This is a genomic window from Tepidiforma sp., from assembly GCF_026419595.1.
Classification (GTDB): Bacteria; Chloroflexota; Dehalococcoidia; order Tepidiformales; family Tepidiformaceae; genus Tepidiforma.
In genome coordinates, this window is sequence record NZ_JANZZD010000018.1 from 1 (window position 1) to 55417 (window position 55417).

At 71.3% G+C, this 55417-nt stretch carries 56 protein-coding genes and 3 pseudogenes; 44 read left to right on the forward strand and 15 right to left on the reverse strand.

Going from position 1 to position 55417, the window contains the following annotated elements:
• Nucleotides 1–134 precede the first annotated feature (134 nt).
• A complete protein-coding gene (locus tag N2041_RS10050) occupies nt 135–1025 on the reverse strand; it encodes a hypothetical protein (RefSeq protein WP_297678352.1) in 891 nt (296 codons plus the stop codon).
• 117 nt (nt 1026–1142) lie between these two features.
• On the opposite strand from N2041_RS10050, the gene N2041_RS10055 reads away from it, so the two are divergent.
• Nucleotides 1143–3641: a PEP/pyruvate-binding domain-containing protein gene (locus N2041_RS10055; RefSeq protein ID WP_297678354.1), complete on the forward strand. Its 2499-nt coding sequence runs from the start codon at nt 1143–1145 to the stop codon at nt 3639–3641.
• A gap of 74 nt (nt 3642–3715) precedes the next feature.
• Here N2041_RS10055 and N2041_RS10060 read toward each other — a convergent pair whose 3' ends face one another.
• Nucleotides 3716–3928, reverse strand: coding sequence for a hypothetical protein (locus N2041_RS10060; protein WP_297678356.1), 213 nt, complete (start codon nt 3926–3928; stop codon nt 3716–3718).
• A 48-nt stretch (nt 3929–3976) separates the two neighbouring features.
• Complete coding sequence (locus N2041_RS10065) at nt 3977–5575, reverse strand: DEAD/DEAH box helicase (protein ID WP_297678358.1); 1599 nt, start codon at nt 5573–5575, stop codon at nt 3977–3979.
• Between the two features lie 196 nt (nt 5576–5771).
• On the opposite strand from N2041_RS10065, the gene N2041_RS10070 reads away from it, so the two are divergent.
• Nucleotides 5772–6632: a crotonase/enoyl-CoA hydratase family protein gene (locus tag N2041_RS10070; RefSeq protein WP_297678360.1), complete on the forward strand. Its 861-nt coding sequence runs from the start codon at nt 5772–5774 to the stop codon at nt 6630–6632.
• A gap of 104 nt (nt 6633–6736) precedes the next feature.
• Entirely contained in the window at nt 6737–7552 is an 816-nt protein-coding gene (locus N2041_RS10075) for an XdhC family protein (RefSeq protein ID WP_297678362.1), read from the forward strand.
• Here the strand turns inward: N2041_RS10075 and N2041_RS10080 are convergent.
• From N2041_RS10080 to N2041_RS10090, 3 genes are read right to left on the reverse strand one after another with little or no spacing between them, the layout of a single operon-like run.
• Nucleotides 7533–8912 (reverse strand): MurT ligase domain-containing protein, encoded by a 1380-nt coding sequence (locus N2041_RS10080; protein WP_297678364.1) that lies wholly within the window; start codon nt 8910–8912, stop codon nt 7533–7535. The two genes, N2041_RS10075 and N2041_RS10080, sit on opposite strands and share 20 nt — an antisense overlap.
• A 45-nt stretch (nt 8913–8957) precedes the next feature.
• On the reverse strand, nt 8958–10109 hold the full coding sequence (locus N2041_RS10085; protein ID WP_297678366.1) for a site-2 protease family protein: 1152 nt from the start codon (nt 10107–10109) through the stop codon (nt 8958–8960).
• Between the two features lie 44 nt (nt 10110–10153).
• A complete protein-coding gene (locus tag N2041_RS10090; protein WP_297678368.1) occupies nt 10154–10375 on the reverse strand; it encodes a hypothetical protein in 222 nt (73 codons plus the stop codon).
• Between the two features lie 248 nt (nt 10376–10623).
• Between N2041_RS10090 and N2041_RS10095 the strand changes: the two genes are divergently transcribed.
• The 3 genes from N2041_RS10095 (at nt 10624) to N2041_RS10105 (ending at nt 12586) form a co-directional block, all read left to right on the forward strand.
• Nucleotides 10624–11067, forward strand: a complete 444-nt coding sequence (locus tag N2041_RS10095; RefSeq protein ID WP_297678370.1) for a hypothetical protein — start codon at nt 10624–10626, stop codon at nt 11065–11067.
• Nucleotides 11068–11165: 98 nt separating this feature from the next.
• Nucleotides 11166–12095 carry a DMT family transporter gene (locus N2041_RS10100; RefSeq protein ID WP_297678372.1) on the forward strand — a complete coding sequence of 310 codons (930 nt, stop codon included), beginning with the start codon at nt 11166–11168 and terminating at the stop codon, nt 12093–12095.
• Nucleotides 12092–12586, forward strand: coding sequence for a DUF192 domain-containing protein (locus tag N2041_RS10105; RefSeq protein WP_297678374.1), 495 nt, complete (start codon nt 12092–12094; stop codon nt 12584–12586). The genes N2041_RS10100 and N2041_RS10105 overlap by 4 nt, the downstream gene beginning before the upstream one ends.
• On the opposite strand, the gene N2041_RS10110 is transcribed toward N2041_RS10105, so the two are convergent.
• The gene (locus N2041_RS10110; RefSeq protein ID WP_297678376.1) at nt 12583–14223 is read right to left on the reverse strand and encodes an EAL domain-containing protein; all 1641 of its coding nucleotides are present in this window, start codon (nt 14221–14223) and stop codon (nt 12583–12585) included. The two genes, N2041_RS10105 and N2041_RS10110, sit on opposite strands and share 4 nt — an antisense overlap.
• Before the next feature lie 215 nt (nt 14224–14438).
• On the opposite strand from N2041_RS10110, the gene N2041_RS10115 reads away from it, so the two are divergent.
• A complete protein-coding gene (locus tag N2041_RS10115) occupies nt 14439–14915 on the forward strand; it encodes a DUF2269 family protein (RefSeq protein ID WP_297678378.1) in 477 nt (158 codons plus the stop codon).
• A gap of 31 nt (nt 14916–14946) precedes the next feature.
• On the opposite strand, the gene N2041_RS10120 is transcribed toward N2041_RS10115, so the two are convergent.
• Entirely contained in the window at nt 14947–15948 is a 1002-nt protein-coding gene (locus N2041_RS10120) for an aldolase/citrate lyase family protein (protein ID WP_297678379.1), read from the reverse strand.
• Between the two features lie 189 nt (nt 15949–16137).
• Here N2041_RS10120 and recF point away from each other — a divergent pair, with 189 nt between their 5' ends.
• Nucleotides 16138–17307 (forward strand): DNA replication/repair protein RecF, encoded by a 1170-nt coding sequence (recF, locus tag N2041_RS10125; RefSeq protein WP_297678381.1) that lies wholly within the window; start codon nt 16138–16140, stop codon nt 17305–17307.
• A gap of 93 nt (nt 17308–17400) precedes the next feature.
• Here the strand turns inward: recF and N2041_RS10130 are convergent, their stop codons facing one another.
• Nucleotides 17401–18264 carry a DUF4397 domain-containing protein gene (locus tag N2041_RS10130; RefSeq protein WP_297678383.1) on the reverse strand — a complete coding sequence of 288 codons (864 nt, stop codon included), beginning with the start codon at nt 18262–18264 and terminating at the stop codon, nt 17401–17403.
• Between the two features lie 120 nt (nt 18265–18384).
• On the opposite strand from N2041_RS10130, the gene N2041_RS10135 reads away from it, so the two are divergent.
• The 3 genes from N2041_RS10135 to N2041_RS10145 are packed head-to-tail and all read left to right on the forward strand — an operon-like array spanning nt 18385 to nt 20481.
• Nucleotides 18385–18939 (forward strand): sigma-70 family RNA polymerase sigma factor, encoded by a 555-nt coding sequence (locus tag N2041_RS10135; RefSeq protein ID WP_297678385.1) that lies wholly within the window; start codon nt 18385–18387, stop codon nt 18937–18939.
• Nucleotides 18936–19652, forward strand: a complete 717-nt coding sequence (locus N2041_RS10140) for an anti-sigma factor (protein WP_297678387.1) — start codon at nt 18936–18938, stop codon at nt 19650–19652. The genes N2041_RS10135 and N2041_RS10140 overlap by 4 nt, the downstream gene beginning before the upstream one ends.
• Nucleotides 19653–19695: 43 nt before the next feature.
• Nucleotides 19696–20481, forward strand: a complete 786-nt coding sequence (locus N2041_RS10145; protein WP_297678389.1) for a thioesterase family protein — start codon at nt 19696–19698, stop codon at nt 20479–20481.
• Nucleotides 20482–20538: 57 nt separating this feature from the next.
• Here N2041_RS10145 and ccsA read toward each other — a convergent pair whose 3' ends face one another.
• Both ccsA and N2041_RS10155 read right to left on the reverse strand, forming a co-directional pair.
• The gene (gene ccsA, locus N2041_RS10150) at nt 20539–21486 is read right to left on the reverse strand and encodes a cytochrome c biogenesis protein CcsA (protein WP_297678391.1); all 948 of its coding nucleotides are present in this window, start codon (nt 21484–21486) and stop codon (nt 20539–20541) included.
• A gap of 68 nt (nt 21487–21554) precedes the next feature.
• Nucleotides 21555–22520 carry a hypothetical protein gene (locus tag N2041_RS10155; RefSeq protein ID WP_297678393.1) on the reverse strand — a complete coding sequence of 322 codons (966 nt, stop codon included), beginning with the start codon at nt 22518–22520 and terminating at the stop codon, nt 21555–21557.
• A gap of 104 nt (nt 22521–22624) precedes the next feature.
• Here N2041_RS10155 and N2041_RS10160 point away from each other — a divergent pair, with 104 nt between their 5' ends.
• Nucleotides 22625–23893 (forward strand): pitrilysin family protein, encoded by a 1269-nt coding sequence (locus tag N2041_RS10160; protein WP_297678394.1) that lies wholly within the window; start codon nt 22625–22627, stop codon nt 23891–23893.
• Nucleotides 23894–23900: 7 nt separating this feature from the next.
• Here N2041_RS10160 and N2041_RS10165 read toward each other — a convergent pair whose 3' ends face one another.
• Nucleotides 23901–25124 (reverse strand): GNAT family N-acetyltransferase, encoded by a 1224-nt coding sequence (locus N2041_RS10165; RefSeq protein ID WP_297678396.1) that lies wholly within the window; start codon nt 25122–25124, stop codon nt 23901–23903.
• Nucleotides 25125–25231: 107 nt separating this feature from the next.
• Here N2041_RS10165 and N2041_RS10170 point away from each other — a divergent pair, with 107 nt between their 5' ends.
• Entirely contained in the window at nt 25232–25642 is a 411-nt protein-coding gene (locus N2041_RS10170; RefSeq protein WP_297678398.1) for a hypothetical protein, read from the forward strand.
• A gap of 24 nt (nt 25643–25666) precedes the next feature.
• A complete protein-coding gene (locus tag N2041_RS10175) occupies nt 25667–26557 on the forward strand; it encodes a PAC2 family protein (RefSeq protein ID WP_297678400.1) in 891 nt (296 codons plus the stop codon).
• A gap of 183 nt (nt 26558–26740) precedes the next feature.
• On the opposite strand, the gene N2041_RS10180 is transcribed toward N2041_RS10175, so the two are convergent.
• Nucleotides 26741–27064: a GntR family transcriptional regulator gene (locus N2041_RS10180; RefSeq protein ID WP_225734703.1), complete on the reverse strand. Its 324-nt coding sequence runs from the start codon at nt 27062–27064 to the stop codon at nt 26741–26743.
• 330 nt (nt 27065–27394) lie between these two features.
• Between N2041_RS10180 and N2041_RS10185 the strand changes: the two genes are divergently transcribed.
• From N2041_RS10185 to N2041_RS14925, 24 genes and pseudogenes are all read left to right on the forward strand, one after another.
• Nucleotides 27395–27595, forward strand: a complete 201-nt coding sequence (locus N2041_RS10185) for a flagellar FlbD family protein (RefSeq protein WP_297678403.1) — start codon at nt 27395–27397, stop codon at nt 27593–27595.
• Nucleotides 27595–28392, forward strand: a complete 798-nt coding sequence (locus N2041_RS10190; RefSeq protein ID WP_297678405.1) for a flagellar motor protein — start codon at nt 27595–27597, stop codon at nt 28390–28392. The genes N2041_RS10185 and N2041_RS10190 overlap by 1 nt, the downstream gene beginning before the upstream one ends.
• Nucleotides 28389–29144 (forward strand): flagellar motor protein MotB, encoded by a 756-nt coding sequence (locus tag N2041_RS10195; protein WP_297678407.1) that lies wholly within the window; start codon nt 28389–28391, stop codon nt 29142–29144. The genes N2041_RS10190 and N2041_RS10195 overlap by 4 nt, the downstream gene beginning before the upstream one ends.
• A 5-nt stretch (nt 29145–29149) precedes the next feature.
• Nucleotides 29150–29686 (forward strand): flagellar basal body-associated FliL family protein, encoded by a 537-nt coding sequence (locus tag N2041_RS10200; RefSeq protein ID WP_297678409.1) that lies wholly within the window; start codon nt 29150–29152, stop codon nt 29684–29686.
• An 11-nt stretch (nt 29687–29697) separates the two neighbouring features.
• Nucleotides 29698–30783 (forward strand): flagellar motor switch protein FliN, encoded by a 1086-nt coding sequence (fliN, locus tag N2041_RS10205; protein ID WP_297678411.1) that lies wholly within the window; start codon nt 29698–29700, stop codon nt 30781–30783.
• Complete coding sequence (locus tag N2041_RS10210) at nt 30780–31382, forward strand: flagellar biosynthetic protein FliO (RefSeq protein ID WP_297678413.1); 603 nt, start codon at nt 30780–30782, stop codon at nt 31380–31382. Before fliN ends, N2041_RS10210 begins: the two co-directional genes overlap by 4 nt.
• Nucleotides 31383–31521: 139 nt before the next feature.
• Complete coding sequence (gene fliP / locus N2041_RS10215) at nt 31522–32310, forward strand: flagellar type III secretion system pore protein FliP (protein ID WP_297678415.1); 789 nt, start codon at nt 31522–31524, stop codon at nt 32308–32310.
• 9 nt (nt 32311–32319) lie between these two features.
• Nucleotides 32320–32589: a flagellar biosynthesis protein FliQ gene (gene fliQ, locus N2041_RS10220; protein WP_297678417.1), complete on the forward strand. Its 270-nt coding sequence runs from the start codon at nt 32320–32322 to the stop codon at nt 32587–32589.
• 2 nt (nt 32590–32591) lie between these two features.
• Nucleotides 32592–33374 (forward strand): flagellar biosynthetic protein FliR, encoded by a 783-nt coding sequence (fliR, locus tag N2041_RS10225; protein WP_297678419.1) that lies wholly within the window; start codon nt 32592–32594, stop codon nt 33372–33374.
• A complete protein-coding gene (gene flhB / locus N2041_RS10230; RefSeq protein ID WP_297678421.1) occupies nt 33375–34454 on the forward strand; it encodes a flagellar biosynthesis protein FlhB in 1080 nt (359 codons plus the stop codon).
• Entirely contained in the window at nt 34451–36565 is a 2115-nt protein-coding gene (gene flhA, locus N2041_RS10235) for a flagellar biosynthesis protein FlhA (RefSeq protein ID WP_297678423.1), read from the forward strand. Before flhB ends, flhA begins: the two co-directional genes overlap by 4 nt.
• On the forward strand, nt 36540–37613 hold the full coding sequence (locus N2041_RS10240; protein WP_297678424.1) for a hypothetical protein: 1074 nt from the start codon (nt 36540–36542) through the stop codon (nt 37611–37613). The genes flhA and N2041_RS10240 overlap by 26 nt, the downstream gene beginning before the upstream one ends.
• Before the next feature lie 290 nt (nt 37614–37903).
• Nucleotides 37904–38557 carry a PilZ domain-containing protein gene (locus N2041_RS10245; RefSeq protein WP_297678426.1) on the forward strand — a complete coding sequence of 218 codons (654 nt, stop codon included), beginning with the start codon at nt 37904–37906 and terminating at the stop codon, nt 38555–38557.
• Nucleotides 38554–38811, forward strand: a complete 258-nt coding sequence (locus N2041_RS10250) for a hypothetical protein (RefSeq protein ID WP_297678428.1) — start codon at nt 38554–38556, stop codon at nt 38809–38811. The genes N2041_RS10245 and N2041_RS10250 overlap by 4 nt, the downstream gene beginning before the upstream one ends.
• Nucleotides 38812–38830: 19 nt before the next feature.
• Nucleotides 38831–39574 (forward strand): FliA/WhiG family RNA polymerase sigma factor, encoded by a 744-nt coding sequence (locus N2041_RS10255; protein ID WP_297678430.1) that lies wholly within the window; start codon nt 38831–38833, stop codon nt 39572–39574.
• Nucleotides 39575–39596: 22 nt separating this feature from the next.
• A complete protein-coding gene (locus tag N2041_RS10260; RefSeq protein WP_297678431.1) occupies nt 39597–39923 on the forward strand; it encodes a hypothetical protein in 327 nt (108 codons plus the stop codon).
• On the forward strand, nt 39920–40549 hold the full coding sequence (locus N2041_RS10265; RefSeq protein ID WP_297678433.1) for a hypothetical protein: 630 nt from the start codon (nt 39920–39922) through the stop codon (nt 40547–40549). The genes N2041_RS10260 and N2041_RS10265 overlap by 4 nt, the downstream gene beginning before the upstream one ends.
• Nucleotides 40546–41331, forward strand: coding sequence for a flagellar hook-basal body protein (locus N2041_RS10270; protein ID WP_297678435.1), 786 nt, complete (start codon nt 40546–40548; stop codon nt 41329–41331). The genes N2041_RS10265 and N2041_RS10270 overlap by 4 nt, the downstream gene beginning before the upstream one ends.
• 21 nt (nt 41332–41352) lie before the next feature.
• Nucleotides 41353–42108, forward strand: a complete 756-nt coding sequence (locus N2041_RS10275) for a flagellar hook-basal body protein (RefSeq protein WP_297678436.1) — start codon at nt 41353–41355, stop codon at nt 42106–42108.
• A gap of 20 nt (nt 42109–42128) precedes the next feature.
• The gene (gene flgM, locus N2041_RS10280; RefSeq protein ID WP_297678438.1) at nt 42129–42446 is read left to right on the forward strand and encodes a flagellar biosynthesis anti-sigma factor FlgM; all 318 of its coding nucleotides are present in this window, start codon (nt 42129–42131) and stop codon (nt 42444–42446) included.
• Nucleotides 42443–42922 (forward strand): flagellar protein FlgN, encoded by a 480-nt coding sequence (locus N2041_RS10285; protein WP_297678439.1) that lies wholly within the window; start codon nt 42443–42445, stop codon nt 42920–42922. Before flgM ends, N2041_RS10285 begins: the two co-directional genes overlap by 4 nt.
• 9 nt (nt 42923–42931) lie before the next feature.
• Complete coding sequence (gene flgK / locus N2041_RS10290; protein ID WP_297678441.1) at nt 42932–44656, forward strand: flagellar hook-associated protein FlgK; 1725 nt, start codon at nt 42932–42934, stop codon at nt 44654–44656.
• A 5-nt stretch (nt 44657–44661) separates the two neighbouring features.
• Nucleotides 44662–45549: a flagellar hook-associated protein FlgL gene (gene flgL / locus N2041_RS10295; protein ID WP_297678443.1), complete on the forward strand. Its 888-nt coding sequence runs from the start codon at nt 44662–44664 to the stop codon at nt 45547–45549.
• Nucleotides 45550–46514: 965 nt separating this feature from the next.
• A pseudogene (locus tag N2041_RS14925) lies at nt 46515–46775 on the forward strand (UvrD-helicase domain-containing protein); the annotation flags it as partial.
• Nucleotides 46776–47312: 537 nt separating this feature from the next.
• Here N2041_RS14925 and N2041_RS14930 read toward each other — a convergent pair.
• Nucleotides 47313–48176, reverse strand: a pseudogene (locus N2041_RS14930) (DEAD/DEAH box helicase); the annotation flags it as partial.
• A 401-nt stretch (nt 48177–48577) separates the two neighbouring features.
• On the opposite strand from N2041_RS14930, the gene N2041_RS10305 reads away from it, so the two are divergent.
• The gene (locus tag N2041_RS10305) at nt 48578–49147 is read left to right on the forward strand and encodes a hypothetical protein (protein WP_297678447.1); all 570 of its coding nucleotides are present in this window, start codon (nt 48578–48580) and stop codon (nt 49145–49147) included.
• 820 nt (nt 49148–49967) lie between these two features.
• On the opposite strand, the gene N2041_RS10310 is transcribed toward N2041_RS10305, so the two are convergent.
• Entirely contained in the window at nt 49968–50693 is a 726-nt protein-coding gene (locus tag N2041_RS10310) for a hypothetical protein (RefSeq protein ID WP_297678449.1), read from the reverse strand.
• Between the two features lie 313 nt (nt 50694–51006).
• On the opposite strand from N2041_RS10310, the gene N2041_RS10315 reads away from it, so the two are divergent.
• The 5 genes and pseudogenes from N2041_RS10315 to N2041_RS10335 all read left to right on the forward strand — a co-directional run.
• Nucleotides 51007–51192: a helix-turn-helix domain-containing protein gene (locus tag N2041_RS10315; protein WP_297678451.1), complete on the forward strand. Its 186-nt coding sequence runs from the start codon at nt 51007–51009 to the stop codon at nt 51190–51192.
• Entirely contained in the window at nt 51192–51371 is a 180-nt protein-coding gene (locus tag N2041_RS10320) for a helix-turn-helix domain-containing protein (protein WP_297678453.1), read from the forward strand. The genes N2041_RS10315 and N2041_RS10320 overlap by 1 nt, the downstream gene beginning before the upstream one ends.
• Nucleotides 51361–53991 (forward strand): bifunctional DNA primase/polymerase, encoded by a 2631-nt coding sequence (locus N2041_RS10325; RefSeq protein ID WP_297678455.1) that lies wholly within the window; start codon nt 51361–51363, stop codon nt 53989–53991. Before N2041_RS10320 ends, N2041_RS10325 begins: the two co-directional genes overlap by 11 nt.
• On the forward strand, nt 53988–54596 hold the full coding sequence (locus tag N2041_RS10330; protein ID WP_297678457.1) for a hypothetical protein: 609 nt from the start codon (nt 53988–53990) through the stop codon (nt 54594–54596). Before N2041_RS10325 ends, N2041_RS10330 begins: the two co-directional genes overlap by 4 nt.
• An 87-nt stretch (nt 54597–54683) precedes the next feature.
• A pseudogene (locus N2041_RS10335) lies at nt 54684–55417 on the forward strand (hypothetical protein); the annotation flags it as partial.

Below are 55417 nucleotides of genomic sequence, written 5' to 3' on the forward strand. Positions count from 1 at the left end.
CGGCAAAACGGGCCCCGGCGTCTCAGTCGTCATCGAAGCAAACCCTGGCGGCGAAAGAGTGGTGCGGCGCGGGCGCGCCTGGCCCTCAAGTGTAGCAGGGCCGCCCCTTCCGGCCTCCCGCCTCGGCCGCCTGCTCAGCTCGCCAGCGCCAGCTGCCGCGCGGCCGCCCCGGCCGCCGCAGGACGCTCCCGCAGCGCCGGCCCCGCGCGCCGTGCCGCTGCCTCCACCGATGGGCCCGCGCCGAGCACCCGCACCTCCAGCGTCGCCGCCTCCTCCAGCGCCGGCGCCAGCGGCCGCACCAGCGCCGCCAGCTCGTGGCCCCGGTGGAGCGGTTCCGCTGCCCGCCGCTGCCACCGCCGGACCTCCCCTCCGGCCACCGCCGCCGCGACCTCCAGCCCCCGGCAGCTCGCGTCGTGCGCCGCGAGCACCAGCCCGAGCCGCTCCAGCGCTCCAGTGAGCCGCTCTCCCGTCACCGGACCCGCGAGCCGCACCGCCAGCCCCTCCCGCCGCGGCAGCGCCCCCGTCTCGCCCCGCGCCGGGCAGACCACCGCCCGACGCGCCGCGCGGGCGGCCGCCTCCGCCTCCTGCCACGTATCGGCGACCGCCGCACGCACATCCAGCCCCGTCCACGCCCGCGCCAGCCCCGCCAGCGCCTCCGCCGCCGCGAGCTCGTCCGCGAACCGCCCCTCCAGCCCGGCCAGGTCGGCGGCCACGGCCTCCCGCGTCGCGACCGCGACATGCGGTGTCGCCTTCGCGCGCAACACTGCTGCCAGCCGCTCGAGCTCGTCCAGCTCGGCGGCCGGTTTCGCCGGCACCGCCGCGAGCGCCGGGCACCGCCCGCGCGCCGCCTCCAGCGCCATGCCGGCCTCCACCCCGGCCGCCGACGCTTCCGCCGAGGCTGCCGCGACCACCGGCCCCGCGCCGCGCAGCTGCACCGTCGCGGCCGGCCGCCCCCGCAGCTCCGGCGCCTCCCGCCGCGCCAGCTGGACCGAAAGCCGCGGCATCACCAGCACCAGCACCCGCATCGCCAACCCTCCGCTGTCACCAGGATCCCCGCCAGTGTAGAACAAACGTTCGGATTCGTGCAATGACAGGTGCCCGCCTTGCTGAACCTCCCGTTCGTTAACGGTACGATCCTGCCCATGACAGCCCACCTCCCCGCCCTCCGCGAGGCCGACCCCGCCAACCGCGCCCGCTATGGCGGCAAGGGCGCCTCGCTCGCCGCCCTCGCCCGCGCCAGCTTCGAAGTCCCCGACGGCTTCATCGTTCCCGTCGATGTCGCCGCCCGCCTGCGCGGCGCGCCCGCCGAATGGCCGCCCGAGCTCCGCCGCGAACTCCTCGCGCGCCTCGCCGCGCTCGTTCCTGCCTACGAACCGGTCGCCGTCCGCTCCTCCGCCGCCGATGAAGACGGCGCCGCCGCCTCCTTCGCCGGCCAGCACGAGACCGTCCTCGGCGTCACCGGCGGCGATGCCTTTCTCGAGGCCGTCGCCCGCTGCCTCGCCTCCGCCGACGCCGAATCAGCGCGCGCGTACCGCCAGTCCGTCGGCGCCGACGCCGAAGCTGCCATGGCGCTCGTCGTCCAGCGCATGGTCCCGGCCGTCGCCGCCGGCGTCGCCTTCTCCATCGACCCCGTCACCGGCAGCCGCGACCACGTCGTCGTCGAAGCCGTCGCCGGGCTCGGCGATGCCCTCGTCTCCGGCCAGGCCGAAGGCCAGCGCTTCCTCGTCCATCGCCAGTCCCTCACCATCCAGGAACGCCCCCACACCGCGCCCGTCCTCTCCGACGACCTCGTCATCGCGGTCGTGCGCGCCGCCCTCCGCGCCGAAGACCTCTTCGGCGGCCCCCAGGACATCGAGTTCGCCGTCGATGAGCGCGGCAAGCTCTGGCTCCTCCAGTCCCGGCCCGTCACCTCGATCGCTGCATCCGCTCCGCGCCCCGACGGCCTCGGCGGCTGGTACTCCGAATTCGATACCCCCACCTCCGACGCCGACCTCTGGACGTCCGCCAACGTGCAGGAGATCCTCCCCGGTCTCCTCACCCCGCTCACCATCACGACCTTCAACCAGACCGTCCCCCGCGCCTACACCGAGGACTACCACGAGCTCGGCCTCCTCTCCGCCGATGAGAATCCGGTCTTCATGGGCTGCTTTTACAACCGCGCCTTCCTCAACATGGAGGCCACCCGCCTCATCGCCTCCCGCGTGCTCGGCTTCCGCGAAGGCGCCCTCGAACAGCAGTACCTCGGCGGCCCCATCGACGACGGCTGGCGCACCCCGCTCCCGCGCCTCAAGACGTGGCGCCACCGCATCCTCACCACCCCGCGCATGCTCCGCGTGATGGCCACCCTCTCGAAGCAGGCCGACCGCGCCGAGCGCGCCGTCCTCGATGCCGAGCAGAAGGTCCGCGCCGTCGACCCCTTCAGCCTCTCCTCCGCCGAACTCCAGCGCTACCGCGAGCGCATCCTCGATTTCGCCGCCCGCATCTCCCGCGTCCACCTGCGCGTCACCGGCGTCGCCGGCTCTGGCTACGACACCATCCTCGCCCTCGTTCGCCCCGTCCTCGGCGACGAAGCCGAAGGCCGCGTGCCCACCCTCTTCACCGGCCTGCCCGGGGTCGAAAGCGCCCGCATCAGCCTCGACCTCTGGGAACTCTCCCGAACGGCCATCGAAACCGGCATCGCCGGCCGCCTCCGCGAGCCCGGCTTCGACCCCCGCGACCCGGCCCTCCCCGCCCGCTGGCAGGAGCGCTACGCCGCCTTCATCGAACGCCACGGCCACCGCGGCCTCAACGAAATGGAGACCGCCGCGAAGACGTGGCGCTGGGACCCTGCCCCCGTCGTCGAGATGGTCGCCTCCTACGTCGATCTCGACCCCGCGCACGCGCCGCCTGCCGTCCTCGCCCGCCAGGAGGCCGAACGCCTCGCCCTCACGCGCGAGATCGACGCCCGCCTCGGCTGGGCGCAGCGCCGCGTCTTCCGTTGGCTCCTCCCCCGCGCCCAGGGCTGGGTCGCCCTTCGCGAACGCACCAAATCCATCCTCGTCCGCGCGGCCCGCCTCGGCGACTGGCACCTGGCCGCCGTCCAGGCCCGCCTCGTCGACCTCGGCGTCATCCGCGAACCGGACGACCTCTTCTTCCTCTCCCACGAGGAAGTCTCGAACGTCCTCGCCAACGGCCTCCGGCTCGACCTCTCGGCGAACGTCGCCGCCCGCCGCCGCGAATTCGAACGCAACCGCCACGTCATCCTGCCCGAGCGCTTCCGCGGCCGGCCGGTCCCGCTCCCGCCCGCCGAAGCCGGTCACGCCGGAGACGTCCTCAAGGGCACGCCGGTCAGCCCCGGCCGCGTCACCGGCCGCGCCCGCGTCATCCTCGACCCGAAAGCCGATGGCCCGCTCCAGCCCGGCGAAATCCTCGTCGCTCCCGTGACGGATGCCGGCTGGACGCCGCTCTTCGCCCTCGCCGCGGGCCTCGTCGTCGATATGGGCAGCGCTCTCAGCCACGGCAGCACCGTCGCCCGCGAGTACGGCCTCCCCGCCGTCGTCAACGTCCGCCAGGGCACCGCGCGCATCCGCACCGGCGACCTCGTCGCCATCGACGGCATCGCCGGCACCGTCACCATCCTCGAAGAGCCGCCCGCCGCCTGACCTGCCGGCTCCCGCGTTGAAGGCGGCGGTGCCCGGGTCCCGGGAGGCAAAAGGCGCGGCGAAGCGTCCCCGCTTCAGCGGAAGAGCGGCCGCACCCCGCACCGCCCGGTCACCGTATCGATGCACGGGTCCGGCCCGGCGTACTTCCCGAGCAGCCGCCGCCCGGACGCCTCCCGCGCGTCGAGCAGCATCCGGAACGCGGCGAGCTCCTCATCGGTCAGCGGCTCGCCCCGCCAGATCTTCGCGACACACTCCGCCCCGAACCGTTCGAACAGCGCCCGGTACACGCCCGCATCCTGCCGCGCCGCGGCTGGCCCCGCAAGCCGCCCTCGCCCCTACTGGCCGCCGCCCGCTGCCTCGCCCGCAGCCACCGGCTCCGGCTCCTCGATGTCCCACCGCGCCGGGACGCGCAGGTACTGCACGGTCCCTTCGCCCACCTCACGGACCACCGCGTCCCACGCCGGCACGTCCCATTCGCTCACGAACGTGTACGAGCAGCCGCGCCGGCCCGCCCGCGCCGTCCGCCCGATCCGGTGGATGTACTCCTCCGGGTTCTGCGGCACGTCGTAGTTCACCACGTCCTCGATGTCCGGGATGTCGAGCCCCCGCGCCGCCACGTTCGTCGCGACGAGGAACTCCAGCCGCCCGGCCCGGAAATCCGCCATCACCCGGTCGCGCTGCGATTGCCGCAGGTCGCCGTGGATCGCCTGGGCCGGCACGCCGGCCGCGTTCAGCTGCGCCGTCAGCCGGTCCACCATGACCTTCGTATTGCAGAAGATGAGCGTCCGGCCCAGCCCGCGCATCTCGTAGAGGTACTGCAGCGCGCGCAGCTTGTCGCGCTCCGCCACTTCGCAGTAGTACTGCTCCACCCCTTCCGCGGTCCGCTGTTCGGGGTCCACCTCCACCCGCTCGGCCCGCCGCATGTACCGCCACACCAGCCGGCCGATGCTCTCCGGCATCGTCGCGCTGAAGAGCGCCGTCTGCCGCTCCTTCGGCGCGTGCCGCAGGATGTAGTCGATGTCCCGCGCGAACCCGATGTCCAGCATCTGGTCCGCCTCGTCCAGCACCACGAACCGCACCGCCGCCAGCGAGAGGGTCCCCCGCTTGATGTGGTCGATCACCCGGCCGGGCGTCCCGACCACCACCTGCACCCCGCGCTCCAGCCGGTCGATGTCCGTCTTCACCTTGCTCCCGCCGGTCAGCGCCCAGGCCGAAAAGCCGTAAAAAAGCGCGAGGTGGTCCATCACCTCGCGCACCTGCTTCGCCAGCTCCCGGGTCGGCACGAGGACGATCGCCTGCACCTCCCGCGAAGCCGGGTCGATGCTCCGCGCCAGCGGAAGCCCGAACGCCAGCGTCTTCCCCGTCCCCGTCTGCGCCAGCCCGACGAGGTCCTCGCCGGCGAACAGCTTCGGCAGCGCCTCCCGCTGGATCGGCGTCGGCTCGGTGAACCCGAGCGCGGCGATCGCCTCCAGCCCGGTCTGGTCCACCCCCAGCTCCCGGAACGCCTCCGAGAGCGGCGCCTTCGCGGCGGGCCGCTTCCCGCCGGCGGGGGCCCGGGCCGCGACCGCTGCTGCCGGCGCCTCGGCGCTTTCGCCGGTCCCCGCTCCCCTGCCGCGCCGCCGGCGCCGCCGCCGCCGCGAGGGCGCGTCAGCCGCCGTTGCCGGTTGGTCAGCAGCCTCTTGCTGAGCCGGGTGCGCCGGGGCCTGCGCCGCGGTCTCCCGCGGGCTCGCCGCCGCGAGCCGGCTCGGGCGGCGCGTCCCGGCTCCACTGCCGGGCGCCGGCTCCCGCCGCGGGGCAGCTCCCTGTCCGCTCGCCGGCGCTGCCGGTGCCGTGATGGTCGTCGTCGATGGGGTGAGGTTGGCGATGCCGGCCTCCGCGCCGGCCGTCCGCCGGAAAGGTCGCGCAATCGTCTCGAAAATGCTGGTCAGCTTCACGTCCTGTTCTTCACCGCCGGCCCAATCTTCCCCGTTCCGGGGAGCCGGCGGCCTCGTCGCATCGAAATCGGGTAAAAACGCCGCGGCCCTCGCTCGTCCGGGGATATCCTCGGCGGGCCGTCTTCAACATGACGTAAACCCAGTGTAGCACGCATCGCCGTTCGACAGCGCGCTGCCGCCGATTCACAATCCCGCCATGCCCTACGAACACATCGCGACCGAACTCTCTGACGGCATCCTCACCATCACCCTCGACCGCCCCGAACAGCTCAACGCCTTTACGGCCACCATGCAGCGTGAGCTCATCGCCGCCTTCGACGAGGCCGACGCCAACGACGCCGTCCGCGTCATCGTCGTCACCGGCCGCGGCCGCGCCTTCTGCGCCGGCGCCGACCTCTCCGCCGGCCCCTCGACCTTCGACGCCGGCGCGCGCGGCCGCCCGACCGACATCCGCGAGTACCGCGACGGCGGCGGCATGGTCACGCTCCGCATCTTCGACCTGAAGAAGCCGATCATCGCCGCCATCAACGGCCCCGCCGTCGGCGTCGGCGTCACCATGACGCTCGCGATGGACGTCCGCCTCGCCAGCGAAACCGCCCGCTTCGGGTTCGTCTTCGCCCGCCGCGGCATCGTCCCCGAGGCCGCCAGCTCCTGGTTCCTCCCCCGCGCCGTCGGCATCCAGCAGGCCATGGAGTGGGTCGCCACCGGCCGCGTCTTCGATGCCCAGGAAGCCCTCCGCGGCCGCCTCGTCCGCTCCGTCCATCCTCCCGAGGAGCTCCTCCCCGCCGCCTACGCGCTCGCCCGCGAAATCGCCGATAACACGTCCGCCGTCTCCGTCGCCCTCAGCCGCCAGCTCATGTGGCGCGGCCTCGTCGCCGACCACCCGATGAAGGCCCACATGGCCGACTCCCGCGGCATCCTCATCATGGGCGCCAGCCCCGACGTCAAAGAGGGCGTCGCCTCCTTCCTCGAAAAGCGCCGCCCCAACTTCACCATGTCCGTTTCGAAGGACCTCCCCGACCTCTTCCCCTTCTACAAAACCCCCGAATTCGAATAACCGGTTCTGCCCCGCGGCGGCCGGCAAACGCATCCCCGGCCGCCGCTCTTCTGCCCCTCTCTCTCCTCCCTCCTCACTTCCCCCGACTCCACTACACTCTCGCTATGCTCGAGCTGACACAACGCCTCGCCGCCGCCGCCGAAGGCGGCGAGCCCGTCCTCCTCGCCGTCCTCGTCGACCCCGGCGCGCTCCCGCTCCAGCCCGGCGCCCGCCTCCTCATCGAACCCGGCGGCAGCACGCTCGGCACCCTCGGCGACCCCGCCCTCGATGCTGCCGCCGCGGACCTCGCCGCCGACTTCTTCGCCCGCCGGCCCGCCGCGCACACGCGCTACTTCCTCGAGGGCACCCTGCGCGAGCGCTCCGCCGAGGGCGTCCCCGCCGTCTACCTCGAAGTCGTCGCCGCCCGGCCTACCTTCCTCGTCGTCGGCGCCGGCCACATCGGCCGCGCCCTCGCCCGCCTCGCGAGCTTCCTCAGTTACCGCGTCGCCGTCCTCGATGACCGGCCCGATTACGCCGACCCGCAGCTCATCCCCGAGGCCGATGAGGTCATCTGCGGCGACTTCGAAGCCGAGCTCGAGCGCTTCCCCATCGGCCCCGGCACCACCATCGTCCTCGTCACGCGCGGCCACAAACAGGACGAGCTCTCGCTCCGCACGTGCCTCGGCCGCGGCGCCGCCTACCTCGGCATGATCGGCTCCCGCCGCCGCACGACGGCCGTCCTCGACCATCTCCGGGCCGAAGGCTTCCCCGAGCACGAACTCGACCGCGTCCGCACGCCCATCGGCCTCGATATCGGTGCCGAAACCCCGGAAGAGATCGCCGTCAGCATCATCGCCGAGGTCATTCTCCTCCGCCGCGGCGGCACCGGCGCGCCCCTCTACTACCGCGCCCGCCGCAGCGCTACTCCAGCGCGCTCCTGACCGCGCCCCGGCGCGCCAGCTCCGCCCGCAGGTCCAGCATCGCCGTGTACGTCGGGATGACGAAGACCCGGTCACCGGGCGCCGTCCCGGCCAGCACCGCGTCCAGCAGCGCCGCCGGGCTCTGCGCCGCCGCGAGCGGCCGCGGCCAGCCCGCGTAGTCCAGCCGGAGCGCGAGGTCCTCCGCCCGGTCGCCGCCCGCCCAGCAGCGCGCTACCCGCCCCGCCAGCAGCTCGTACTCCACATCCCAAATCCAGCTGACGTCCTGTCCGTCGGCGAACCGGTCGTTCAGCAGGCCGGCGATCGCCATCTCCGGCCCGCCCGCCTGTTCGAGCAGCAGCAGCACCTGGTTCGCCCCCGCCGGGTTCTTCGCCAGCAGCAGCCACAGCTCCCGCCCCTCCAGCAGCACCACCTCCTGCCGCCCGAACGCCGCCGACGTCTCGCGCAGTCCGCGCCGGACCGCCGCCTCGTCCAGCCCGAGCACGCGCGCCGCCCCCGCCGCCGCGAGCGCGTTCGCCACGTTGTACAGCCCGGTCAGCCGCATCTCGACGCGCCCCGCCCCGTCCATCTCCCAGCTCGCGCCCCCCAGCTCGAGCCGGATCGCCCGCGCCGTCGTGTCCGTCGCCGGCCGCGAACGCCCGCACGCCGCGCACCGCCACCAGCCCACGTGCGCGAAGTACCGCCGCTCGTAGACGTAGTCGCCGCCGCAGGCGCACCAGCGGGCATCCGCCGCCCCGGTCCCCTCCCGCGCGAAGGCCGGGTCGTCGATGCCGAACCAGTGCACCCGGCCCGGCCAGCCGTCCGCGAGCGCCGCCACCGAGGGGTCGTCCGCGTTCAGTACGAGCACCGCATCCCGCCGCACGGCCGCCAGCCCCTCCCGCCAGAGCCCCGCCACCGTGTCCACTTCGCCGTACCGGTCGAGCTGGTCGCGGAACAGGTTCGTCACCACCATCACGTCCGGGTCGAGCGCCCGGACTGCCGCCGGGAACGTCGCCTCGTCGGTTTCGAACACCCCCGCCATGCCGTCCGCCCCCGGGATGCGGCCGAGCAGGTCCGCCCGGCGCACCAGCAGGCTGGCGAACCCGCGCACCATGTTGCTCCCCTCGCGATTGTGCAGATACGGGCGTCCCGCCGCCGCCAGCATCCCCGCGAGCAGCCGGCTCGCCGTCGTCTTTCCGTTCGTCCCGGTCACCAGCACCCGGCCGCTGCCGAGCTGCCGCCCCAGCGCCGCCACCACCCCCGGATCGACCCGCAGCGCGACCAGCCCCGGCAGCGCCGTGCCCCCGCCCCGCCGCAGCGCGCGCGTCGCCGCACCCGTCAGCTTCCCTGCCGCCACCGCGGCGGCCGTCCTCGCGCCCCTCACGCCCCCATCATCAGCCGTCGCCGCGCCCCGCGGAAGCGCCGGCCGCTACGCCCGCGCCGGGCCGAGCAGCCCCGCCTGCCGCAGCAGCCCCACGATCCGGTCCCGCGCCACGACCCCGATGACCCGCCCATCCTCGACCACCGGCATGTGGAGCAGGTCTTCCATCTCCATCTCCAGCAGCACGTCCGAGACGAGCCGGTCCCGCGCCGTCGCCCGCAGCGCCTCCCGCGGCACCATCACCGAACCCGCCGGCGTCACGTCCCACAGCCGCTCCGGCACGTCGAGCAGGTCGTAGCCCGAAAGCACGCCCGCCAGCCGGTCGCCCTCGCTCACGAGGAACACCGCCCGCGGATTCAGCTCCAGCGTCCCGCGCGCCAGCGGCCCGACGGGCTGCCCGGCATCGACCACCGGCATATCCGCCAGCATCACGTCTTCCGCGCGGTAGCGGGCCAGCTCCTGCACGAGCCGGTTCTGCAGCAGCGATTGCCGCGCCGCGTTCTCGAGGAACAGCCCGATGAGCACCAGCCAGGCGCCGCCCGCCAGCGAATTCGCCAGCACCACGTCCCGCCCGAGCATCGCCAGGACGCCCGCGCCGGCGAGCCCCCACGCGAACGCCCGCCCCGTCCAGGCCGCCAGCGCCGTCGCCAGCCCGTGCCGCCCCGTCACCAGCCACGCAAGCGCCCGGAACACCCGCCCGCCGTCCATCGGGAACGCCGGCAGCAGGTTGAAGACTCCCAGCGCCGCGTTCATGATCGCCAGCCACACCAGCACGTAGTCGATTGGCCGGTCGGCCTGCGCGCCCAGCAGCCACCACAGCCCGGCGAACGCCCCGCCCAGCGCGATGCTGGTGAGCGGCCCGGCGAGCGCCATCAGCAGCTCCTGCAGCGGCCGCGCCGCCTCCCGCGTGATCTGGGCCACGCCCCCGAACACGAACAGCGTGATGCTCTTCACGGGGATCCGGAACCACCGCGCCACGAGGCTGTGCGCCAGCTCGTGCAGCACGATCGACGCGAAGAACGCGGCCACGCTCGCGGCCGCCATCCCGAGATGCGTCCACCACGGCGCCCCTTCGAACGCTGCCGGGTAGAACTGCGTCGCGAGGAACCACGTCGTCAGCCCCGCGAGCAGGAACCAGCTCGGATTCACCATCAGCGGGATCCCGAGCAGCGTCCCGGCCCGGAACGGTCGCAGCCGCATGCGTCTACCCTACGCCTTCCCCGGTAAGCCCGCCGTCAGCCCCGTCAGCCCTGGCTCTTCGAAGGCGGCGGGGGCGGCCCCTGCTCATCGTCGCCCTCCACCACCGCCTCCCAGCAGAGGTAGAAGTAGAACAGCCCCATCAGGATCGGGATGAGGAACGCCGGGTGCCGGCTCTCCACCAGCCCCCAGATGCCCCCTACCGTCATGAACATCAGCGCGAAGACGTAGACGAGGAACGCTCCCCAGCTGAAACCAAGCGGCAACATGATCGACGCCTCCGCCCGGCATCCTACCAGCCGCCTTCGGCAGTGCGCCCCCGCTCAGCAGGAAGAATTCCGTTAGAAAGCGGCCGCGCCCGGCCGCCCGGCCCCGCCCGCCGCGGGTTTTACGAACGTTTTACAGCCAGCTGGCAACTCCCCGCGCCCGGCGCGCGTTTCCTCCGGTGCGTGTACCTTCCCGGATTGCTACGGTAACACGCAGGAGCGCGCCCCTCCGGGCGCTTGCTGGAGGTTCCATGAGCTGGATTCACCGGAAAGCCATCGCCGTCGTTGCCATCGGCGCCGGCGTCGCCACCATCCTCGGCGCCACCCTCGGCATCGCCCTCGCCAAGCACACCAGCACCGTCGGCGGCGTCTGCAGCAACGGCAGCGCCGGCTGCAACATCCACTACGTCGGCACCATCAAGCCCACCGCCGTCAGTCCCGCCACCTTCACCCAGTGCCTCCCCGCTGCCGACTGGATCGGCATCTACATCTGGGACGGCCCGAACCAGAAGTGGCTCCACTACTTCAACACGCGCCCCGGCAACCCGGGCAACTACCCCGAATACCTGAACAACACCGCCGTCGGCGGCATCTCGACCATCCCCGGGTTCTCCGGCGTCGTCCTCGTGATGCGCCCCGGCGCGCCGAACCAACAGGTCACCCTCCTCGACGCGCCCGGCGAGACCTGCAACTAACCCCCTCCCTGCGCGTCCCCCTCACGGGCCCCCGCCGCCGCGGGGGCCTGTCCGTTCCCGGCAGAACGTAACCTCCCGGCCCCGTACCATCCCGCCCCATGGGTGAACTCGCCGCCCTCCTCGCCGCCCTCACCTGGTCCGCCACCAGCGTCGCCCTCACCTCCCTCTCCGCCCGCACCTCCCCCGTCGTCCTCAGCGGCCTCCGCCTCGGCTTCGGCGCCCTCGCCATGCCCCTCATCCTCCTCGCCAGCGGCGAAACCGGCACCATCGCGCAGGCCCCCGCCGGCACCATCATCCAGGTGGTCGCCTCCGGCGCGCTCGGCTACGGGCTCGGCGATACCCTCTACATCGCCGCCCTCAACCGCCTCGGCATGCAGCGCACGTTCCCCGTCTCGATGGCCCTCTACATCGGCCTCACCGTCGTCTTCGGCGTCCTCCTCCTCGGCGAGCCGTTCACCTGGGGCCTCCCCATCGGCGCGCTCCTCATCGGTGCCGGCACCTGGTTCATCATCGCCCCCGCGCCGCCGAACGAACCGGCGCCGCCGCCGTCCGCCGATGCGGGGCCGGTCGCCCTCGCTCCGCCGGTCGGTCTCCCGCCGCCCGGCCTCGCCGGGTACGCCCTGCTCGGCGGTGTCGGCGTCACCTGGGCCGCCGCGACCCTCTGGCTCGCCGCCGCCAGCGGCGACCTCGGCGCCATCGCCGCCGGCACCATCCGCACCCCCGCCGGCGCCGTCGCGCTCCTCGGCTTCGCCCTCGCCTTCCAGCGCCCCGCCCTCGTCGCCCCGTTCCGCAGCCGCGCCCACCTCGGCGCCATCGCGCTCGCCGGCGTCGTCGGCACCACCATCGGCAGCCTGCTCTACGTCTACGCCGTCGTCACCGCGGGCGCCGCCCGCACGGCCATCCTCTCCTCCACCTCGCCCCTCCTCGCCCTCCCGCTCTCCATCGTCTTCCTCGGCGAACGCCTCACCCGCCGCATCCTTGCTGGAACCTTGCTCTGCGTCGCTGGTATCGTCCTCGTCGTCCTGTGAACGCCGCCAAAGGCCCCGGAGCCGAATCCCTGCGCAGCATCGCCCTCCCCTTCGTCTTCGTGCTGTTCATCGTCGCCTGCGCCCGCGACGCCGAAGGCCCCTCCCGGCCCGTCATCACGATCGAGCAGGGCGATGCCCGCGCCAGCGTCACCGTCGAACTCGCCGTCACCCCCGGCCAGCGCGCCCAGGGCCTCATGTACCGCCGCGCGCTCGACCCCGATGCCGGCATGCTCTTCATCTTCCCGACCGACAGCCGCTCCGGCTTCTGGATGCGCAACACTTACGTCCCGCTCGATATCGCCTACATCAGCGCCGATTTCGTCGTGCTCGAAATCCGCCGCGGCACTCCGCTCGATGAGACCGTGCTCACCCCGTCGAACCCCTACCGCTACGTGCTCGAAGTGAACGCCGGCTGGTTCGAAGCCAACGGCCTCGGCCCCGGCGCGCGCGTCATCTTCCCGCCCGGCCTGCTCGAAGGGCTCGAACCCTAGCCCGCCGCCAGCAGCGGCCCCCACGCCATCGCCGGCCGCCGCGAAGCCGCCAGCCGCCGGAACTGCTCTGCCGTCAGCGGCCCCGCGAAGTAGTGGCCCTGCCCCCGCGCACACCCCACCTCCCGCAGATACCCCAGCTGCCACTCGGTCTCGATTCCCTCCGCCACCACCTCCATCCCCAGCGCCGTCCCCATCTCCACGATCGCCCGCACCAGCGGTCCCGACGACGCATCCACGCCCAGCCGCCCCACGAACGCCTGGTCCACCTTCAGCGTATCGATCGGCAGCCGCTGCAGATAGCTCAGCGACGAATACCCGGTGCCGAAGTCGTCCAGCGCGAGCCGGACCCCGAGCCGGCGCAGCTCCTGCAGCACCTCCAGCGCCGCCGCCACATCATGCATCAGTACGCTCTCCGTCAGCTCCAGCTGCAGCGTGCCCGGGTCCACGCCCGTCGCCTCGAGCACCCGCCGGATGCGCCCGGTCAGGTCCGGCTGCCGGAACTCCGCCGCCGAGACGTTCACGCTCACCGTCAGCCGGCTGCCCGGCCGGAGCCCCTGCGCCCGGGCAGCCTCCCGGCAGGCCTCCTCGAGCACCCACTGCCCGATCCGCACGATCTCGCCCGTCTCCTCCGCGATCGAGATGAACGTCGCCGGCGAAAGCACGCCCCGGTGCGGGTGGTTCCACCGCAAGAGCGCCTCCATCCCGACCAGCGCACCCGTTTCGAGGTCCACCACCGGCTGGTAGAGCAGCTGCAGCTCCCGCCGCTCCACCGCCCGCCGCAGCGCGTTGTCGAGGTCGAACCGCTCCGCCGGGTCTGCGTCCAGCTCCGGCGCGAACACGACGTACCGCGCCCGACCTTCCGCCTTCGCCCGGTAGAGCGCCACGTCCGCCTTCCGCAGCAGCTCCGTCGTGCTCCGGTCCTCCGGCCCGTTGACCGCGATGCCGATGCTCGCGCTCACGAACATCTCCTGCCCGGCCACCGAAAACGGCCGCCGCAGCGCCTGCATCACCCGCTGCGCCGTCTGCACCGCCAGCGAACCCGCCTGTTCCCCGCAGATCAGAACCGTGAACTCGTCGCCGCCCAGCCGCGCCACCATCTGCCCCTCGGCCGCCCCCACCAGCCGCTGCGCGAACACCGAAAGCAGCTGGTCGCCCACCCCGTGCCCGAGCGTGTCGTTCAGGTATTTGAATCGGTCGACGTCCATGAACAGCACCGCCACCCGGTCCGGCCGCCGCTCCCCCGCCAGCGCCCGCGCGCAGGCCGCGAGGAACATCGCCCGGTTCGGCAGCTCCGTCAGCGGGTCGTGGAACGCCCGGTAGATCAGCGTCTCCGTCGACACCTGCAGCGCCGAGAGCGAACGGTTCAGGTCCGCCTCCAGCTCGTCCAGCTCCCGCACGACCGCGCCCGGCGCCCGCGCCTCGAACTCGCCCCGCCGCGCACCTCGCAGCAGCCCCCGGACGGAGGCAAGCGGCCGCCGCACCGCGCGGTCCGCCAGCAGCGCCGCTCCCGCTCCGGCGCCCGCCGCAGCCCCCAGCTCCGCCGCCGCCTCGAGCGCGCCGCCTCCGAACAGCACGATGCCCGTCCCCGGGCCCGCCAGCGCTGCGAAGCCGAATAGCCCCGCCCACAGCGCCCGCATCGGCAGCCGGCCCCGCAGACGCGCCGGCGGTCCCGCGCCGTCCGCGGCCGGTCGCCCGGTTTGCGGCCCGCCCGAATACGCCTGAGGAATGGTCACGATATCTACAGATTCGGCAGCGGCGCCGCCCGCTGAAGGCCGGTGGCGCACGCCTGTACAGGCCGGACCCACGCGCGTAGCATCCGGCCGGACGCCAATCGGCCGTCAGGGAGCCGCCAATGTCCGCCTACCGCATCGAGCTGTTCGTCCACGTCGCCGCCGTCATCGTTGCCCTCGGCGCCACCTTTTCGTTCCCGCTGCTGCATGCAGCAGCCGAACGGCAGGGCGTGCCAGCCACCCGATTCGTGCTCCGAACCATGCACCTCATCGAGACCCGCTTCGTCCTGCCCGGCGCGGTGCTCATCTTCCTCATGGGGCTGGCCCTGATCTTCGACGACCGCACCGGCTACAGCGACCACCTGCCGGCGTGGCTCGCAGTCGCCATCGTCTGGTATCTCGCGGCATTTTTCACCGCGAGCGTCGTCCAGCGCGCCAATGTGAACGCCGCCCTCGGCACGCTCGAAGGCGTTCCCGACGGCAGCGCCCTCCCCACGGCCTACCGCGCCGCAGCCCGGCGCGTCCAGCTTACCGGGGCAGTCCTCGGGCTCACCACGGTCGGCATCGCGTTCCTCATGGTGTGGAAACCCGGCGCCTGAGCCCCCTGCTGCCCCCGCGCCGCTGCGGGGCCTAGGCCGTCACGGCCTCCGGGAAGAACGCCTGCATCACCTCGGCGCTCAGCGGCACGTTCTGGATGCGCGCCCGCTGGAGCGTCTCCCAGTAGTACCGGTACGTCGCCCGGTCGTGCAGGTTCCCCTCGTGCTGGATCGGGCCCCAGTCGGCGGCGTAGGCCTTCAGCAGGATCGCCTGCGCCTCTTCCACCTCATCGTGCGAGGGCGCCATCGCCCGCGTGATCGGCTCGATCTGCGCCGGGTAGATGCTCCACTGCCGCAGGAAGCCGAACTCCATCCGCGCCCGCCGCGCGTCGTTGTAGATGAACTCCTGGTCCTTCAGCTCCAGCGTCACGTTGTGCGCCGGCACCACGCCGTTCGCCAGCGCCGCCGCCACCATCTCCGACTTCGCCCGCCGCAGCAGCGCATGGTCGAACTGGTGCGGCGACCGCATCGCATACGACGGGATCGCCCCGTGGTGCGCGCTCACGAAGTCCATCAGCCCGAAGTCCAGCACCTGCACGTTCGGCAGCGTGGCGATCTCCCACACCTCCCGCAGCGCCCCGTGCGTCTCGATGAGCGCATGGATCGGGATCTCCCGCCGGATGCCGGCCCGCGCCGCCGTATTCCGGATGTAGTCGATCATCTCCGCCAGCTCGCGCGCCCGCACCGTCTTCGGGATCGTGATGTAGGCGACCCGCTCGCCCGCCGCCGGCACGATGATGTCGACGTCCGCCTTCCAGTGCTCGTGCGTGTAGTCGTGAATCCGCACGCCCGCCATGTTGTGCTGGTTCAGCGGGCTGTTCTGCATCCGCACCACCATCTCCGCGTGCTCCCGCTCGCGGCCGGTCGGCGCGCCGTCCTCGCAGTCCATCGTGATGTCGAAGACGCCGCCCATCTTGTTCTGCAGCTCCAGCGCCTTCGCAATCCGCTCCTCCGTCCCCGCAAAATGCTCACAGGTCGGGATGATGGGGAACGGCTTCTCCCCCTCGAAAAGAACTTCATTCGGGTGACGTGGCATCGGCTCTTCCGTTCGTACGTGGGATATCGGCAGGGCCGGCGCGGCAGGGGGCGCGCGCCCGGGCACGTCCTCCAAGTATGCCGCCCCCCGCTCCCCCGGTGAAGCCGCCTCCCTCCTGCCGTCCGCCGTCAAGAACCGGGAAAAAATAAGCCCAAAGCTAACGAAACCGGGCTATACTAGGAATGCACCGTGTTTATCTTCGACCTCGAGCTCGTCAACTTCCGGAACTACGTCCGCGCCCACATCCGCCTCGACCGCGGCCTCAACCTCTTCGTTGGCGATAACGCGCAGGGCAAGAGCAACCTCCTCGAGGCGATCTACCTCCTCTCCACCCTCCGCTCCTCCCGCGCCAGCCAGGATTCCGACCTCGTCCGGCGCGAGATCCTCCCCTCCGACTTCCCCGTCGCCCGCCTCGCCTGCCAGGTCGAACGCTCCGCCGGCAACCTCGCCCTCGAACTCGCCATCGTCGGCCGCACCGTCGACCCGGCCCACCGCGCCGGCAAGCGCGTCCGCGTCAACGGCGTCCCCCGGAAAGCCTCCGATGCCGTCGGCCAGCTCTGCGCCGTCCTCTTCACGACCCTCGATATCGACATCGTCGCCGGCCCGCCCCTCATGCGCCGCCGCTACCTCGACATGATGATCTCGCAGGTCGACCGCGGCTACCTCCGCGCGATGCAGAAGTACGCGCGCGTCCTCCAGCAGCGGAACAGCCTCCTCAAGCGCATCCAGGCCCGCGAAGCCCAGGCCCACGAGCTCGCCTTTTGGGACCAGGAGCTCGCCCACGCCGGCGGCACCATCTACTGGGCCCGCGCCGATGCCCTCGGCCACCTCGCCATCCAGGCCGAGCAGCAGATGGAGCGCCTCAGCGACGGCCTCGAATCCCTCACCCTCATCTACCGCCCCTCCATCGGCGGCCTCGACCAGTACGACGCCCCGATCGACGACGCCGAGTGGACGGGCCGCATGCTCAAGGCCCTCCAGTCCGTCCGCCAGCGCGAAATCGCCGCCGGTGCCACCCTCGTCGGCCCTCACCGCGACGACGTCGAAGTCCTCATCGATGGCATGCCCGCCGATGCCTTCGCCTCCCGCGCCCAGCAGCGCACCGCCGCCCTCGCAATGCGCCTCGCCGAGGCGAGCTACCTCCGCCGCGCCCTCGGCGATGACCCCGTCGTCCTCCTCGATGACGTCCTCAGCGAACTCGACGCCCGCCGCCGGCGCGCCCTCCTCGAATACATCGATACCTTCCAGCAGACTCTCGTCACCACCGCCGATCCCGACCGTCTCCGCGACATCTACACCCGCGCCGCCGGCCGCTTCGTCGTCAACGCCGGCACCATCACCCGCTTCGAGGGCGAGTAGCCGCTCCCGGGCCCGGCCCGAACGACAGCAGAGGGGCGGCCCCCATGGGGGCCGCCCCTCACTCATGTCCGAACCGCGGTGCGGCGTGCCGCCTTACCGGCTCCGCCGGCTCACCGCCGCCAGCCCGGCCGAGGCCGTCACCAGCGCCGCGCCGGCGCCCAGCAGCAGCCACAGCGCCGTGCTGCCGCTCGAAGCCGCGGCCGTCTCGCCGGTCCGCGGCGGCGCGGGCGTCGGAGCCGGCGCCGGGGCCGGCGCATCCACCAGCGGCACCACCCGGAGCGACCCGTTGCCCGCCAGGCCCACGGCCACCGCCGTGTACACCGTCCGCGCCTGCAGCTGCAGGTTCGGGATGGTCAGCACCGTCGCGCCCGTCGCGTTGACCTTCACGTCGAGGCTGTACGTCCCCGCCGGCACCGGCACGTAGGGGCTCACGTTCCGGAAGGCCACGCCGCGGAACACGTTGGTGTTCGTCCCGGCCACGGCCACGTCGACCGGCGGCGCATCCGGCGAGGCGTGGATCAGGCGGATGTGCGCGTTGTTCCCGCTCGGCGTCCGGTTGTCATCCTCGAACAGCGTCAGCGCCAGCGACCCGTCGCCCACGCGCCCCGTCGCCAGCACGGTGATGTCCTTCCCCGCCACGATCTCCAGCGTCGCCTGCAGCGCCGGCGTCCCCGTCCCGTCCGAGGGCGAAACGAACACCTTCACGTTGTGGCCGCCAGCCGGCAGTGCCACGTACCCCGTGTTGTTCGGGAAGGCCAGCGCCGTGACAGCTTTCTGTCCATCGACAAAAATGTCCACCGGCGGCGTGTCGGGGCTCGCGTGCATGATGCGAACGCGCCCCGTCGCCTGCGCCTCGGCGCCCTGCGGCGCCAGCATCACCCCCGCAGCCAGCGCTGCCACCAGCGCCGCGGCCACGAGGAGCATCGACCGGGTCATGACTGCCCGTGCCAGGTTCATCCAACGTTCCTCCGGGTTGATTCCTGCGCGGCTGCCGGCCGGTCAACCGCGTACACCCCATGTACGCACCCTCGACAACACTTCGATCACACCTTCCCCCAACTTCGCCGGCCGCGCTCCATGACCACCCACTTCGAACGCTTCCGCGCCGGCTATGCCGCCGCCTTCGATGCCCTCGTCGCCGAGTACACCGGCCCCGCCTTCGCCGCCGCCGTCCAGGTCCTCCGCGACCCCGCCCTCGCCGAAGAAGCCGTCCAGGACGCCTTCGTCCGCCTCTGGCAGCGCGGCCGCCAGTTCGACCCCGCGCGCGGCAGCGAACGCTCCTGGATCCTCGCCATCGCCCGCAACGCCGCCATCGACCTCCTCCGTAAGCGCGCCCGCGCCTTCGAACGATCGATCGACGACGCCCCCTCCGTATATGCAGTGCGGGACCCGGACGATACCTGGCAGACCGTCCTCGCCAGCCTCACCGGGGAGCGCCTGCGGCAGGCACTGGAGGAACTGCCAGCCGAACAGCAGGACGTCATCGTGCGCGCCTACTACCAGGGCCAGCGCCCTGTCGATATCGCCCGAGAACTCGGCCTTCCCGAAGGCACCGTCCGCAGCCGCCTCCGGCTCGCCCTGGCCAAACTGCGCGATACCCTCGCGCCCGTCCGCGAGGCTCTCGAACCATGAACCGAGAACAGGCCCTCGAACTGCTGCCCGATTACGCCCTCGGCCTCCTCGAGCCCGCCGAGGCCGCCGAAGTCGAGCGGCTCCTCGCCGCCGACCCGGCCCTCCGCGCCGAACTCCAGCCCTTCCTCCAGGCCGCCGAAGCGCTCGCCCACGGCTACGACGACGCGCCCCTCCCCGCCGGCGCCGCCGACCGCATCGCCGCCGGCGTCCGCGCGCGGCTCCAGCCGCCCGCCCCCATCCCCTTCCCCGCCCCCGCCCCGGCCGCTCCGCGGACCCCGTGGCGCGCCATCGCCCTCGCCTCGGCCGCCGCCGTTCTCGTCCTCGCCGTCGGCCTCGCCGCCGCCCTCATCGCCTACCTCGACGCCCGCGACGACGCCGACAGCCTCCGCGCCCAGCTCGCCAGCCGCGCCATCGAACTCCCGCTCAGCGGCGACGGCGCCCGCGGCGCGGTCTACGTCTCCTCCGATTTCTCCTTCGCCATCCTCCGCATCGTCGGCCTGCCCGAGGCCCCCGAAGGCCACCACTACCAGATCTGGAGCGAAGGGCCCTACGGCGCCCGCTCCGCCGCCGACTTCGAAGGCGCGAGCGGCGAACTCATCGTCCGCCTGCCCTCGCTCCCGCGCGATATGACCCGCATGTTCGTTACCCTCGAGCCCGATGGCGCCGCCGGCGACCGCCCGCAGGGCCCCGAAGTCATGACCTCCCCGCGCTGACCCGCTGGCACCATCCCCGCCCGCCGGTCATCATGACCCCACCATGACCACCGACGCATTCTTCATCCCCGAGGGCGATACCTTCGTCCCCCAGCCGATCTGCCGCGGCCCCTGGGACCCGAACTCCCTCCACGGCCGCGTCGTCGCCGGCCTCCTCGGCGCCGAAGTCGAGCGCCGCCACGGCGAACCCCGCCTTCGCGTCGCCCGCATGACCGTCGACCTCTGGCGGCTGCCCGATTTCACGCCCATCGCCGTCGAGACGCGCGTCCAGCGCGAAGGCGGCCGCATCCGCATCGTCGACGCCGAGGCCTTCGCCGGCGGCCAGTCCATCGGCCGCGCCAGCGTCGTCCTCCTCCGCGAAAGCGACCAGCCGTCCGGCGACGTCTGGGCGCCGCCCGCCTGGGACTTCCCGCCGCCTTCGGCCCTCGCCCCCGACCCCCGCCCGCCCATCGCCAACGAAGGCTGGCAGCCGATGTGGGAGAGCCGCTCCCAGGGCCGCGCCTTCGGCGTCGTCGCCCAGAAGCGCACCTGGATGCGCGAGGTCCGCCCCCTCATCGCCGGCCAGCCCCTCACCCCCTTCCAGCGCGTCGCCGTCGCCTGCGATTTCGCCAGCCCCCTCGCCAACTCCGGCAGCGCCGGCCTCGCCTACATCAACGTCGACATCACCCTCTACCTCCACCGCTACCCCGGCGGCGAATGGATCGGGTTCGAATCGACCGACCACGGGGCCAGCGACGGCATCGCCATGGGCCAGTGCCGCCTCTACGACGAAGACGGCCCGATCGGCGCCGCCACCGTCGCCGCCGTCGCCCAGCGCCGCCGCGCCTGAATCCGGCTCCCGTGCTGGCTTCGAACGCCTGCTGCTCGCCCGGGCGCGCGCCGGGGGTCACACCCCGGCGTAGCTGTGCAGGCCGCTAATCCAGAGGTTCACGCCGAAGTAGGTGAACATCACCAGCCCCCACATCACCACCAGCCACCACATCGGGTCCGGCCGCCAGCCCCGCCGCAGGCGGGCCGGCACCAGCCGCCGGATGCCCGGCGCCCCCGCCACCGACCCGCTCCCCGCCCGCGCGTGGAAGTACGCCACGAGGCTCAGCCACGTGACCAGCGCGCTCGTCTCTTTCGGGTCCCAGCCCCAGTACCGCCCCCACGCGCTGTTCGCCCACCACGCGCCGAGCGCAATCCCGAGCCCCAGCAGCGGGAAGCCGACCATCACCGCCTTGTGGGCGAGGTCGCCCGCCGCATCCGCCGAGGGCAGCGCCGCGAACCGCCGCTTCCCCTCGCCGCCCTGCGCGAGGTACACCACTGCACCGCAGAACGCCACCGTCAGCACCGCGTACGAGAGCATCATCACCGACACGTGGATGGTGAGCAGCGGCCCGTTCTGCAGCGCCGGGATGAGCGGCACGATCTCCTTCGGGAACGTCGCCGCGATGCCCAGCATCGCCACCACGATCGGCAGCGCCAGCGCCCCGTACCGCCGGTTCCGGTACACCGCCTCGAACGCGAGGTAGGCCGCGCACGTCCCGAACGCGAACGCCGTCGTGAACTCATACAGGTTCGAAAGCGGCGCATAGCCGCGCGCCGCCCACCGCGCCGCGAACCACCCGGCGAGGAACACCGTCGTCAGCACCGTGAACGTCGTCGCCAGCCGGCCGAGCCCGGCGTTCGGACCCGCCGCCGGCACGCTCACGCTCACCGTCCCCGCGTTCGTTTGCGCCGCCACCCGCCGCACCGCCAGCGACGCGCTCGCGAGGTACGCCCAGTACAGCAGCGCCGCGATCGGCGCCGTCACGACCGACGTCCAGTACAGGTACAGCGCGAGCTCAGCCACCGTTCGTTCCCCGTTTCACGAATCATACCGTCGTTCCGCCCCGCGGTCAGGCCGCGTTGCCGCGGGCTTTACCCCGCCCGTTCGAGCCGTTCGATCGCCGCCTCCAGCCCGGCGAGGCACTCCCGCTCCCACGCCGCCGCCCGCCGGAGCGCCATCGCCGCCGCCCGCCGGAGGCCCGGCACCTGCACGTTCCCGTGCCCGCCGGCCGGGAACGGAAAGAGCGTGATCAGCGGCGAGAGCGCCTTCGTCTCCTCCTCCAGCGCCCGCGCAGCGCGCTCCAGCGCCTCCCCCGCGGCGGGCAGCGCCGCCGCGACGTCCCGCAGGAAGAGCGCGCCATCCGCCCGCGCCGCCTGCAGCACCGCCAGCGTGTAGGCGTTCCCCGCCCGGTCCACCTCCGTGTCGCCCTCCAGCGCCGCCGCCCACGCCTCCAGCCCCGCCGTCCCCCGCGGCTGGCCGTCGCCCGGGTCTTCCTCTCCCCGCAGCAGCGCCGCCGCCGTCTGCAGCGCCTCGTTCAGCACGGCAGGCTCCACCTCCACCGCTTCGACCGGCGCCCAGAGTTCGACCTCCCCGAGCGGCGCCCAGTTCTCCCACGCGACGAACGGCCCCACCTCTTCGGTGATGATGTCCTGCACGAAGAAGCCGCCCCGCTCCCGGTCGTACCCGTCGATGATCCCGAATTCGTGCAGGTGCAGGTCCCACCCGATGACCGGCACCCCGGCGTCCAGCCGCTCCATCGCCCACGCCGCGCCGGCCGCCTTCCCTCTAGCGTCTGCCGGCCCGGCGAACCGCTCGAACCGCAGCCCCGTCCGCGCATACCGCGCCACCATCGCGCCCCGGTCGAAGTTCGCCGGCCCGCTCGGCAGCGCCGCCACGCCCCCCTTCATCCCGAGGCAGAAGTGGAACGCATGCCCCGTCAGCCCCATCACCGCGTGCCGCGGCAGGTCGATCCCCGCGTGCCGCAGCACCCCTTCGAGCGCCCCCGCCGCGCTCGTCCAGTTCGGCGCCAGCTCCAGCCCCGCGATGCGCTGCCCCATCGACTCCAGTCTACCTGCGGCGCACCCGCGGAGCCGTCCGCCTGCCCCCTTTTGCCTTCGGCGCCGATCCGTACAATGCGGCTTCACCCGCACGGAGGGCGGCAATGTCCGAGTACCAGGTCACCACGCTCCCGAACGGCCTCCGCGTCATCACGGCCTCCATGCCGTCCACCCAGGCCGTCTCGGTCAACCTCTTCGTCGGCGTCGGCTCCCGCTCCGAGCCGCAGCACCTCAACGGCATCACCCACTTCCTCGAGCACATGGTCTTCAAGGGCACGGAGAAGCGCCCCAACGCCATCCTCATCGCGCAGGAGATCGAAGGCGCCGGCGGCACGCTCAACGCCTACACCAACAAAGAGTTCACCTGCTACTGGAACATCGTCCCCTTCGACCGCTTCCCCACCGCCATCGACGTCGCCGCCGACATGCTCCTCAACTCGAAGCTCGAGCAGGAGGAGATCGAGCGCGAAACCCCCGTCGTCCAGCAGGAGCTGAAGCGCAACCACGATAACCCCGCCGCCTGGGCTGCCCGCCTCATCGGCCAGGCCGTCTATGGCCCCCAGCCCGCCGGCTGGGATGTCGGCGGCACCGTCGAACTCGTTGCCACGTGGAAGCGCGACGACTTCGTCGGCCACATCCGCGAGTGGTACAAACCCGGCAACATCGTCCTCTCCGTCGCCGGCAACGTCACCCACGAGCGCGTCCTCGAATTCGCCGTCCCCCTCCTCGGCGGCATGGAGCCCGGCCCCATCCCGCCCGTCCAGCCCTACGACCCGGCCATCACCGGCCCCCGCGTCGTCACCGAAAGCCGGCCCATCGACCAGTGCACCCTCTACCTCGGCCTCCCCATCTTCGGCCGCGACGACCCGGACCGGTACATCCTCCGCATCCTCAACGACGTCCTCGGCGCCGGCATGTCCTCCCGCCTCTTCCGCGAAGTCCGCGAGCGCCGCGGCCTCGCCTACTCCGTCTCCTCGGGCTACGGCTACCTCGCCGATGCCGGCGTCTTCACCATCTCCGCCGGCGTGAACCGCGACCGCCTCCGCGAAACCATCGAAGTCTGCCTCGCCGAGGCCGAGAAGCTCATCGCCGAGCCCGTCCCGCCCGATGAGCTCCGCAAAGCGAAAGACCACAACATCGGCCGCTTCCGCCTCTCCCTCGAAACGGCCTTCTCCATCGGCCAGCGCAACGGCGAGCTGCTCCTCACGAAAGGCCGCGTCGAAACCATCGACGAAGTCGTCGCGGCCATCGAAGCCGTCACCGCCGATGACATCCAGCGGGTCGCCCGGCGCATCTTCGACCGCGCGAAGCTCCACGCCGCCGTCGTCGGCCCCTCGCTCGACGACGCCGAAATCGAAGCGGCCCTCGGCTAGCCCGGCCCTACCAGACCTCCGGCGCCCACGGCTCCGGCCGCCAGCGGAAGAGCGCATCTGCCGTCCGCGCCGCCGCCTCACTGCCCGCGATGCGCCCGGCCCGCCAGAGCGCGAGCGCGCTCACCTGCCCGAAGAGCAGGCTGCCCAGCTCTTCCGCGCCCAGCTCGAGGTCGGCCGCTTCCCCCGTCGCGCGGCACCGCGCGCCGCCCGGCCCCGCCTCCAGCGCAAACCGCCCCGCCGCATAGCCGCCGAAGTCGTCTGCCACCTCCAGCACGAGCCGGCCCTCCCCGGGATACCGCCGCCCCTCCAGCGCGGCTGCCGGGTCCAGCACCCGGCAGAAGAGCGCGTCCGAAGGCCGCCGCACCGCCCGCCGCGGGTCTTCGAGCAGGTGGAGCAGCGTTTCGTCCAGCGGCCGCCGGTACGCCGTCACCCGGTCGACGAGGTCCACGCCGAGGATGTACTCCCAGAGCGCCGCCTCCGCGCCGCCGTCGATGCCGAGCAGCTCGTGCACCGCCACCTCGCCCGCCGGCAGCCCGTGCTCCCATTCGCCCCGCACGCGGTAGCGCGCGTACCCGATGGTCGCCCCATCCGCCTCGAGGCTCACGAGGAAGTCCTTGCTCCAGCCCGGCTCCTCCCGCTCCTGCGCCGGCACGCCGCGCTCCTCCCACCACGCCGCCGAGCGCGTGTGCAGCCCGGCGCGCTGCCCCCGCACCGCCTCCCACACCGCGGGCCATGCCGCCAGCGCCTCCTCCCGCGTCACCAGCCGGGGCTTCCCCCGCGCCGCCGGGTGGCCGCGCAGCCGGCCGTGCACCCGCGCCAGCCGCACCTCGTCGAAGTGCTCCGTCGCCAGTCCGTAACCGAACCGCCCGTAGATCGGCGCTTCCGAAGCCCAGAGCGCTGCGATCGGCTCGCCCCACGCGCGCACCCGCCGCAGCTGCTCCGTCATCAGCGCCGTCAGCACGCCGCGCCGCCGGTCCGTCGGCAGCACCCCCACCCACGTCCCCCCCGCGCACGGCAGCGACCCGCCCGGCACCGAAAGGTCGAACCGGAACGCCCCCGCCGACCCGATGCACCGGCCGTCATCGAACGCGCCCAGCAGCCGCTCGCGCTCCGCGAACCGCATCCCGCCCTCCACCCGCTCGGGGTTCAGCTGCCGCCCGAACGCGATCGAATTCACGGAGAAGAACGCCGCCAGCTCCTCCTGCTCCGGGGCCCGCACCTCGAACGTCATCTGCTGCTCCTCCTCGCGCCGAAAGCCCCAGCCTACCCGCTGGCTCCTTCGCCGTCAGCCGCGCCGCGGGAACCTTTCGCGCGCCCGCAGCCGTCTCTCCGTGCAGGATGCCCGGGTTCGCGCGGCTCGCCGGCTTGCTCGCCGGGTGCACCCTCCCCGTCATGCTGCTGGCGTGGGGCAGAGCGGAACCCGCCGGCCCGGGCGTCCTCCATCAGCCGCTCCCGACGCCGGCGGGGGCAGCCCCGGCCGCCGCCGCGCCCGCCTCACCGGCGCCGCCGCCCCTGCCCGCCGGGGTCGAAGCCCTCGCCCGGCGCGCCCACCCCGCGCTCGCCGATGCGGCGCTCATCGCCGCCCGCCCCGAGACCTGGCCCTCGGCGTGCCTCGGCCTCGCGCCCGCCGGCGCCGTGTGCGCCCAGGCCGTCACTCCCGGCTGGGTCGTCACCTTCCTGCCCGCCGGCGGCGCCCCGGTCACGGTCCACGTCGGCGCCGGCTCCGCCCGCCTCGCCGAAAGCCCGTAGCCGCCGGGCCGGTACAATGGCTTCGTGGACGGTTTTTCCCTCCCCCCCGTCGACCCGCCCCTCCGCTCCCCCATCGTCATCCTGGCGTTCACCGGCTGGAGCGATACCGGCACCGTCACCACCGACGCCGCCAACCACCTCGTCGAAACTTTCGGCGGCGCCCGCTTCCTCGAGGTCGACCCCGAGGAGTACTACGTCTTCACCGAGACGCGGCCCACCGTCTCCATCGACGAATCCGGCGTCCGCCGCCTCCACTGGCCCGAAAATCACGCCTACGCGGTCCGCACCGGCCTCGGCAGTCACGACCTCATCGTCGTCCGCGGCATCGAGCCGAACCTCCGCTGGCGCACCTTCGCCGCCCGCCTCGCCGAGGCGATCGTGTCGCTCCAGCCCGCCCTCGTCTGCACCCTCGTCGCCCGCCCGGCGGCCACTCCCCACACCCGGCCCATCCCCGTGACCGGCTCCAGCGCCGACCCCCGCCTCGCCGCCCGCTACGGCCTCGGCCGCTCGCTCTACCAGGGCCCCACCGGCATCATCGGCGTCATCCACGACGTCCTCCGCGCCCGCGGCCTCGACCTCATCAGCCTCGCCGCCGGCGTCCCCCACTACCTCAGCATCGACGAAAACCCGCCCGCCACCCTCGCGCTCATCCGCGCGCTCGAACCCGTGCTCGGCTACCCCGTCCCCGAAGGCGACCTCGAGGACCGCGCCGCCGCCTTCGTCGACCGCGTCAATGAAGCCTCCCGCGGCGACGATCAGGTCGGCACGTACGTCCGCACCCTCGAAGCCCAGTACGAAGACGACACCGACGACGAAGGCACCAGCGACGAGGAGCCCGGCGACAGCGAACTCCCCTCCGCCGACGACATCCTCAAAGACGTCGAAGACTTCCTCCGCGGCACCGGCGACCGCTAACGCCGGACGGCGCCGCCCCGCACGGCATCGCTCCGGGTTCCTCCCCCGTCCATCGGCTCACGGCCCGAACCCTTCGCGTCCGCCTCCCGCGCCGGCGCGCAGCGCCCGCACCCGGCGGCGATGCCGCCATAGGCAGCGAGCCATCCCGCGCCGCGGCGTCAGCCGCGGCATCCCACGCGCAAGCTACGGAAAATCGCTCCCCGGGATGCTCTCCGGGTCGCGCACCAGCTCTTCCCACCGCCGGCGGATCACGTCCAGCGGCGCCGGCGGCGGTGTCCACGGCAGCCCCCGCACGATGACGCCCCGGTTCGGCGCGTGCTCCACCAGCCCCTCGCTCTCCAGCCGGCGGAACGCCTCCCGCACCGGCGTCTGGCTCACCCCCCAGCGCGCCGCGATCTCCTCCTGCCGCAGGTGCTCCCCCTCCTTCAGGTTCCCGGAGAGAATCGCCGCCTGCAGCGCCTCGTAGACCAAATCCGCCTTCGTCTTCCGCGGGTTCCGCATCGCCATACCCCAAGCATACCCCACCGCGCCCCACCCTCCCGCTTCCGCATCGCCCGACGCCCGTCTTCGAACTCCCGACTCCCGCTTCCCGCTTTCCCTTCCCACCGTCTCCCAGCGTCGCCGCGGCGCGGCGGCATCCCGCGGCGCCGCCGCCGGGGGCGGCCAGCCATCCCGCGCCGCGGCGTCAGCCGCGGCATCCGTCGCGAGGCCCAACCTCCATCAGGGATTCCCCCGCCCAACCTCAGCACCCCGCGCTCCGCCCTCAGGGAGTTCCCCACGTCCGCCGCACCACACCGGCCCCCTACGCTGGAGGCACCCACGTCTCGGGGCATCGCCATGATCAAGCTGACCCGCATCGATGGCACCGAGTTCTACCTCAACCCGGACCTCTTCGAGGTCATGGAAGCCTCCCACGATACCCACATCACCCTCACCAACGGCCACCGCTACGTCTGCCAGGAGTCGCCCGAGACCATCATCGACCGCATCGCGGAGTTCCGCCGCCTGAGCATCGGCGCCATCCGGAGGTCCGCCTGATGGACCTCGCGACCGTCATCGGCCTCGTCGTCGCCATCATCGGCATCATCGGCGGCAACATCCTCGAGGGCGGCGACCCCATGAAGCTCATCAACCTGCCGGGCTTCTTCATCGTCGTCCTCGGCTCCCTCGGCGCCGTCATGATCTCCCAGCCGCTCTCCGTCATGATCGGCCTCCCCAAGTTCATCCTCAAAGCCTTCTTCGGCGGCGCCCAGCACAACTCTGCCGAGACCGTCGAGCTCTTCGTCCAGATGGCCGATAAAGCCCGCCGCGAAGGCCTCCTCGCCCTCGAAGCCGACGTCGAAAAAATCCACGACCCCTTCACCCGCAAGGGCGTCCAGCTCATGATCGACGGCACCGACCCCGAACTCCTCCGCGAAATCATGGAGATCGAGCGGGAGTCGATGAAGCACCGCCACGAGGGCAACTTCGCCGCCCTCGAATTCATGGGCGGCATCGCTCCCACCATCGGCGTCCTCGGCGCCGTCATGGGCCTCATGGGCGTCATGTCCCACCTCGATGAGCCCGACCACATCGGCCCCGGCATCGCCACCGCCTTCGTCGCCACCTTCTACGGCGTCTTCACCGCCAACGTCCTCTGGCTGCCCCTCGCCAACAAGCTCAAGAACAACTCCAAGCACGAACTCCACGCCCTCGATGTCGTCATCGAAGGCCTCATGTCCATCCAGGCCGGCGATAACCCCCGCATCGTCCGCGAAAAGCTCGAGGGCTTCCTCCAGCCCTCCGCCCGCGGCAAGAAGGACGACCATGCCGAGGCCCGCCGGGAGGCCGCATGAGCAAGCGCGCCCCCGAGCCGGAGAAGCCCGAAAACCACGAACGATGGATCGTCTCCTACGCCGACATGGTGACGCTCCTCTTCGCCCTCTTCGTCGTCCTCTACGCCACCAGCGACGCCAACCCCCAGAAGCTCCAGTCCGTCCGCGTTTCCATCGAACAGGCCTTCTCGATCGGCGTCCTCCAGGGCTCCAACGGCTCCTCCGCCGTGCTCAACCAGGGCGGCGGCCTCACGCCCTCCCTCAACGAAATCCGCTCCAACACGTTCCAGGGCCTCAACGACACCCTCTCCGAATTCGCCGCCGCCAACGGCCTCGAGGGCAAAATCCAGCTCCGCTCCGACGCCACCTCGATCACCATCTCGCTCGCCGATAACCTCCTCTTCGACCCCGGCTCCGCCGACCTCCGCCCCGGCAGCGTCGATGTCCTCCTCCAGGTCGCCGATGCCCTGAAGGGCCTCCCCAACCAGCTCCGCATCGAAGGCCACACCGACGACATCCCGCCGAACAGCCGCGACTACCCCACCAACTGGGAGCTCTCCACCGCCCGCGCCACCCGCGTGCTCCGCGTCCTCGTCGAACAGGGCGGCCTCGACCCCGCCAAGCTCTACGCCGCGGGCTACGCCGATACCCGCCCCCTCGCCAGCAACGCCACCCCGGAAGGCCGCGCCCTCAACCGCCGCGCCGACATCGTCATCCTCTATCCCACCATCGAAGACCTGCAGAAGGCCCTCTCCGGGGCCCAGCGGAGGTAACGCCCATGTTCAAGGACAAGAAGATCCTCGCCGGCGGCGCCGTCCTCTTCGTGGCCGCCTTCTGGTTCTACATCAAGCCCAACTACATGGACCCGAAGCCCCCGCCCGTCTACACCGCCGAGCAGATCGCCAACGCCCCGCGGCCCACCGTCTTCCTCGGGAAAGACTCCGGCGGCGGCCACGGCGGCAAAGCCAGCAACGCCCCCGAGGGCATCGTCCTCAACCTCAAGCCCTCCGGCACCACCCAGCGCTACGTCAAAGTCATCATGGCCCTCGAATTCGGGCCCGCGACGCCGCCCTGGGTCGGCCTCACTACCGACCAGATCGCCGCCAAGAACGCCGAGTTCGCCCACCACCTCGAACCAGAAATGCACAAGATCCTCGACGCCGTCGCCTACGTCATCGGCTCCCACACCGCCGAAGAGCTCTCCACCGTCGAGGGCAAAGAAAAGCTCAAAGAAGAGCTCATCGAAGCTATCAACCACCACCTCCACGGCGAAAAAGTCGAAAAAATCTACTTCGAAACCTTCATCATCCAGTAGGAGCGCACCCCATGGCCGACCCGGTCGACGTCCTCGCCCAGCTCCTCTCTCCCCAGCAGGCCGCCACCCTCGATGCCGTCGGCCGCCGCGCCTGGGAAGCCGCCGCCCGCGCCCTCCAGGCCATCCAGGGCCAGGCGCCCGCCGTTGCGCTCGGCGAGGCCCGCCTCGTCATGCCCGACGAAATCCAGGGCGAGTTCGGCGACCCCCACCTCGCCGTCCCGGTCGAACTCTCCACCGACAACGACCAGGCGGCGACGGCCTACCTCGTCCTCCCCACCGCGCCAGCCGCCGCCTACCTCCAGACCGAGGCCGATAATCCCGAAGACCAGGAGCAGCAGACGCTCGTCGTCGCCTCCACCTTCCTCGGCCAGGTCATCCAGGCCCTCAACCAGGACGTCTTCGCCCGCTCCTCCAACGGCCTCATCCTCTCCTTCGACGACGTCACCGCCAACACCATGCCCGCCACCCTCGGCGGCCTCGATGACGCCTGCCTCTACCTCACCGCGAGCCTCTCCGCCGCGCAGGCGCTCCCCATCGCGCTCGTCCTGCCCGGCACCTTCCTCGATATCGTCGCCGGCTCGATGGCCACCGCCTTCGCCGAGCCGGCCGCAGCTGAAACCCCGCTGATCACTCAGGAAGACCTCGAAGCTGCCGAACTCCTCGATGTCGAACTCCAGCGCATCGAGGAACCCATGGCCTTCCCGCAGCAGCCCGACCCGCAGCCCGCCGCGCCCCGCCGCGCCGCGCCCCCGCCGAAGGAGCAGCCGCCGGTCACCGCCCAGCGCGCGCGCTTCACCCCGCTGCCCGACCCCGGCCCGGCCGAGCACACCGCCGGCATCGAACTCCTCGCCGGCCTCGAAATGAACGTCACCGTCGAGCTCGGCCGCACCCGCCTCACCGTCGCCGAAGTCCTCAGCCTCGGCCCCGGCTCCGTCATCGAACTCGACCGCATCGCCGGCGAACCCGTCGACATCCTCGTCAACGACCGCCTCGTCGCCCGCGGCGAGGTCGTCGTCGTCGATGAGAACTTCGGCGTCCGCGTCGTCGAAGTCGTCCGCCGCGGCCACGAAATCGAAGAGCCCGAGCCCGTCGCATGAGCGACCCGGCGGCCCGGAAGCGCCTCACCTGGCTCGTCGCCATCTGCGGCGCGCTCCTCGTCGCCATCCTCTTCGTCTCCCTCGCGGCCCCCTCCCCCCGGCCGGCCTCCCCCCCCCTCGTCCCCGCCGACCCCGGGACGGCTGCCGACCCCGGCGCGCCTGCGGCCGGTTCTGAGGCCGGCTTCTCCCTCGGCCCGGGCGACCTCATCTCCCTCGGCTGGCGGCTCGGCCTCGTCGCCCTCATCATCGGCGGCTCCATCGTCGGGCTCCGCTGGTGGGCCCGCCGCATGGCCGCCCCGGCCAGCACCACCGGCTTCCTCCGCGTCGTCGATACCCTCCCCATCAGCAGCGGCCGGACCATTCACCTCCTCGCCCTCGGCGACCGCGTCATCGCCATCGGCGCCACCCCCCAGCAGATCACCATGCTCGAAGCCCTCACCCCCGAAGAGGCCGAGCGCGTCCTCGCCGCCGCCGACGCGAAGAACGACCCCCTCCCCCTCGGCGACTTCGCCGCCCAGCTGCTCGAATCGCTCCGCCGGGGCGAACAGCGCGCCGCCCGCGAGCCCGTCATCGGCGCCGAGCCGCGCCGCCAGGCTTAGGCGCTTCCCCGGCCCCGGATCAGGGTTCCCCGCCCGCAGCCCGCGAGGGAACCGCCCCCGCTCCGGTGGGGTTCTCCGGATTCAGGCCCGCCCCCCTCCGCCGATACGCTGGCCTCACCCTTTCCCACCGGGGGCCAGCGTGGCGCACCGCCAGAAACCCCGCCGCCGACGGCGCATCCTCCTCCCCCTCGCCCTCCTCGGCCTCGCGCTCGTCCTCCTCACCGGCTGCGTGCAACAGACGGCTGCCCCCGGTCAGCCGGCCGCGCCGCAGGACCCGTCAACGCTCGCCCAGGACCCCCGCAACGTCTCCGCCGCGATCCAGCTCCTCGTCCTCATCACCGTCCTCTCCCTCGCCCCCGCCATCCTCGTGATGGTCACCTCCTTCACCCGCATCATCGTCGTCCTCTCCCTCGTCCGGAACGCCATCGGCATCCCCCAGCTGCCGCCGAACCAGGTGCTCATCGGGATGGCCCTCTTCCTCACCGCCTTCGTCATGGCCCCCCAGGTCAAGACCATCAACGACGAGGCGATCCAGCCCTACCTCGCCGGCACCATCTCCCAGCAGGAGGCCTTCGAGCGCGGCGAAGCCCCCCTTCGCCAGTTCATGCTCAAGCAAACCCGCGAGCAGGACCTCGCCCTCTTCCTCAAGCTCTCCGGCAGCCCCAAGCCGAACAGCCCGGACGACGTCCCCACCTACGTCCTCGTCCCCGCCTTCACCATCAGCGAACTGAAGACAGCCTTCCAGATGGGCTTCGTCATGTTCGTCCCCTTCCTCATCATCGACCTCGTCATCTCCTCCGCTCTTCTCAGCATGGGCATGATGATGCTGCCCCCCGTCATCGTCTCGCTCCCCTTCAAAATCCTCCTCTTCGTCCTCGTCGATGGCTGGTATCTCATCGTCGGCTCCCTCGTGGGGAGCTTTGCCTAGGAGCATCCCGTGAACGAAGGCGTCATCCTCGGCCTCATGCGCGAAGCCCTCACCGTCGGCATGCTCGTCGGCGCCCCCATCCTCGGCACCACCCTCGTCGTCGGGATGGTCGTCTCCATCATCCAGGCCGCCACGCAGGTCAACGAAGCCACCCTCACCTTCGTCCCCAAGCTCATCGCCGTCTTCGTCGCGATGCTCCTCTTCGGCCCCTGGATGATGTCGACCCTGCTCGACTTCTCCGCCGGCATCTTCGCGAACATGGCCGCGTACGGGCGCTGACCATGGCCCTGGACCTCTCCCCCGTCACGACCTACACCTTCCTCCTCATCCTGATCCGCACCTCGGCCATGCTCGTCTCCTCGCCGCTCCTCTCGCACCGCGGCATTCCTGCCCAGGCGAAGATCGGCTTTGCCGTCTTCACCGCCCTCGTGCTCACCCCGATCACGAAGCTCCCCGGCGGCCAGCCGCCCGAGACCTTCGGCCGGCTCGTCGACGACGTCCTCCGCGAGACCCTCTTCGGCCTCGGCCTCGGCCTCGCCATGAACATCGTCTTCATCGGCCTCCAGATGGCTTCGCGCATCATCGGCCTGCAGGTCGGCTTCGGCCTCGGCGCCGTCTTCGACCCCATCACCGGCACCGAATTCGGCGTCTTCGACCAGTTCTACGCCCTCCTCGTCACCCTCGTCTTCTTCGTCATCAACGGCCACCATCTCGTCATCCAGTCCCTCGCCGAAACCCTGCAGGCCGTGCCGCCCGGCACCTTCGACCCGTTCAGCCTCGCGCCCTCCGGCATCACCTCCCTCATCGCCGGCCTCACCGTCACGGCCGTCCGCATCGCCATGCCCGTCATGGCCGCCCTCCTCCTCACCGACGTCGGCATGGGCATCGTCGCCCGCACCGTCCCCCAGGTGCAGATCCTCATCGTCGGCGCCCCGGTGAAGATCGGCGTCGGCATCCTCGTCCTCGGCGCGGCCCTCCCGGTCACCATGCAGCTCATGAACGGCGTCATCGGCGCCTCCCTCGCCGGCTCGAGCCGCATCCTCCTCGGCGGAGGCACTCCCTAGATGGCCGGCGAACGCACCGAAGCGCCAACCCCAAAACGCCTGCGCGACGCCCGCCAGAAGGGCGACGTCGCCCACAGCGACGAGGTCGTCTCCATCGGCGTCCTCCTCCTCGCCGTGCTCGCCATGAAGCTGCTCGGCCCCGCCCTCTGGGACAGCCTCGCGGCCATCCTCGCGCAGGGCCTCGGCCAGCCCGTGCCCGAGCTCACCCGCGAATCCGCGCAGCAGCTCGCCCGCGACACCGCCTGGCAGACCGTCCGCGCCCTCCTCCCCCTCCTCGGCCTCGTCGCCGTGTCCGCCGTCGCGCTGAACGTCGCCCAGGTCGGCCCCCTCTTCACCGGCCAGCGGCTCAAGCCCCAGCTCTCCCGGGTCAACCCCGGCGCCGGCCTCAAGCGCATCGTCTCCGTCGACGGCCTCTTCCGCCTGGCCAAGTCGCTCCTCAAGTTCGTCATCATCGCCGTCGTCGTCGGCCTCACCCTCCGCGCCCAGTTCGCCGACCTCGCCGGCCTCGGCGCACTCAGCATCGGCGCGGCCACCGCCCGCCTCGCCTCCCTCGGCTTCGATATCGCCTTCCGCGCCGCCGGCGTCCTCTTCCTCCTCGCCCTCGCCGATTACGCCTGGCAGCGCCGCCAGCACCTCAAGCGCCTCCGCATGACGAAGCACGAGGTCAAGCAGGAGCTCAAAGAAACCGATGGCGACCCCCACATCAAGGCCGCGATCCGCCGCCGCCGCCAGCAGCTCCTCAACCGCATGATCGCCGCCGTCAAGACGGCCGACGTGGTCGTCACCAACCCCACCCACTACGCCGTCGCCCTCAAGTACGACGCCGTCTCGATGCCCGCGCCCATGGTCGTCGCGAAGGGGCAGGACTACCTCGCCCTCCGCATCCGCGAAGTCGCACGCGAGGCCGGCGTCCCCGTCCTCGAAGAGCCGCCGCTCGCCCGCGCCCTCCACGCCAGCGTCCAGGTCGGCCACTACATCCCGGCCAGCCTCTTCCACGCCGTCGCCGAAGTCCTCGCGTGGGTCTACGCCCTCCGCGCCCGCGCCGGCCGCCGCACCACCGCCCCAGGAGCCGCCAGGTGACCGTCCAGGCTCAGTCCCGCCCCGCCTCCGCCTCGCTCGGCCGCCTCCTCGGCCAGACCGACATCCTCCTCGCCGCGGGCATCATCACCATCGTCGGGATGATGATCATCCCGCTGCCGGCGCCCCTCCTCGATGTCCTCCTCACCATCAACCTCGCCGTCAGCGTCGTCATCCTCCTCGTCGCCATCTACACCGAAGAGCCCCTGAAGTTCTCCGTCTTCCCCTCCCTCCTCCTCATCACCACCCTCTACCGCCTCGCCCTCAACGTCTCCACCTCCCGCCTCATCCTCCTCCACGGCGATGCGGGCGAGGTCGTCCACTCCTTCGGCAGCTTCGTCGTCGGCGGCAACCTCGTCGTCGGCCTGGTCGTCTTCCTCATCCTCGTCGTCATCCAGTTCGTCGTCATCACCAACGGCGCCGGCCGCGTCGCCGAAGTCGCCGCCCGCTTCACCCTCGATGCGATGCCCGGCAAGCAGATGGCGATCGACGCCGACCTCAACGCCGGCCTCATCAACGAAGCCGAGGCCCGCGAGCGCCGCAAAGCCATCGGGCAGGAAGCCGACTTCTACGGCGCCATGGACGGCGCCTCGAAGTTCGTCAAAGGCGATGCCATCGCCGGCATCGTCATCATCCTCGTCAACATCATCGGCGGCCTCTCCATCGGCATCCTCCAGCAGGGCGTCGGCCCCGCCGAAGCCCTCAACCTCTACGCGAAGCTCACCGTCGGCGACGGCCTCGTCTCCCAGCTCCCCGCCCTCCTCATCTCCACCGCCACCGGCATCATCGTCACCCGCGCCGCCGGCGAGACGAACCTCGGCTCCCAGGTCTTCTCCCAGATCACCATGCAGTCGCGGCCGATGTACGTCGCCGCCGCCATGCTCGCCCTCTTCGCCGCCCTCCCCGGCCTCCCCCGCCTCCCCTTCCTTCTCGTTGCCGCCACCGTCGGCGCCGGCGGCTACCTCATCGACCGCTCGAAGCGCCAGGCCGAACTCGCCGCCATCGCCGCCCGCCCCGAACCCGTCCCCGAGCCCGAGCAGCTCGGCCCCCAGCAGGTCATCCAGATGATGACCGTCGACCCCCTCGAAATCGAAGTTGGCTACGGCCTCATCCCCATCGTCGACGAACAGGCCGGCGGCACCCTCCTCCGCCGCATCACCCAGATCCGCCGCCAGCTCGCCCTCGAGCTCGGCATCGTCCTCCCCACCGTCCGCGTCCGCGACAACCTCGGCCTCGCCCCCAACGCCTACGTCGTCAAGCTCCGCGGCGTCGAAATTGCCCGCGGCACGCTCCAGCCCGGCCACTACCTGGCCATGGACCCCGGCACCGCCGAGGGCGACATCCCCGGCATCGAAACCGTCGAGCCCGCCTTCGGCCTCCCTGCCCGCTGGATCACCCCCGCCTACCGCGAACGCGCCGAGCTCCTCGGCTACACCGTCGTCGACGCCGAATCCGTCCTCGCCACCCACCTCACCGAACTCGTCCGCCGCTTCGCCCCGGACCTCCTCTCCCGCCAGGACACCCAGGACCTTCTCGAAAACCTCCGCAAGGAGTACCCCGCCCTCGTCGACGACCTCATCCCCTCCACCCTCACCGTCGGCGAAGTCCAGGAAGTCCTCCAGAACCTCCTCGCCGAGCGCGTCTCCATCCGCGACCTCGTCACCATCTGCGAAACCCTCGCCACCCAGGCCCGCCTCACCCGCGATATCGACCTCCTCACCGAGTACGCCCGCGCCGCCCTCGCCCGCCAGATCAGCCGCCAGTACGCCGACGAAACCGGCACCATCCGCGTCATCACCGTCGGCCCCCGCACCGAGGAGGAGATCGCCGCCAGCATCCAGCAGACCGACCGCGGCAGCCAGGTCGCCATGGCCCCCTGGCAGGTCCAGCGCCTCGTCGGCGTCGTCGCCGCCGAAGTCGAGCGCGTCGCCGCCTCCGGCCGCGACCCGGTCATCCTCTGCTCATCCCGCATCCGGCTCGCCCTCCGCCGCCTCCTCGAGCGCCGCCTCCCGAACGTCGTCGTCCTCTCCTTCGCCGAGATCACCCCCCAAACCCACGTCGAAGCCATCGGCAACATCGAGGTGAACGTTGGAAACGAAGCGCTTCATCGGTAACGACACCACGCGCCTCTTCGCCCGCATCCGCCGCGAGCTCGGGCCCGATGCCGTCATCCTCTCCACCCGCTCCCTCCACCGCGACGGCGCCCCGCCGCTCGTCGAAATCATCGCCGCGCCAGCCGCCGAACCCGCCGAATCCCTCCCCCTCCACCTCCAGCAGGCCGTCCTCGAAGAAGCCCTCCGCCGCGTCGAAACCGCCCCCGGCATCACCGTCGCCGACCTCGAAGAGCTCGCTGCCGCCGAGGAGCCGGCCCCCGCGCCCGTCCTCGAACCCCGCTCCCGCCCCGCCGCACCCGGTCCCCTCCCCGGCCCGGAGGATGCCATCCTCGAAGCCTTCGCCAGCCTCGGCTGGGACCCTGCCGCCGCGCGCGCCGTCCTCGAGGCCGCACCCGGGGCGCGCACGCCCGCCGCCGCCCTCGAGCGCTGGCTCGAAGCCTCACCCGCCTCCTACCCGCCGGATGGCCAGACGGCCATCGTCACCATCCAGGGCGCCGAGGGCTCCGGCCGCACCACCGCCCTCCTCAAGATGGCGCTCGACTGCGCCGATGCCGGCCGGCCCGCCATCCTCGTCGCTGCCGATACGGTCCGCGCCGGCGCCCAAGACGCCATCCGCGCCTGCGCCGATGCCCTCGGCCTCCCCTTCGCCGAGGCGTTCACGCCCGGCGAACTCGTCCGCGCCGCCGCCCGCGCCCCCCGCGGCGCCTGCCTCTTCGTCGATACGCCCGCCGGCGCCTGGGCGCCGCCGCCTATCCCGGGCGCCGCCCACTTCGCCTACCTCGCGATCCCCGCGCACTGGCAGGCGGCCGCCGCCCGCGCCGCCTTCCAGGATGTTCCCCTTGGCCGCTTCGCCGGGGCCGTCCTCACCGGGGCCGACCTGGCCCCCACCCTCGCGTCCGGCCTCGAACTCCTCGCCGAGACCGGCCTCGGCCTCGCCTTCCTCTCCGCCGGCCGCGATATCGCCGCCGGCATCACGGTCGCCGACCCGCCGGCCATCGCCGCCGCCCTCTTCCCGGCCCCGGCGCCCCGCCTCGCAGCCACCGCCTGAACCCGCCTCGGCGCCTCCCGCCGCCGCGATCAGGGCAATCCCCGGCCCCCGGCAGGGAGCCCGCCGATGGGTGCCCCGTTCCCTCCCCGCAACCATAGAACCATCCCGCCCGCAGCTCCCCTGTCACCGCCCCGCCACCCGGGGCCGGGCGCCGCGGGCCTACCTTCGAAGCAGGAGCAGCCCCGTGTCCGCCGCCGTTCCCGCCTTCACGCGCGCATCAGGGCTCTCCATGACCCCATCACGGGAGATGTCGAATGGGCGCCCCAGCCCCGCGGCCTAACAATCCTTTCATGGCCCAGGGACTCCTCCCCGGCACCGCCCTCCGCATCGAAGTCTCCACCCGCGAGGGCACCGAGTCCTACGCCACCCGCATCGAAGACGTCGATGCCGAGCGGGTCGCCATCCTCGTCCCCATGCGCGGCCTCAAGCCCCGGCCCCTCGCCGCCGGCACCCTCGTCCGCTCCGTCTACATCTACCGCCAGAAGCGCTGGCGCTTCGTCACCGAAGTCATCGGCCACAGCCCCGACGGCGCCATCGAATACCTCCGCCTCCCGCCGTTCATCGACTGCCACGAGCGCCGCCGCAACTACCGCCTCCAGGTCGCCATCAAACCCTCCCGCATCTACCGCCTCGTCGTCGACGGCGAAGAGACGGCCGAGCAGGAGTTCGAGGGCACCATCGTCGACCTCTCGGAAAGCGGCTGCTGCATCGCCTCCAAAGCCTTCGCCCTCCCCGGCGAGCGCCTCGGCCTCGAAGCCACCCTGCCGGAGGCCGGCGACATCGCCGTCCGCGCCCGCGTCGTCTCGGTCCGCGAACCCGAGGCCGGCTACCGCATGCGCCGCATCCACTGCGAATTCCTCGAGATGCCCCGCGCCCAGCGCGACCTCATCGCCCGCTACCTCATGCGCCGCCAGATCGAAATGCGCCGGAGGGGCCAGCTGTGAACGCGCTCCCGCCCTACACCATCGCCCGCTACGGCGTCTACGCCGCCCTCGCCATGGCCGTCGCCGCCGCCTGGCTCGGCACCCGCGCCGGCTACCCCTTCGACCAGGCCCTCATGCGGGCCATCTTCACCTTCGTCCTCGTCACGACCGTCGCCTTCGGCGCCGAGGCGATCGTCCTCACGAGCCCGCCCCGGCCCCAGCCGCCGCCCCCCGCCGACCACCAGTCCGACGACACCGACCAGCCCGACGAGTAACCCCTGAGGAGCCGCACCCATGGCCACCGCACGCGCCGCCAGCGCCCCCCTCTTCGAAGACCGCGAAGCCGCCATCCGCCAGTACGCGCCCCTCGTCAAATACGTCGTCGGCCGCCTCGCCATCGGCCTCCCCGCCATCCTCGACTACGAGGACATCCTCTCCTACGGCACCATCGGCCTCATCGAAGCCCTCGACCGCTTCGACGGCTCCAAGGGCGTCAAGTTCGAAACCTACGCCATCTCCCGCATCCGCGGCGCCATCATCGACGCCCTCCGCTCGCTCGACCGCCTGCCCCGCTCCGTCCGGCAGAAAGCCCGCCGCCTCGAGCAGATCCACGTCGAATTCGAACGCGAGCACGGCCGCGAGCCCACCGACGAAGAAGCCGCGCAGCTCATGGGCCTCACCCCCGAGCAGTACAACCAGGCGCTCATCGATGCCAGCTGGGTCACCGTCTCCCTCGATGGCCTCCTCGACCGCGACAACAACGAAGACGGCACCGCCCCCACCGAACTCCCCGCCGACCCCAACGAAGAGGACTTCACCGAGCGGCTCGAAAAGCGCCAGCTCCTCGATGCCCTTACCGCCGCCATCAAGACCCTCCCCGAGCGCGAGTGGCTGATCATCAGCCTCTACTACCGCGACGAAATGACCATGAAAGAGATCGCCCAGATCCTCGAGATCTCCGAATCCCGCGTCTGCCAGCTCCACGGCCGCGCCCTCGGCCGCCTCCGCGCCCGACTCGCCCGCGAGCGCAACCCCTGACCGCACGCCCCGGAGGCCCGCCATGACCGACGTCATCGCCCTGCTCGCCATCTCCCAGCTCGTCACCCTCGGCGCGCTCTTCTACCTCTACATCCAGGTCCAGCAGCTGCGCGCCGGCACCCGGCCCGTCCGCCGCCGCGAACCCGCCGACGAAGCCCCGGCGCCCGGCATCCCTGTCCGCGGGGCCGCCGCCCGCCGCGCGGCCAGCACCGCCTACGCGGCTGCCCCGCGCGTCCCCGCCGACGCCCTCCGCCAGGGCCGCGTCGATGTCGCCGAGCTCGCCCGCCGCATGCACCGCAGCGAAGAGGAGGTCCGCCTCCTGCTCCGCCGCCAGGGGATCGCCTCATGACCGGGGCCCGCGCCGCGTGCGCCAGCGTGCTCCTTGCCGGCATCGCGCTCGCCGCGGCCTTCCTCGCCGGCCAGCCCGCCCGCGCCAACGGCGTTCCCCAGCTCGTCAAGCTCACCTATCTCGAAGGCATCTCCAACTTCGGCCCCCGCGATGCCGAAGGCGTCCTCGAATTCTCCTTCTCCGAAGCCTACGCCCGCGTCGATGTGAAGCACCTGCCGCCCGTCGCCGGCTACGTCTACGAAGGCTGGCTCACCGGCGGCGCAGCGGCCCCGTTCCGCGTCGGCACCATCCCCACCGGCCCCGACGGCATCGGCGTCCTCGATACCCGCCTCCAGGGCCTCACCTCCTACGACTACCGCATCTTCGTCGTCGCCGCCCGGCCAGCCTCCGCCCCCGAGAACCAGCTCCCGGCCACCATCTCCATCGCCGGCCGCTTCGAAGTCATCGCCGACGACGGCAGCAGCCCCCGCGGCGACGTCCGCCCGGGCACCCTCCCCGACACCGGCGAACGCCCGGCCGAATCCCTGGCCGCCCGCATCGCCCGCACGGCCTTCACCATGCTCGCCGTCGGCGGCCTCGCCTTCGTCGCGCTCCGCTTCACCTTCGCCCGGAGGAACTCCGCATGATCAAGGGCCTCTACTCCGCCTTCACCGGCATGGAAGCCGCCTGGCGCTACCAGGACGTCCTCGCCAACAACATCGCCAACGCCAACACCGTCGGCTTCAAGCGCGAAATCGCCTCCCTCAGCCCCCTGCCGGAAGTCCTCCTCTCCCAGCAGGCGCCCGTCCCCGCGCCGCTCACCGCGCGCATCCAGGCCGTCGTCGGCCAGATCGGCACCGGCAAGTTCGTCGCCGAATTCGTCACCGACTTCCAGCAGGGCATGCTCCGGCAGACCGGCCTCGAACTCGACCTCGCCCTCTCCGCCGGCTTCTTCACCATCCGCGACGCCCAGGGCAACGTCTTCTACACCCGCGACGGCCGCTTCCAGCGCGACGCCGCCGGCAACCTCGTCACCTCCGCGGGGCATTTCGTCCTCGGCGAAGACGGCCAGCCCATCACCCTCCCCCTCGACCCGGTCACCGTCACCCCCGACGGCGCCATCCAGGACGCCGCCGGCAACGAGATCGCCGCCCTCCGCATCCGCGATTTCGCCCCGCTCCAGCTCGAACGCGCCGGCGAAGCCTACTTCCGGGCCCTGCCCGATGACCTCGGCCAGCCGTTCGAAGGCGAGCCGCCCGTCGGCGGGCCCGGCCTCCGCCAGGGCTTCCTCGAATCCTCCAACGCCAACCTCGTCGAAGAGCTCACCTCGCTCCTCGCCGTCCAGCGCGTCTACCAGGCCAGCCAGGCCGTCCTCGCCCGCCTCGATACCACCCTCGATCAGGCCGCCGGCGAACTCGGCCGCCTCTAGCCCACCCGGAGGTCCCGCCCCGTGCCCACCATCCTCGGCGCCGCCGCCAGCGGCCTCATCCACAACCAGAACGTCCTCGATACCGTCGCCCACAACCTCGCCAACGCCAACACCAGCGGCTTCAAGGCCTTCCGCGCGCTCCACCAGGGCCTCCCCGACCCCGACCCGGCGCCCGAGACCTCCCGGCTCGGCGTCGCGACCACCACGCGCGACCTCCTCCTCCAGCCCGGCGCGCTCCTCGCGAGCGACTCGCCGCTCCACGCCGCCCTCGAAGACGGCGCCTTCTTCATCGTCCGGGGCGGCGGCGGCGAAGCCCTCTTCACCCGCTACGGCGGCTTCCTCCTCGACGGCGAAGGGACCCTCGTGGACTACGCCGGCCGTATCGTCCCCGACATCAACGGCGACCCCATCCGCCTGCCGGAAGGCTTCACCGCCCCCTTCCTCGACCCCAACGGCTTCCTCATCGCCGCCGATGAGAACGGCGAGCCCCAGCAGATCGCCCGCCTCCCGCTCGCCCGGTTCGCCAATCCCGCGGGCCTCGAACTCCTCGGCGGCGGCCTCTACCGCCCGACCCTCAACAGCGGCGAACCCGAGTACGGCACCCCCGGCGATCAGGGATTCGCCCCATTGCGGCCCGGCACCCTCGAAAGCTCCAATGTCGATGTGGCCCAGGAGTTCGTCAGCATGATCGTCGCCCAGCGCGCCTACAGCGCCTGCGCAAAGACGTTCGCCGTCGGCGACGCCATGCTCGAGCTCGCCACCCGCATCACCCGCTAGCACCCGCCAGGAGGCATCCCATGGCACGCATCGACGGACTCAACCTCGGCGGCGCACACCTCAACCCGACGGGCGGCCCCAACGGCGCCGGCCAGGCCGGCAGCGCCGCCTCGGGCGGCCAGGCGGCGGGAGCCCGCGGCAGCCACGACGTCCTCAGCCTCTCCCCCCGCGTCCGCGTCATCGCCGAGGCCGCCCGCGCCGTCGCCGACGCCCGCGACGTCCGCGCCGAGAAGGTCGCTGCCCTCAAGGCCGCCATCGCCAACGGCACCTACTCCTCCAACGCCCGCGAAATCGCCGCCCGCCTCCTCGCCGACGGCATCGCCGGGGACCTCGCATGAGTGCCGCCCTCCTGCGCGAGGCCCTCGCCATCCTGCGCGACGAAGAGCAGCTCCTCGCTGCCCTCGTGGGCCTCGCGCGCGAAGAGCAGCGCGCCCTCATCGCCGCTGATTACCCCCGCGTCGAAGCCGTCAGCCAGCAGATGCTCGAGGCCGTCCGCCGCATCGAAGCCCGCGAAAGCGATCGTTTGAATTTGCTCAGAACCGTCGGCCTCGCCTTCCACGCCCTCGATGACCTCGCCGCGCATGCCGAGAACCTCGGTGTGCATGGGTTCGCTGACGTCCGCGAACGCCTCGCTGCCCGGGCCCTCGAACTCCGCGAGGTCCAGGAAGCCAACGCCCGGCTCGTGCTCAACGCCATGCGCGTCCGCGACCGCTGGGCCGCCATCGTCGCCGGCCATACCTCCCCGACCTACAGCCCGACCGGCCAGGCCGCCCCGCCGCAGGAGGGCTCCGGCTTCGTCTCGAAGACCGCCTGAGGTACAGCCATGGCCCTCTCCATCGGCCTCGATACCGCCGTCAAAGCCCTCCGGGCCCACCAGCTCGCCGTCGACGTCGCCGCCCACAACATCGCCAACGCCCAGACGCCCGGCTTCTCCCGCCAGCGCGTCCTCCTGCGCCCCATCGGCCTCGAAGGCTCCGCCTGGTCGAGCCGCGACAGCCTCCTCGGCCGCGCCGGCTTCGGCGTCGACGCCCGCGACGTCCACCGCATCCGCGATGCCTTCATGGACTACCAGGCGCGTCAGGCCCTCTCCGCCCGCGGCCAGCACTCCGCCTTCTCCACCCCCCTCCGCAACGCCGAAGCCGTCTTCAACGACCCCTCGGATGACGGCCTCTCGGCCCTGCTCGCCCGCTTCTGGGCCGCCTGGCACGACGTCGCCAACGAGCCCGAGTCCTCCGCCGCGCGCACCGCGCTCGTCCACGCAGCCCAGACGTTCACCCTCCGCGTCCAGGCCGCCCACGCCGAGATCGACCTCCAGCGCCGCAACCTCAACCAGCAGGTGACCGCCCTCGGCGACGAAATCAACGCCTACGCCCGCGAAATCGCCGGCCTCAACCTCCAGATCAAGCAGGTCGAACTCAACGGCGAGCGCGCCAACGACCTCCGCGACCGCCGCGACCTCCTCCTCGACAAACTCAGTGAGGTCGCCAGCATCCAGTACAGCGAATCCCAGACCGGCGAGGTCTCCGTCTACCTCGGCTCCCACGAGCTGGTCTTCGGCACCACCGCCCGCACCATCGTCGCCGGCCCTGACCCGGCCGACCCCACCATGACGAAGCTCACCTGGCAGGTCGACGGCTTCGACGTCGTCGCCAACGGCGGCAAGCTCAAGGGCGTGCTCGATGCGCGCGACCAGGCCCTGCCCGACCTCATGCGCAAGCTCGATGCTTTCGCGATGGGCATCATCAACGGTGTCAACACGATCCACCGCCAGGGCTACGGCCTCGATAACACGACCGGGCTCGACTTCCTGCAGGGGACCGGCGCCGCCGACATCCAGCTCAACCCCGTCCTCGCTGCCAACCCGCACCAGATCGCCACCGCCGCCAATCCGAACGCCCCCGGCGATGCCAGCATCGCCCTCCGCATCGCCGGCCTCGAACTCCAGCCCAACATGGCCGCAGGCATCCCCTCCGCCAATCTCGTCACCGGCGAGACGCTCTCCGCGGGCGTTACGCTCACCGGCCTCTCCGTCGCCGGCTCCCTCCAGCCCGGCAACTACACCATCGTCGAAAATCCGCCCGCCTCCGGCACGCTCGAGCTCCAGTACAACGGCAACCCTATCGGCACCTACACCGCCGCCGCCATCTCCAGCCCCGGCGGCACCATCACCTTCATGAACGGCTCCAACGTCGTTGCCACCCTCCACGTCGCCGTGAGCGGCACCTACTCCGCCGCCCAGCAGGTCGCCGACCTCACCGCACCCGGCAACGACACCATCCGCGTCGACGTCGCCCCCGGCAGCTTTTACGCCAACCTCGTCGCCGTGCTCGGCGCCGACGTCAACCGCGCCCTCGGCATGGAGCAGTCCGCCGGCCTGCTCGTCGACCACCTCGACACCATGCGCCAGGCCACCCACGGCGTGAACATCGATGAAGAGGTCACGAACCTCCAGGCCGCCCAGCACGCCTACAACGCCGCCGCGCGCGTCATCACCGTCATCGACGACATGCTCGATACCCTCATCAACCGCACCGGCGTCACGAGGTAGCCCGCATGCGACTCAGCGACCAGGCCCGCGTCCAGAACCAGGTTGCCTACCTCACCTCCGCCGCCGAGCGCATGGACCGCGTCCAGCGCCAGCTCGCCACGAACCGCCGCATCGACCGCGCCAGCGACGACCCCTCCGGCGCAGCGCTCGCCATGGACTACCGCAAGTCCATCGCCTTCGAAGCCCAGATGCGCCGCAACCTCGAAAACGGCACCGCCTTCCTCAACGTCACCGAGGCCGCCCTCAGCAGCGCCACCGACCTCCTCCAGCGCGCCCGCGAGCTCACCGTCCAGGCCGCCAACGATACCCTCGGCCCCGCCGAACGGCAGGGCGTCGCCGCCGAAGTCAACCAGCTGATCGAGCAGCTTGCCCAGGTCGCCAACACCAGCTTCGGCGGCGTCTACATCTTCAGCGGCCACCAGACGAACACGCCCGCCTACGCCGTCGGCGGAAGCCCGCCCGCGGCCGTCACCTGGCAGGGCGACTACGGCGAACGCCTCCGCCGCGTCTCCGCCCGCGACGTCGTGCCCGTCAACATCATCGGCGACCGCGTCTTCGGCAACCTCTTCGACCAGATGATCCAGCTGCGCGACGCGCTCCAGTCCGGCGCGCCCGGCGCGCAAATCCGCCCTTTTATCGCCGCCATCGATGCCGGCCTCGAGCGCGTCCTCAACGCCCGCGCCGAAGTCGGCGCCCGCCTCAACCGCTTCGAAGCGACGAACTACCGCTCCCTCGAAACCGATACGAACCTCCAGGAGCTCCGCGCCGGCGTCGAAGACATCGACATCGCCGAGACGATCGTGCGCTTCACCGCTGCCCAGAACGCGCTCGAAGCCGCCCTCGGCGCCATCGGCCGCACCTCGAACCTCTCGCTGCTCAACTACCTCCGCTGAGCAGCCCCCGGCCCCGGCCTCCTGCCCCGTCCGCTAGTACCCCTTGTACTGGGGCATTGATGCGCGGACGTTTGTTATGGCACGTCCTGAATCTGGATGAGGCCGCCTAAGGCCACTCGGGGACGCCGAATGTCGCGGGAGGATATGTACCAAATATGTACCAGCCCGCTCTCGTCGCTGGGGGGCGTATATACAGGTGCCTATCTCTAACCCGACAAACCTGACATACCCGACAGAGAGCTGCCGGGGGCGCCCGTGGTAGTTCGCTGAAGGCCGCGGGGTGTGGTCGGGTTTTGGTTCCGGCGGGAGCTGCAATCCCGACAATCCCGACATCGCGCCAGGAGGGGAGCGCCTGGCCCCTGCTGCCGGCCGGCGCCTGCCCATGCGGGACGAGCTGCCCGGTTCTGCCACGCCTGGCCTTCGCCGCAGTGCATTTGCTGCGATGCAGTGAACGCTTCGCCGCGATGCAGTGCCGTTCCCCCGGCCGCCCCCTGCCCGCGGGGGAAATCGGGGCTTTCTGCCGGGTCAAGGCCATTTCAGGTCGCCTGCCGGGCTCCGGGGGCGCCCCGGCAGGAGTCATCGTGACCGCGCGAAAAATCGGCGGCCCCGGCGCGGGCCTGGCCGGACCCCGGGGGACTTTTCCCTCTCCCTGCTACCTATTCCTCTTCGAAGTCGGAGTCGAGCCCCAGCGTCCGCGTTGTGACGCAAAAATGGTCTTCGCGCTTGGGCGCCGCCTGGAAGGTTCCAGCTTTGGAAACAGAACGCCAACGTGCGTACCGCCGGTCGTTCGACCGTTAGGAAACAGCATTGCACTCCTCGCCACTCTTCCGAGCTGCGCTCAGTGGCGCCGAGAGGCAACCGTGCGTCCGGGCGGCCGGACGGGGCCGAAAACGTATAGGTGGGCCGGTCCGCTCTATGCAGGGTCGAGCGGCCGCGGTTAAACTTGCACGCCACTCGAGGGGCCGGTGCAAACTACGGAGCATACCAAGTCGCAGCAAGAGGCGATCCGCACTATCAACCGGAACCTCCAGATCATCGCGTGCGCCGGGTCAGGCAAGACCGAGGTGGTCGTAGCGCGGGTAGCCGAGGTCGTTGCCAATGGAGCCGGCCCGGCCAGCGTGGTGGCGTTCACGTTCACGGAGAAGGCAGCCGCGGAGCTGAGGGACCGAATTGCGCTTCGCGTCCGCCAGCGGAGGGGGAACGTGCCGGGAATGGCCGAGATGTACGTCGGCACCATCCACGGGTACTGCCTCGGGCTGCTGCAGGGGAGCGTTCCCGAGTACTTCAAGTTCAGCGTGCTCAACGAGGTTCAGGCGCGACTCTTCGTCGACCGCGCGCCACGACGGACCGGCCTCTATGATGTCGGCCTCAAACAGCATGTCGAATCCCGCCTGTACCTGGACGTGCTGGGAACTCTTCGCGAAGGAAACCCTGACTTGACGATCCTTCTCAATGACCCGAAGGGCAAGGCGCCGCTGGAGGCCGGTCAGCGCAAATCCGAGGATGGAGCCCCGGCGCCGGGTGTTCGGGTCGTCCGACTCGGCCATCCGCTCCGCCCGGTTCATCTGCTCCCGAACGTAGTTGGTCACTTCTTCGTACAGCAGAACCTCGTCATCGGAGAGCTCGTAGTTCACGGTATATGCACGCCGCTCAGGGAAGAGCGGGCGGCCGTCGAAATCAACGAGCTCCTCCTTCAGCATCCGGCGCATGACGTCCTGGGGGTTCGCCCGGGTGCCCTGGCGGACTGTCCCGGCGAAGCGGTCCTCGTCGAGCAGGGCGAGGAACAGTTCGAAATCCTCCGGCTTGCCCCGGTGGGGCGTCGCGGTAAGCAGGAGGTAGTGGCGGGTCTTCCGCCCGAGGAGTTCGCCGAGCTGGTAGCGGGCAGTCTTTTTCACCTCGTCGCCCACCACCGAGGCGCTCATCTTGTGCGCTTCGTCCACGATGACGAGGTCCCAGTCGGGCGCCCCTTCGAGGAGCGGTTTAATGTCGTCCTGCTTGAGCAGGTCGATCCTGCTAATGACGAGGTCAGATTCGGCAAACGGATTGCCGGTGCGTGCCGTCTCGATCTCCTGCCGCCCGATGAGGCGGAACGGCAGGTCGAACTTGTCATCCATCTCCTCGAGCCACTGCTCGCCCAGGTTCGCAGGCGCAACAATCAGGCAGCGCTCGACGTCGCCGCGCAGCCGGAGCTCCTGAATGAGGAGTCCCGCCATGATCGTTTTCCCCGCACCGGGGTCGTCAGCGAGCAGGAAGCGGAGCGGCTGGCGTGGGAGCATCTCCTCGTAGACGGCCGCGATCTGGTGCGGCAGCGGAGTCACCGCAGAGATGTGCACGGCGAGCTGCGGGTCGAACAGGTAGGCGAGGCGGAGCCGGTTGGCCTCGGCCGCCAGCTGGAACAGCTCGCCGTCCGCATCGAACGCCCAGGGGCGCCCCTCTTCGAGGACACGCAGCCGTCGTTCCTCGGAGCGGAAGAGGAGGCGTTCCCCAGGCTGGCCGGTGGCTTCATCGCGGAAGGAGACCGTTACCGTGTTGGGACCGTGCCAGCGCACCTGGACAATGATCACGGCGCCGTTGCTGCCAATTCCTTCCACGCGCGCACCGACCTTCAGTTCCTCGAGCGCTGCCACCTCTGACCTCCGGGACAGATGGCTAGGAGCCTAGCAAGGGGAGCCGTGTGTCGCCACGCTGTCGCGATTGGGCGGTCACCAGCGAGCCGCCGGGGTAGGCTCGATGGACTGGGAAAGCCAGCGAGCTGCGTGGAGAAAAGACAGCATCTGAGGGCCTTTCTGTTCCATTGGCTCAGCCCGTCGTTCCCGACCGGCTCCACCCCGCCTTCGGGGTCGCGCGCAGGCCGGCTTCGAGCCGACCCAACAGGAGGAGGCCAAGCCAGGTGCAAAAAACCGCCGGACCTTGGAGTTCTCGAGCTTCGGCTTCGAGCGCGACTGACCGGTCGCCGGGCGGGCCCCACCAGTCCGGCGCCGGCACAGCTGTTACCCCCGGCGCTGCCCCCACGAATTACCATAAAGGCATGCACGTCTGGGGCAGTGGCAAAGACCTGGTGGCCACCGGGCGTTGGGAGCCGCCGACTGTCGATGAAGTTGCACATGGTGTTGAGCTGTCGCTGCCAGCATGTGGTGGTGATAGCGCCGCCGCCGAGGCAGTCGTATCGGGTTTGCTCGGGATGGTGCCCGCTGGAAACTCCCGCACCCTCCTGCTTGCCCTGATGCGCGGGCTGTCTGATGCGGCGGCGTGCGGTGTGGCCGGGATTGGCCGGGCGACGCTGGCCCGGACGTGCGCGGAACACGAGGCGTTCGCCCTGGCGGTCGAGGCTGCGCGGAACATCGGGGCCGCGCGGCTGGAGTCTGTGCTCGAACAGGCAGCGGCACGGGGGGAGTTCCGTGCTGCTGCGCACCTGCTGCGGATTCGGGCGAATGGCGCCAAGCATGTGAGCGTGCCGGAGCGCGACCCGTGGGAAGCGGTTCTTGCAGGCTGGCGGCCGGCGGAGGTCATTCCGGCGGGGGACGGTCAATGCCGCGCTTCCGCACCTCCCCTCCCGGCTCCGGGCAACACAGGCGAGGCCGGAAGCCGCACTTTTTGAATCTGGATGCTACATAAGCTTTATAGTGCGAAAACTCACCCTGCTCTGCCGTTCGCCATTCGACGGTCATCGCAGCGCTGCCCAGCCGGATTGCTGCTCCCCGTTTGGAACTTTGCCGGCCCAAATCTCCAGCTCGCGACGGAATGAACCAGCGGGCCTGGGCGCCCGCGCCGAAGGTCGGCGCGACCACGCCTGAGCGGGCGGGCCACTCGCGCATCATCCGCATCCCGAGCATGGGCTCCGGGGTCGGGGCTGTTCCCGCCGACCCGTCGAGCCGTTCGGGCGGCGCTGCCGACGACGATTGCGCACAGGGTGCGGCAGGAGGCAGCGCACGGGCCGGGCCACGGGGGACCGGTGGGGCGACCCGGGGCGGAGGCGCCATGTGTCGTGCGGAGCCTCCCCTTGCCCGTTGGGGCCCGATAGGTCCTGACGGGCCATCTCGCCGTGACCGGTTTGGTCCTGGGCCTCGCGGGCGGCGCCGTCATCGCTGGGGCGTCGCTGAACTCAGGCCGGAGGCGCTGCGAGCGGCTACTGGCGGACCGTGGGTCAGGTGTCACGACGGTCAGTGGGACTTCCTGCCCGGGATTCGTGCGAGGGTCCCCGTCCCGGTGTGGGTGGGGTGCACCACCTGATGGGCACGGGCCAGCCGGAAAGTCAACGGGAGCGCCGGCTTTCGCGGCTCCGGCGACGTCGCGTAGGCTAGCCCGGCGGCTCGGAGGGAACTGCAATTGGCGTTCAGAGGCTGCTGGGGGTGCGGACAAAGGCTGTGGCCAGCGCGTAGGCGCGGTCGGGCCGGTAGGTGAGCTCTCCGGTCCCCTGCCTAGTTTGGCTGCAGGCGCCGCCGGGCGCGCTGTTCTTGCTTTCGAATTCGCTCAGCCATTCCGTTTTCTCCGCACTGTTTGCAGAAGTGCTTTCTTTTTCGATTGTTGCTCACAGTGCGCTTATAAAATTTTCGACAACCACTACACTCCACCAAGCTGCCGTTAGCGATGGTTGCCATGAGTTGTAGACCTATGGTCGCCATTGTGTCGGTGGCTATCTTTACCCGCGGCGGACTCTCACGCCTTATCCATCCTATATCTAGGGAACAGGAAATCAAAAAATGACCTCTTGTGATCCATTCGTCAATGCTATCGACGATGATCTGTCGCCTAAGCATCGCATTCACTTCATTAAGTTGCCTTTGATCAAAATTAATTTCCAACGAAAATCCCCGCTGCCGGTGTCTGGTCCATTCTCTGACAAGCTCCCAGTCTTGATTATCTTCAGGTTCCCCTTTCCGTAACTTCGAACCCAGACGGATAAGCGCGCAGGCAAGCTTGGCCAAGAACAGGTAGCCCTTGACCGGCTCCAAGTAAGTCGATCTGCCCTTCGCGTCGGGGCCCTCGTCTGGATCACTCCAGCGGCTACTAGGCGCAGCGTAACAGAGCGCGCAGGAAGGCATCCCGTGTTCGCGACAAAGCCACAGCCATCCGTATCTGGTCACGAACCAGCGGGCATCCTCAGCCGTCTCAATTGCAGCGAACGACTCAAGCAAGCCGGTCACGTCGGTGGAATCGTAGGAACCACGCTGGGTAGGGTCGTACACGGACCGGAGCTGGTCTCCAACTAGCTCAACGCTAACGGGAACCTGCCGGATGAGCATGATGTCCCGCAGCGTGGGGACCAGGCGTGGCTGGACACCAGCCAGGTCAAACTGTAACTGGCCCTTGGTCGACCTGCGGGCTGTCCGGTTACGTGTCCCGTTTTGGGTCTTCACAGGGTCACGATACCACGTGCAGTCTTGAGGGCGTAACCACCAGCATCTGCAAGGTGGATTCCGTTGGAAGCTCTCATCGCAGAGGGAAAGGAGGATTCCGTTGGAAACGCTCACTGCAGACGAAGCCGCCCGCATGCTGGGGTGTTCCCGGTCGAAGCTTCAGGAGCTGCTCCGAACGGGCGAGCTGCCGTCATTCAAGGTCGGGCGGCGCCGCATGGCGCTGCGTGCTGACGTCGAGGCGCTCATTGAGCGCCGCCTGAAGGCCGAGGGCCCGGAGGTGCGGTGATGGAACGGAAAGCGTACTCCATCCCCGAGGCCGCCCAGGCCCTCGGCATCGGCCGCACGCTGGCCATCAAGCTCGTCCAGTCCGGCCAGCTGCGGAGCATCAAGGTGGGGCGCCGGCGGCTGGTCCCCGCCGCGGCCCTCGAGGAGCTCCTTGCGCGAGGAGCGCCCGATGGCCGATGAGCCCCGCCGCCCACACTCTGACGGACGAGGGGGCGGCGATGCAAGCGCCCCCTATGGCAGCGAGCTCTTCGAGGCCGCCCGCTCTTACGCCCGCCGCGGCTGGGCTGTGCTGCCGCTCAAGCCGCGCGGCAAGGAGCCGCTGACCGAGCACGGCGTCAAGGACGCGACGACCGACCTCGACACAATCGAGGAGTGGTGGCGCCGGTGGCCGAAGGCGAACGTCGGCATCGCCACAGGTGCGGTCTCCGGGCTCGTCGTGCTGGACATCGACCCCCGCAACGGCGGCGACGAGGCCCTAAGGGGGCTGCTCGCCCAGCACGGCGGCTGGGGCGTGCCCACCGACGGCGGCTACCCCGAGACCTGGACCGTGCTCACCGGCGGCGGCGGACAGCACTACTACTTCGCCATCGACGGGCCCGTGCCGTCACGGAAACTGGCCGAGGGCGTCGACCTGAAGGGCGACGATGGCTACGTGGTCGCCCCTCCGTCGGTGCACCCCAGCGGCCGGCCGTACATGGCGGAGGCCAGCACCGAGCACCTGTCGCCGGCGCCGGCGCCGGCATGGCTCCTTGGGGCTGCCGGCGCCCGCAAGGCGCCCCTGTACCGCGAGCTGGAGGGCGAGCCGGTGCACGAAGGCCGGCGGAACGCCTACCTGGCCAGCCTGGCCGGCAAGCTGCGTCACGACAGGCTGTCGACGGAGGAAATCGCTGCCACGCTGCTGGCCGTCAACTCCACACGCTGTCTCCCCCCGCTGCCCGAGGATGAGGTCCGCAGCATCGCGGCGTCCATTGCGCGCTACGAGCCGGGCCGCCCGGCGGAGGCGGAGCTGTCGGCAGCCGACGGCGCGGGCGAGGAGTACTTCGCCGACGGGCAGGGCACCTGGCGGCGCCGGCGGGGGCGCGAGGGAGAGGAAGTGGTCGAACAGCTGGCCAATTTCACCGCCCGCATCACGGCCGACGTGACGGTCGACGACGGCGCCGAGCAGGTACGGGAGTTCGAGCTGGAGGCGATTGTCGCCGGCCGCACGGTGCGGGCCGAGGTGCGGGCGGAGGAGTTCGAGGCGATGCGCTGGCCGGTGGCGAAGCTCGGCCCCGAGGCCCAGGTGGCGGCTGGCCCGTCGAAACGCGACCACCTGCGCGCCGCCATCCAGGCCATCTCATCCCGCACGGGCATCGCCCGGCGGCACGTCTACGCCCACCTCGGCTGGCGGGAGGCCGATGGCCGGCACGCTTTCCTCCACGCCGGCGGCGCGATCGGCGCCGAAGGGCTGGAGGTCCGCCTGCCCGCCGAGCTCGAGCGGTTCGTGCTGCCGGCGCCGCCCGGGAACGACGAGCTCCGGGCTGCCATCCGCGGCGCCCTGCAGCTGCTCGGAGTGGCCCCCTACCGCGTTACCGTGCCGCTGCTTGCCGCGGCCATCCTTCCCCCGCTGCTCGTACCCGACTTCGCAATCCACCTCGCCGGGCCGACCGGCGCCCGCAAGACGGAGCTGGCGGCGCTTGCCCAGCGGTTTTATGGAGCCGGCATGGACGCCCGCCACCTGCCCGCGAGCTGGCGGTCGACGGCGAACGCCCTGGAGGTGCTCGCCTTCCTCGCCAAGGACTGCCTGCTCGTGGTCGACGACTTCGTGCCGGCCGGTTCGGCCGGGGACGCCAGCCGGCTGTACCGGGAGGCGGAGCAGCTGCTGCGCGCCGCCGGCAACCACGCCGGGCGCCAGCGGCTCACCCGGGACGCCCGCCTGCGGGCCGCTCGCCCCCCGCGCTGCCTCGTCCTCAGCACCGGCGAAGATATTCCGCCCGGCCACAGCCTGCGGGCCCGCACCTGGGTGGTGGAGGTCGAGCCGGACGACGTCGACCTCGAGCGGCTGACGGAGCTCCAGCAGCTGGCGGCTGACGGCGTCTTCGCCCGTGCCATGGCCGGCTACCTCGCGTGGCTTGCTCCGCAGCTGGATACCCGCCGCACCGCGGCCAGGGCGTGCGTGGAGGCGCGCATGGCCGAGCTCGCAACCGGTCGGCATGGCCGGACGGCGGCGGCGCAGGCCGCCCTGGAGGTTGCCCTCAGTGCCTTCCTCGAGTTCGCCGTCGCAGCCGGCGCCGTCGCAGGTGCTGAGGCGGACGGGTTGAAGGCGCAGGCGGTCGAAGCCCTCGGGAGCGAGGGCGCTGCCGCCCAGGCTGCCGCGCAGCGCGAGAGCGACCCGGCGCGGCGGTTCATCGACCTCGTCCGCTCCGCATTGGGGAGCGGGCTGGCCCACGTGGCCAATCGTGACGGGGGGACACCGCCGCTCGATGACGCCGGCGCCTGGGGCTGGCGGCAGATGCCAGGCCGGGACGGGTGGGAATGGCGCCCGCAGGGCGCCTGCATTGGCTGGCTCGACGGCGCTGAACTCTACTTCGACCCGGACGCCGCCCTCCGTGTCGCCCAGGCCGCCGCGCCGGCGGGTGAATCGCTGGGCGCGACGCGACACGCGATGAGCCGGGCGCTCCGCCATACCGGGCTGCTCGCCTCAATCGAGCAGCGGCGGGAGACGGCCACCGTGCGCCGGACGCTGGGCGGCGCACAGCGCAATGTTTGGCACCTCCGCGCGGCCGCCGTCTCCGCCGGGCTGCGGGAGGGCGTCCTGTGAGCGCAGCATCCGTGCCGGCGGACGTATGGGCGCTCATCGACCGCTGCCTGCAGGCCGGCATCCGGTTCGACCTCGACGATGACGGGCAGGTGCACGTCACCTGGCCCGACACACCCGAGGCGGCGGCTCTCCTCACCGAGCTGCGCGCACACCGCGACGCCGTCGCCGCGCTGCTCGCCGCACTGCCGCGCCCGGGCGGCCACCTCGTCCGCCTGGGGCTCGCCATCGGGCTCCTGCCGCGCTGCCGGTTCACCGTGCGCGAGCAGGGCGACTCTATGGCGGCGGAGCGGTTCGCGCAGGCGGTCGCCGACCTCTGCCGTCGCCACCGGGGGAGCGACGCCGTGCTGATGGTGGCCGTCGAGCCAGACGGCGAGCGCGTCCCGATCCTCTGGCGGGCGGCCGTCGGCGCCGAGCTCCGCCGCGCGCTGGCCGAGCTCGTGCGCGACTACCACCCGGGGCTTGGGCCCTTCGGGCTGTGGCAGCCGGTCCAGCCCAATCCCCAGTCCGCGCCGGCCATACCCTTCCGCGACACAAACGCGACAACACCTGACGCCCCGCGGGGCGTAAAATCCCCGTCTGTGCCCCATCGGGCCCCATTGTCGTAGGGCCCTGTAGCCCGGAGACGGCTCTTGCTCCGGCGGGGCGCCGCCGGTTTTCTGGCGACCCGGGCAACAACCGAGGTGTGGTGACACATGAGGACCGTCAAGCAAGCGTGCGTGCTCCAGGAAAAAGCTCTCGACATCCACGTAAGTGATCAGGTCGAGCAGCTCGACCAGCTCATCAACAACGAGGGTACGGGCGAGGCGTTCTTCGAGCGCACGTACATAACCGAGGGGATGCGCATCCTCCTCTCGGAGGGCATCGCCAGGCTGGCCGGAAAATCAAACGACTCAGTGTTCCACCTCAAACAGGCGATGGGCGGCGGCAAGACGCATCTCCTGGTCGCGTTCGGCCTCCTGGCACGCAACCGGGACCTCCGCAAACTAGTTATCCCGGATGTCAGGTACATCGAAGACTTCGAGTCTGCCAGGGTCGCCGCATTCAACGGCCGCAATAGCCCTAAAGAGTTCTTCTGGGGGCTCATCGCCCGCCAGCTGGGCAAGGCAGACCAGTTCAGGGACTTCTGGGAATCCGGCCCTCGCGCGCCAGGAGAGGAGGACTGGCTCCAGCTCTTCAGCGACAACCTGCCGGTCCTCATCCTGCTCGATGAGATGCCGCCGTACTTCAACGAGTACATCACCACGCCGATTGGCCAGGGCACCGTCGCAGATATCGTCACCCGGGCCTTTGCCAATCTCCTAACGGCTGCAAGCAAAAAGCGCAACGTCTGCATTGTGGTTTCTGACCTTGCCGCCGCCTACTCGGCCGGCAGCAGCCTGATTAACCGTGCACTCGAGGATGCCCGGAGGGAGATTGGCCGGGTCGA

Coding starts and splice junctions, on each gene's coding strand:
- N2041_RS10050 (WP_297678352.1), bottom strand. CDS start 1,025: ATGCGGGTGCTGGTGCTGGTGATGCCGCGGCTTTCGGTCCAGCTGGCG.
- N2041_RS10055 (WP_297678354.1), top strand. CDS start 1,143: ATGACAGCCCACCTCCCCGCCCTCCGCGAGGCCGACCCCGCCAACCGC.
- N2041_RS10070 (WP_297678360.1), top strand. CDS start 5,772: ATGCCCTACGAACACATCGCGACCGAACTCTCTGACGGCATCCTCACC.
- N2041_RS10075 (WP_297678362.1), top strand. CDS start 6,737: ATGCTCGAGCTGACACAACGCCTCGCCGCCGCCGCCGAAGGCGGCGAG.
- N2041_RS10085 (WP_297678366.1), bottom strand. CDS start 10,109: ATGCGGCTGCGACCGTTCCGGGCCGGGACGCTGCTCGGGATCCCGCTG.
- N2041_RS10090 (WP_297678368.1), bottom strand. CDS start 10,375: ATGTTGCCGCTTGGTTTCAGCTGGGGAGCGTTCCTCGTCTACGTCTTC.
- N2041_RS10095 (WP_297678370.1), top strand. CDS start 10,624: ATGAGCTGGATTCACCGGAAAGCCATCGCCGTCGTTGCCATCGGCGCC.
- N2041_RS10100 (WP_297678372.1), top strand. CDS start 11,166: ATGGGTGAACTCGCCGCCCTCCTCGCCGCCCTCACCTGGTCCGCCACC.
- N2041_RS10110 (WP_297678376.1), bottom strand. CDS start 14,223: ATGCGGGCGCTGTGGGCGGGGCTATTCGGCTTCGCAGCGCTGGCGGGC.
- N2041_RS10115 (WP_297678378.1), top strand. CDS start 14,439: ATGTCCGCCTACCGCATCGAGCTGTTCGTCCACGTCGCCGCCGTCATC.
- N2041_RS10120 (WP_297678379.1), bottom strand. CDS start 15,948: ATGCCACGTCACCCGAATGAAGTTCTTTTCGAGGGGGAGAAGCCGTTC.
- N2041_RS10130 (WP_297678383.1), bottom strand. CDS start 18,264: ATGAACCTGGCACGGGCAGTCATGACCCGGTCGATGCTCCTCGTGGCC.
- N2041_RS10135 (WP_297678385.1), top strand. CDS start 18,385: ATGACCACCCACTTCGAACGCTTCCGCGCCGGCTATGCCGCCGCCTTC.
- N2041_RS10140 (WP_297678387.1), top strand. CDS start 18,936: ATGAACCGAGAACAGGCCCTCGAACTGCTGCCCGATTACGCCCTCGGC.
- N2041_RS10145 (WP_297678389.1), top strand. CDS start 19,696: ATGACCACCGACGCATTCTTCATCCCCGAGGGCGATACCTTCGTCCCC.
- N2041_RS10155 (WP_297678393.1), bottom strand. CDS start 22,520: ATGGGGCAGCGCATCGCGGGGCTGGAGCTGGCGCCGAACTGGACGAGC.
- N2041_RS10160 (WP_297678394.1), top strand. CDS start 22,625: ATGTCCGAGTACCAGGTCACCACGCTCCCGAACGGCCTCCGCGTCATC.
- N2041_RS10165 (WP_297678396.1), bottom strand. CDS start 25,124: ATGACGTTCGAGGTGCGGGCCCCGGAGCAGGAGGAGCTGGCGGCGTTC.
- N2041_RS10170 (WP_297678398.1), top strand. CDS start 25,232: ATGCCCGGGTTCGCGCGGCTCGCCGGCTTGCTCGCCGGGTGCACCCTC.
- N2041_RS10180 (WP_225734703.1), bottom strand. CDS start 27,064: ATGGCGATGCGGAACCCGCGGAAGACGAAGGCGGATTTGGTCTACGAG.
- N2041_RS10185 (WP_297678403.1), top strand. CDS start 27,395: ATGATCAAGCTGACCCGCATCGATGGCACCGAGTTCTACCTCAACCCG.
- N2041_RS10190 (WP_297678405.1), top strand. CDS start 27,595: ATGGACCTCGCGACCGTCATCGGCCTCGTCGTCGCCATCATCGGCATC.
- N2041_RS10195 (WP_297678407.1), top strand. CDS start 28,389: ATGAGCAAGCGCGCCCCCGAGCCGGAGAAGCCCGAAAACCACGAACGA.
- N2041_RS10200 (WP_297678409.1), top strand. CDS start 29,150: ATGTTCAAGGACAAGAAGATCCTCGCCGGCGGCGCCGTCCTCTTCGTG.
- fliN (WP_297678411.1), top strand. CDS start 29,698: ATGGCCGACCCGGTCGACGTCCTCGCCCAGCTCCTCTCTCCCCAGCAG.
- N2041_RS10210 (WP_297678413.1), top strand. CDS start 30,780: ATGAGCGACCCGGCGGCCCGGAAGCGCCTCACCTGGCTCGTCGCCATC.
- fliR (WP_297678419.1), top strand. CDS start 32,592: ATGGCCCTGGACCTCTCCCCCGTCACGACCTACACCTTCCTCCTCATC.
- flhB (WP_297678421.1), top strand. CDS start 33,375: ATGGCCGGCGAACGCACCGAAGCGCCAACCCCAAAACGCCTGCGCGAC.
- N2041_RS10245 (WP_297678426.1), top strand. CDS start 37,904: ATGGCCCAGGGACTCCTCCCCGGCACCGCCCTCCGCATCGAAGTCTCC.
- N2041_RS10255 (WP_297678430.1), top strand. CDS start 38,831: ATGGCCACCGCACGCGCCGCCAGCGCCCCCCTCTTCGAAGACCGCGAA.
- N2041_RS10260 (WP_297678431.1), top strand. CDS start 39,597: ATGACCGACGTCATCGCCCTGCTCGCCATCTCCCAGCTCGTCACCCTC.
- N2041_RS10265 (WP_297678433.1), top strand. CDS start 39,920: ATGACCGGGGCCCGCGCCGCGTGCGCCAGCGTGCTCCTTGCCGGCATC.
- N2041_RS10270 (WP_297678435.1), top strand. CDS start 40,546: ATGATCAAGGGCCTCTACTCCGCCTTCACCGGCATGGAAGCCGCCTGG.
- flgM (WP_297678438.1), top strand. CDS start 42,129: ATGGCACGCATCGACGGACTCAACCTCGGCGGCGCACACCTCAACCCG.
- N2041_RS10285 (WP_297678439.1), top strand. CDS start 42,443: ATGAGTGCCGCCCTCCTGCGCGAGGCCCTCGCCATCCTGCGCGACGAA.
- flgK (WP_297678441.1), top strand. CDS start 42,932: ATGGCCCTCTCCATCGGCCTCGATACCGCCGTCAAAGCCCTCCGGGCC.
- flgL (WP_297678443.1), top strand. CDS start 44,662: ATGCGACTCAGCGACCAGGCCCGCGTCCAGAACCAGGTTGCCTACCTC.
- N2041_RS10305 (WP_297678447.1), top strand. CDS start 48,578: ATGCACGTCTGGGGCAGTGGCAAAGACCTGGTGGCCACCGGGCGTTGG.
- N2041_RS10320 (WP_297678453.1), top strand. CDS start 51,192: ATGGAACGGAAAGCGTACTCCATCCCCGAGGCCGCCCAGGCCCTCGGC.
- N2041_RS10325 (WP_297678455.1), top strand. CDS start 51,361: ATGGCCGATGAGCCCCGCCGCCCACACTCTGACGGACGAGGGGGCGGC.